Source organism: Virgibacillus siamensis (genome assembly GCF_039522605.1).
Taxonomy (GTDB): Bacteria; Bacillota; Bacilli; order Bacillales; family Amphibacillaceae; genus Lentibacillus; species Lentibacillus siamensis.
Window position 1 is genome coordinate 1 of sequence record NZ_BAAADS010000007.1, and the last position, 55944, is coordinate 55944.

Sequence of the window (55944 nt, forward strand, 5' to 3'; positions counted from 1 at the left end):
ACAGCAGTTAAGCTCTCCAGCGCCGATGGTAGTTGGGGCTTTGCCCCTGCAAGAGTAGGACGCCGCCAGGCAAATGGGAAAATCCGGGATACAATATCGTATTCCGGATTTTTTTATATTGAATGGCATATATTTTACAAAGGACCATAATTAAAATAGGATATAAATAATATCCAATGTTATGTTGCAAGGGGAGATAAAATGAATGGATGATATGATTGAACAACTACTCGGTGGGCATTTTTTTACGATAATGATACGGGTGTTAATAGCCCTGCTGTTATCCGGCCTGATTGGTTTTGAAAGGGAATTAAAACGACATTCAGCCGGCTTTCGCACGCACATTCTGGTAGGTGTGGGTTCATGCTTAATGATGCTCTTGTCATTGTATGGGTTTGAAGCATTTATTGATGAGTATGATAATATCCGTTTTGATCCGGCGCGTATCCCCTCGTATGTTATAAGTGGAATTGGTTTTCTTGGAGCAGGTACGATTATTGTTAATGGTATGACTATTCGCGGATTAACAACTGCTGCTTCCATATGGGCGGTTGCCGGTTTGGGTCTTGTAGTCGGTGCCGGGATGTATGCGGCTGCAGTATTTACGACTTTTGTTATATTACTGAGCCTTGTTTTTTTGAACAACATTGAAAAAATGTTCTCGAAGGGCCGTTCTTCTGATCTGATTGAAATTGTTGCCTTTTCTAATTTGAAAATAGAAAAAGTTATTTCCATATTTGAATCTTTTCAGTTAAGTATCAACCAAGTGGAAATTGAAAAAGAAGATATTAACCTGCAAAATATTTTTATAAAGATCAATCATGATCCTAAATTGGATCGTATGCTTTTGTTTTCAGAGATATCGAAGCTGGAACATGTGAAAAATATTACGGAACGAAAATGAGAAAGACCTTGCGTAACATCACGCAGGGTCTTTGTTTCAAGCTGTTGTATTACCTGGGAAGCTTCATATTCCAATTGCTGCATGGGTATTCTTTTAAAAAAGCCGGTTGTTCTTTCCCGGCATCCAAAAGAGCACACGTTATTCACATAATTTATAATACAAGCTGAACCTGATAATTCATTCTATGTTTCTGACCCGTATGTTTCATTCCGTTCGATTTTGTCTAAAATAAGTATAGAACTTAGTGCTTTTCATCGTCGAATTTTTACCGTATAATAATTACATAGTCAAAGATAGTCAAAGTCAAAAACGGTATAGTGCAAATTACTGATGAGTGCTCAAGAGGAGGAGGGCAAATGAGTAACATCTCAGACATCATTGAAGAACATTTAAAAAAAATTTTAGAGGCTGCCAGGCAGGAATCAATCGAAATAAAGCGAAGTGAAATAGCAGACCAGTTTCAATGTGTGCCATCACAAATTAATTACGTGATTAATACCCGCTTCACAGTGGAAAAAGGGTATATAGTGGAAAGTAAACGAGGTGGAGGCGGGTATATCCGCATTATTCGCATCAAGCATCAGGATAAAGCTGAATTAATTGACGATATCATTGAAATGATCAATCCCGCGCTTACACAGCACGCCGCTTTGGACGTATTGGAACGATTGATGGAAGAGCAATTGATTACAGAACGTGAGGCGAAGATCATGTTAAGCGTGATTGACCGAAAAACATTGGCGTTTCAATTACCGTTGCGTGATGAAGTGCGTGCCCGAGTGATGACTGCTATGCTGTCAACACTGAAATATTTAAATAGGGAAGAGTAAAGGGGGAGGATGTATGGAATGCCAAGAGTGCCACAATCGTACAGCCACACTTCATTTTACACAAGTGATAAATGGTAATAAAACGGAAGTGCATGTATGTGAAAAGTGTGCACACGAGAAAGGATATATGACGTATCCGGATGATGGATATTCGCTTCACAATTTACTGACAGGGTTATTTAATTTTGATGTACCATCAATGGAAAGTCCGCAAAACACTCCCTATAAACAGAAAGAGGATTTGCAGTGCCCGCAATGCGGAATGACCTTTACGGAGTTCAAACGGGTCGGTAAATTCGGATGTGCGGAATGTTACCATGCGTTTTCTGATCGGCTTGATTCTATTTTCCGAAGAGTTCACAGTGGAAACACTCGCCACAACGGAAAAATTCCGCAGCGAAAAGGCGGCGATTTGCAAACCAAAAAACAAATCGAATCCCACAAGGAAGAATTGCAGCGCCTGATAAAGAATGAAGCATTTGAGGAAGCAGCAAAAGTCAGGGATAAGATTAAAGAATTGGAAAATCAAAAGCGGGGTGAAAACTCATGACCCTACAGCACTTTATGAACGAGGCAATAAGTCCGTGGATGCGAGAAGAAGGTCCGGACAGTGATATTGTCCTAAGCAGCCGGATCCGGCTTGCCCGAAATTTTGCATCGTACGCATACCCTGTTTTGTCGAAAGAGGATAATCTTAATCAAATCAGTACTTTTATGGAAGAACAATATGCGCATCAGACGTTTCAGGATTATGAGGACTTTGAATTTATTCCGTTAAAAAATCTGACCGCCGTCCAAAAACGGGTATTGGTTGAAAAGCATCTGATCAGTCCCCACCTGGCAGAGCATGACTCCACATCAGCTGTTCTGATATCAAAAAATGAGCAGGTGTCAATTATGGTCAATGAAGAAGATCATATGCGGGTTCAGCTTTATTTTCCTGGTCTTCAATTGAATAAGGCGCTCAAAAAAGCATTTGAGTTTGATGACTGGCTGGAGGAAAAAATAGATTTTGCATTTGATGAAACATGGGGATATTTGACCAGCTGTCCGACAAATGTTGGTACCGGAATGCGTGCATCGGTCATGATGCATCTGCCGGCGCTTGCGTTAACCCAGCAAATTAACCGGATGATTCCAGCAATCAATCAGCTTGGCCTTGTTGTTCGGGGAATTTACGGGGAAGGCAGTGATGCAGTCGGTAATATTTTTCAGATTTCCAATCAGATTACGCTTGGCAAATCAGAGGAAGATATCGTAGAAGATTTACAGAGTGTTGTTCACCAATTAATCGAACATGAGCGGAAAGCGCGCCAGCAGATTATGAAACGATCCGGGATCAACCTGGAGGACAGAATTTTCCGTTCGTTTGGTGTTCTGGAATACAGCCGCATTATTGAATCGAAGGAAGCTGCCAGATGTTTATCAAATGTACGTTTGGGAATTGACCTGGGAATCATCAACCAGGTTTCACATAATATACTTAATGAACTAATGGTATTAACACAACCAGGATTTTTACAGCAATATGCAGGAAAAACGTTATCATCGAATGAACGGGATGTATTACGTGCATCGCTTATTCGTGAAAGATTGCAGTTAGAGAAATAGATTGGAGGAAATTGGATATGATGTTTGGACGATTTACGGAACGAGCACAAAAAGTATTGGCGTTATCCCAGGAGGAAGCAGTTCGACTGGGTCACAATAATATCGGCACAGAGCATGTATTACTGGGCTTGGTGCGAGAAGGAGATGGAATCGCCGCGAAAGCCTTGCAATCATTAGGGCTTGAGGTTTCCAAAATTCAGGAAGAAGTGGAGAAACTGATAGGCGTGGGCAAACAGCCGATGCAGACGATTCATTATACACCGCGTGCCAAAAAAGTAGTGGAACTGTCGCAGGATGAGGCTCGCAAGCTCGGTCACTCATATGTCGGAACAGAACATATTTTGCTTGGGTTAATCCGTGAGGGAGAAGGTGTAGCAGCAAGGGTGTTGAATAACCTTGGTGTCAGCCTGAATAAAGCGCGTCAGCAGGTGCTGCAGCTCCTGGGAAGTAATGAGTCACAGGCTGGTCGCCAGGGTCGTGCAGCGCAGACATCGAATGCGAACACTCCCACATTGGACTCTCTTGCCAGAGATTTAACGGTAAGTGCAAAAGAAGGAAATATCGATCCGGTTATTGGCCGCAGCAAGGAAATCGAACGTGTTATTCAAGTGCTGAGCCGTCGTACAAAAAATAACCCGGTGCTTATTGGGGAGCCTGGTGTTGGTAAAACGGCAGTGGCTGAAGGGTTAGCTCAGCAGATTGTCAATAATGAAATCCCGGAAATTTTACGTGATAAACGTGTAATGACCCTTGATATGGGGACTGTTGTAGCCGGTACAAAATACCGCGGCGAGTTCGAGGATCGTCTGAAAAAAGTGATGGAGGAAATCCGTCAGGCCGGTAATATTATTCTGTTTATTGATGAACTGCATACGCTGATTGGAGCAGGTGGTGCAGAAGGAGCAATTGATGCATCCAACATACTGAAACCGGCATTATCCCGTGGTGAATTGCAGTGTATCGGGGCGACTACACTCGATGAATATCGTAAGTACATTGAAAAAGACGCAGCATTAGAGCGCCGTTTTCAACCGATTCAGGTGGATGAACCATCATTGGACGAAACCGTTCAGATTCTGAAAGGACTGCGTGACCGTTATGAAGCACATCACAGAGTAACGATTACGGATGATGCAGTTGAAGCAGCTGCGAACTTATCTGATCGGTACATCACCGATCGTTTCTTACCGGATAAGGCAATCGATTTAATCGATGAGGCGGGGTCCAAGGTTCGTTTGCGTTCCTACACCATTCCGCCGAATCTGAAGGAACTGGAGGAGAAGCTGGAAGAAGTCAGAAAGGAAAAAGATTCGGCCGTTCAGAGCCAGGAGTTTGAAAAAGCGGCATCATTAAGAGATTCCGAACAGCGACTGCGTGAGGAAGTTGAGGAAACGAAAAATGAATGGAAGGAAAAACAGGGACAGGAAACGTCTGAAGTGACTGTAGAAGATATCGCCACAGTTGTATCTGTTTGGACTGGTGTCCCAGTTTCCCAGTTAACGAAAGAAGAGAGTGAGCGTCTCCTGAATTTGGAAGATACGTTGCATAACCGTGTGATTGGCCAGGAAGAAGCAGTTGATGCTGTTGCCAAAGCGATTCGTCGTGCTCGTGCAGGTTTGAAGGATCCAAAACGTCCGATTGGTTCATTTATTTTTCTCGGGCCTACCGGTGTCGGGAAAACCGAGCTTGCCAGAGCATTAGCGGAAGCGATGTTTTCCGATGAGGAGGCAATGATTCGAATTGATATGTCCGAATACATGGAAAAACACTCGACTTCACGTTTAGTTGGTTCGCCTCCAGGTTATGTTGGCTATGATGAAGGCGGGCAGCTTACCGAAAAAGTGCGGAGAAAACCTTATTCCGTCGTATTACTGGATGAGGTTGAAAAGGCACACCCTGAAGTGTTTAATATTTTATTACAAGTTCTGGAAGACGGCCGTCTGACCGATTCCAAGGGGCGTGTGGTTGATTTCCGCAATACCGTCCTGATTATGACGTCCAATGTCGGTGCCAATGAGCTGAAGCGGAATAAATATGTCGGCTTTAATCTGGGTGATGAAAATATGGATTACAAAAATATGAAAACCAAAGTTACGGATGAATTGAAAAAAGCATTCCGTCCGGAGTTCCTGAACCGTATTGATGAAACAATTGTATTCCACTCATTGGAACGGAAACATATGAAAGATATTGTTTCCTTGATGATTAAGCAATTGCAAAGCCGCTTGAAGGAGCAGGAGATTGAATTCACCCTGACAGACAAAGCGGTTGATAAGATTGCCAATGAAGGGTTTGATCCGGAATACGGTGCCCGGCCGTTGCGCAGGTCGATTCAGAAAAATATTGAGGATTTGCTGTCGGAGGAGTTACTCAAAGAAACCATTTCCAAAGGTGAAAAAGTGAAAATAGGATTAACGAACAAGGGAGATTTTATGATTTTATCATAGGAATTGCTGCTGCAAATCCCGCGGCCTGATTACACTTCGCTTGCACTAACATTCATGCTCAAAGCAAAGTGTACGGCCGCTGCGGGTGTGCAGCAACAATACCTTTATAGTTGTAAACCCCTTATGAAAGCTGGAAGAAACAATTCAACCAGCTTTTATTTTTTTAATGTAGGCTCTTTTCATAAATATTGCTGCTGTTGGAAGGAATTTATAAATGGTAAAAGCCATTTAACAGGATTTAAAGGATTCATTGTCGAACATATTATAAGACCAATGTATTAAAATTCGATGGAGGTAGTTTGTTATGCTGAAATTATTTGAATATAATTGGCAAGTTCGTGATGACTGGTTTACATGGTGTGAAGCACTACCGGAAGAAGAATTATTAAAAAAACGGATAGGTGGAATTGGGAGTATTATGTACACGCTTTTTCACATTGTGGATGTTGAATATAGAAATAGAGCCTTTTGTACGATCCTGGACAAGCGAAATGGAATATCGGAAACTTATCGAAACTGATTTCAATGGTGAGACGTTCAGCTTTCGATACGGCGAAATCATGCGTCATGTCATTGCCCATGAAATCCATCATATCGGTCAATTGTCTGTGTGGTCACGTGAAATTGGGCGAAAGCCAGTAACTGCAAATTTAATTGATAGAGGTTTATTTAATTAAAAATACTAATTTTAAACTGTTGGTGGATTGGAGTGTCTTAATTCTTACTTTTCAGCGGGGTTAAATTTGGTTTGCTGTTACAAAATTTTATTTTATCTCTTATTTTACATTACCACAAAATGGATAAAAATTCAAGCCTTGTTATGCACCTGTAAAGGGTGTATTAAGTAATAGAGGTGATGAAAATATGGAACAAAAAAGTATGACTGCACTTGTAAGTGCCTTTGCTCGAGCGCATCATTCTAAGCAAAAAGAAATAAAAATATTTGATGATTATTTAGCTAAGGAAGTTTTAACAAGGCAAGAATACAATCAAATTGCTGGCTATATGTCCAAAGGCATTGATTTCTTTAATCCGTCTTTTGATGGAACAGAAGATAAAGCTTTACAGTGGGTCGTAGATAATCAATTATCTCCTTCTCCACTTGGGAGGGCTGCATTTTCTGAAGAGATGCTTGAAAATGCCGTGAAAATTGGTGCAGAGCAATATTTAATTTTTGCTGCGGGATACGATACGTTTGCCTATCGTCAACCTGACTGGGCAGAAAATATCGAAGTTTTTGAGTTAGACCATCCGGATATGATTGCGGACAAGCAAAAACGCGTTCATGATATAGCTGAGCAAAGGCCTGCAAACTTACACTATGTAGCTGTGGATTTTGAAAAAGACTATTGGCAGAGTCGTTTGTTTGATTGTAAGGCATTTGATCAAAACAAAAACAGTTTTTGCAGTTTGTTGGGGATCAGTTACTATTTGTCCAAAGAAAATTTTAGTGGAGTCGTTCAAGTGTTATCGAAGTATATACCAAAAGGCAGCAGTGTTATTTTCGACTATCCTGATGAGAATACCTATACAGAAAACGCTGGTGAACGAACCAAAAAACAAGTGGCGATTGCGGAGGCAGCGAACGAAAAAATGTACGCTAGTTATTCGTATCTGGAGATGGAAAAGCTTTTAGCCGATAACTCATTCTTGATTTATGAACATTTGACGCCGGATGAAATTACGGAGCGTTTTTTCAAAAAATATAACGAGGCTTATCCGCAACATCAAATGACGGCGTTTGATAATGTGAATTATTGTTTGGCGGTGAAAAGATAATTTAATTTCACATTTGCACCGTCCAGATTTTCGGGCGGTGTAATAGTGAAAAACCTTAAAAGATGCACCATATCGGCGATGTGGCATAAATATGTAATTTATACTATGAAAATGATAGAAATCCGTAACCTTCATATCAGGTAAATCGTATATAATGATAGATACAGGGAAAGGTTGGATGAACTTGGCCAAACGTAAAACGAAATATGTGTGTCAGGATTGTGGATATGAATCCGCAAAATGGATGGGGAAATGTCCCGGATGTGGTAACTGGAACACACTAGTTGAAGAAATAGAAGCATCGACAATGCGAAGCGGACAAACACTTGGCGGAAACAATAATGCTACCCGTAAGCCGGAAAGCATCACGGCGATTGAAACGGAGGAGGAGCCCCGAATCACGACGTCGATGAAGGAATTCAATCGTGTTCTCGGTGGCGGGATTGTTCCGGGTTCACTCGCGTTAATCGGGGGCGATCCCGGCATCGGCAAATCAACCCTGCTTTTACAGATTTCATCCCAGCTTGCTGATAAACAATTGCCGGTGTTGTATATATCAGGTGAAGAATCAACGCGCCAGACAAAGCTTCGTGCAGATAGACTTGGGGTTAAATCGGATTTGTTATATGTACTTGCGGAAACGAACATGTTGGATATAGCGAACCAGATTAATCAGATAAAGCCATCATTTGTTGTTATTGATTCGATTCAGACGATTTTTCGTGAAGAAGTAGCCAGCGCTCCAGGCAGTGTCTCACAGGTTCGTGAATGTACGGGCGAATTGATGAAAATAGCCAAAGGGCACGGTATTCCTATTTTTATTGTGGGGCATGTTACGAAAGAGGGGGCAATTGCCGGGCCAAGGCTGTTGGAACATATGGTGGATGCGGTACTGTACTTTGAAGGCGAACGCCACCATGTTTATCGTATTTTGCGCGGCGTCAAGAACCGATTTGGCAGTACACATGAAATGGGTATTTTTGAGATGAAGGAAGAAGGCTTGCGGGAAGTTATGAATCCATCCGAAATTTTCCTGGAAGAACGGTCGCAGGGTGCTGCCGGTTCAACAGTTGTGGCATCCATGGAAGGGACAAGACCGGTTCTGGTGGAAATTCAGGCATTAATTTCACCGACCAGTTTCGGCAACCCAAGAAGAATGGCGACGGGAATTGATACAAACCGTATTCCACTGCTGATGGCAGTGCTGGAAAAACGAGTTGGACTGATGCTGCAGAATCAGGATGCTTATATTAAAGTTGCTGGTGGTGTAAAACTGGATGAACCGGCGATCGATCTGGCTGTTGCAGTTAGTATTGCGTCAAGTTTCCGTGATCAGCCGACAAAGCCGGAAGATATTTTTGTCGGGGAAGTAGGGTTGACCGGTGAAGTAAGGCGTGTTGCACGAATTGAACAACGGGTTCAGGAAGCTGCCAAACTTGGGTTCAAACGGGTCATTTGCCCGAACAGAAACCTTGGCGGATGGTCAGTGCCGGATTCGGTTCAGGTAATCGGAGTCAACACGGTACAGGAGGCCTTGGATGTTGGTCTTGAACGCTAAATTGGCAAAATAATAATTTGACATTTTTTGTCGACTGTGTTAAAATTTTTTGTTTATTAGATTGACTGTTAATTATCATTTATGCTATTCTTTAATTGATATTGTAATTTTTTTACACTTTCATATAGTTATTTTAGGAATTATTTTTATTGATAAGGGCAATAATAATAGACAGGAGGTGATGGTGGTGCTGAAAAAAATAGTATATTTATTTTTTATCATTACCGGAGGAACCATTGGATATTTATATTTGCCGGAAATTGTTAAGTTGCTTGACTTTACGAATGCCGGCTGGGTAGCGTCGCCTTATTTAGGTACAGTTATAGGCGCAATTATCTTATTTCTTCTTTCATACTGGCTTGCGGATTATATCGTAGGGTTTTTAAGATGGATTGAGGACGCACTTATTAAAGTGCCGGCGGCGGATTTGTTTTTTGGAAGTATCGGGCTGATTGTCGGTCTTGTGATTGCCTATTTGATCAATATTACGCTTCAGGATATCAACATTAAAATTGTTTCACAGCTTTTACCGCTATTTTTAACTATTTTACTAGGTTATTTTGGTTTTCAGGTCGGTTTCAGACGCAGAGAAGAGTTTGTTAACCTGCTTAACATCAATCGGAAAGAACGGGATAAGCGAAGAGGATCGGATCCTGAGCCTGAACCTGCACAGCAGGAACATCAGCCAAAAGCTAAGATTCTCGATACAAGTGTTATTATTGACGGAAGAATCGCGGACATCTGTCAGACTAACTTTTTAGAAGGTACAATTGTTATTCCGCAGTTTGTCCTTGGTGAACTGCAGCATATTGCTGATTCGTCTGATGTGCTGAAACGGAATCGCGGGCGCCGAGGCTTGGATATTCTGAATCGAATTCAAAAAGAATTGCCGGTGAAGGTTGAAATTTACGAAGGTGATTTTGAAGAAATTCATGAAGTGGACAGTAAATTGATTAAATTGGCAAAGGTCATTGACGGAATCGTTGTAACGAACGACTTTAACCTGAATAAGGTATGTGATCTTCAAGGTGTTAGTGTACTGAACATTAATGATCTTGCCAATGCGGTCAAGCCGGTTGTACTGCCTGGTGAAGAGCTGGTCGTGCAAGTAATTAAAGATGGTAAAGAACAGAATCAGGGTGTTGCATACCTGGATGATGGCACGATGATTGTCGTGGAAGAAGGGCGCGAATATATCGGAAAAACAATTGAAGTTCTTATTACCAGTGTACTGCAGACCTCAGCTGGCCGTATGATTTTTGCAAAACCAAAATTACTTGAAAAAGCACTCTAAAAAAGGTATAACTTATAGAGGGTGGAAAAGTGATAACCTATTGTGTTATCACTTTTCCTGTATATGAAAAAATAGTAATCCATGATTAACCAGGTTTCAATAGAAAGGAGAACCTTTATGACTGATCAGGTTCGTGTTCGGTATGCGCCAAGCCCGACAGGTAATTTGCATATAGGGAATGCGCGTACAGCACTGTTTAATTATTTATATGCGAAACATTTTGATGGCAAATTTATTATTCGTATTGAGGATACGGATGCGAAACGCAATATAGCCGGCGGAGAGGAAAGTCAGCTTAAATATTTAAAATGGCTTGGAATTGAATGGGATGAAGGTGCTGATCTTGGCGGGTCGTACGGACCATACCGCCAGATGGAACGGCTCGATATCTATCAGCAATATGTTGATGAGTTGCTGGAGAGAGGCCATGCCTATAAGTGTTACATGACGGAGGATGAGCTGGAGAAAGAACGTGAGGAACAGCGTGCAAGAGGGGAAGTTCCAAAGTATTCCGGTGCACACAGAAACTTGACTGAGGAGCAGATTGCGCAATTTGAAGCGGAAGGCCGTAAACCAAGTATCCGGATTCGCGTGCCTGAAAATAAGTCATACACGTTTAACGATATTGTCCGCGGGGATATTACGTTTGAATCAAGTGATTTCGGAGACTGGGTAATTGTGAAGAAGAATGGTACACCGACATACAATTTTGCGGTTTCCATTGATGATCATCTGATGGAAATTACGCATGTGCTGCGCGGTGAGGAGCATATTTCCAACACACCGAAACAAATGATGATTTATGATGCTTTCGGATGGGAAGCACCATCTTTCGGCCACATGACCCTGATTCTGAACGAAGAACGCAAAAAGCTGAGTAAGCGGGATGAGCATATTCTGCAATTTATTGAACAGTACAGAGACTTGGGGTATTTACCTGAGGCACTATTCAATTTCATTACACTGCTGGGCTGGTCACCAGTTGGCGAAGAAGAGATTTTCAGCCAGGACAAGCTGATTGAGATATTTGATCCGGAACGTCTATCCACGTCAGCAGCAATTTTTGATAAAAATAAACTGAAGTGGATGAACAACGAATATATTAAAGCTGCTGATACTGAACGCATGGTTGGTTTGGCGATGCCGCATCTGATCAAAGCAGGCAAATTGCCGGAAAATATGGATGAACAGACAAAAGAATGGGCGGAAAATGTGATTGCCCTGTATAAAGAACAGTTGCGTTACGGTGCGGAAATTGTCGAATTGACTGAACTGTTCTTCCAGGATTCCATCCATTATGATGAAGATGCCATGAATGTACTGAATGAAGAACAGGTTCCGGAAGTGCTGCAGGTGTTTGCCGATAAACTGATTCATCTGGATGACTTTAACAAAGATGCGATTAAAGCAGAAATAAAGGCAACACAAAAGGAAACCGGTCATCGCGGCAAAAAGCTGTTTATGCCGATTCGTGTGGCAACAACCGGCCAAACGCATGGTCCGGAGCTTCCATTGGCAATCGAACTGCTTGGAAAAGACGTTATTTTAAAACGGCTGGATGCCCTGTTGAAAAAGCTTGGAGCTTAAATAATTCACAACAGCAGTAAAGTGTAATATAGTAATAATACAATATGGAGCGTTGAAAAGGAGAAGTAGAAAATAATTCGCTTATCCAGAGAGAATCACCTAGGCTGTGAGTGATTTTAAGCAATATTTTCGAAATGCACCTTTGAGCCCGTAACTGGCGGCTCCCTGCCGTTATCAGGGAACAAGTTGGGAGAAGTTTAATTTCTTCAAACAGAGTGGAACCGCGCCAAAGCGTCTCTGTGTAGTGCATACACAGGGGCGCTTTTTCTAACGTCTAATCAAGAGGAGGATACCGTCATGGGGTTTTTCAAAAGATTAAAAGAGGATATGGATGTAGTGTTTGAACAGGATCCGGCCGCACGGACTTATTTTGAAGTATGCCTTACTTATTCTGGGTTACATGCTATCTGGACTCATCGAATCGCTCATTTTTTCTTTAATCGACGGCTGTTTTTTATTGCCCGTGCCATTTCACAAATAAGCAGATTTTTCACTGGAATTGAGATTCATCCGGGTGCGGTGATCGGACGAAGGTTTTTTATCGATCATGGCATGGGTGTTGTTATTGGGGAAACGTGTGAGATTGGTGATAATGTAACTGTATTTCAGGGAGTCACGCTGGGAGGCACCGGCAAAGAAAAGGGAAAGCGTCATCCTACCATAAAGAACAATGCGATGATATCAACCGGCGCAAAAATATTGGGCTCTATTACAATTGGAGAAAGCTCCAAAGTAGGCGGCGGATCCGTTGTATTGAAGGATGTGCCGGATCATTCAACTGTTGTTGGTGTACCGGGGCGTATTGTCGTCCAGAATGGTGAGAAGGTACGGAAAAACCTGGATCATCACAAATTGCCAGATCCTGTTTCAGACCGGTGTGATCACCTGCAAAAAGAAATCGATGAATTGAAAAAAGAAATTGCTGAACTGAAGGAAGGGAAAATACATGCCGATAACCATTTATAATACGTTAACACGTGAGAAAGAAACGTTTCAGCCGCTTGAAGAAGGAAAAGTAAGCATGTATGTATGCGGTCCAACCGTATACAATTATATTCATATTGGGAACGCCCGGCCGGCGATCGTGTTTGACACGGTCAGAAGGTATCTGGAGTATAAGGGCTATGATGTGGACTATGTATTAAACTTTACGGATGTTGATGACAAAATCATTAAAGCAGCCAATGAACTTGGTGATGAGGTGCCGGATGTGGCTAATCGTTTTATTGATGCATATTTGGAGGATATTGGCGCCTTGGGTGTCAAAGAAGCTACGTATAATCCGCGTGTAACGGAAACAATGGATGATATTTTGACATTCATCACATCGTTGATTGAAAAAGGTCATGCGTATGAAGTTAATGGGGATGTTTATTTTAAGCCCCGCTCCTTTGACGGATACGGAAAATTATCACACCAGTCGATTAATGAATTGCGTTCAGGTGCACGGATTCAGGTTGGAGAACAAAAGGAAGATCCACTTGACTTTGCACTGTGGAAAAAGGCCAAGGAAAATGAAATCGCCTGGGACTCACCGTGGGGGCAAGGCCGCCCTGGCTGGCACATTGAATGCTCCGCCATGGCCAAAAAATATCTCGGAGAAACCATTGATATTCATGCTGGAGGACAGGATTTGACATTTCCGCACCACGAAAATGAAATAGCGCAATCGGAAGCGATGACAGGAAGGCCGTTTGCCAATTACTGGATGCATAATGGGTATATAAATATTGATAATGAAAAAATGTCCAAATCACTCGGCAATTTCGTGCTGACACGTGATATCATCCGGCAGCACGATCCGAAAGCGGTCCGGTTCTTCATGCTGAGCGTACATTATCACAACCCTATAAATTTCACCGAAGAATTGCTGGAAGGTGCAAAAAATAGTCTTGGCCGGATTGAGACGGCTTATTTTAACCTGGGCCATCGCAAAGAATCAAGCATGAATATGGATAAGGATGCAGATAAATGGCTGGAGAAAATCAGCGGGCTGAAAGCGCAATTTGAAAAAGCGATGGACGATGATTTCAATACGGCAAATGCGATTTCAGTTTTGTTTGATGTAACAAAAGAGGCCAATGTTTATTTGCAGGGAGAGCATACTTCAGAACAGGTTATTGATGCATTTCGCAACAGGATTGACGAACAGCTTGATGTATTGGGGATTACGATTTCCGAGACGGAAGAGCTGCTTGATGACGATGTTGAAGGGCTGCTTCAGGAACGTGAAGAAGCGAGAAGAAATCGTGACTTCGGCCGGGCAGATGAAATAAGAGATCAGCTAAAAGACCAGGGTATTATTCTGGAAGATACGCCACAGGGAACAAGGTGGAAAAGAGGCGGCAATGAGTCTTGATGTGAAACAAATGAAGAGTCTGGCCTTGGCTTATATGGGTGATGCAATCTATGAGGTGCACGTTCGGGAGCATTTATTACGGTCTGGTAAAGTAAAACCTAATCAGCTGCACCGTTCGGCAATCACTTTCGTCTCAGCCAAGGCACAGGCAGCTGTCATTCTGCACTGGCTGGAACACAATTCTCTGTCAGAAGAAGAAGAAAAAGTGGTATCCAGAGGACGAAATGCCAAGTCAGGAACCATTCCAAAGAACACTGATGTACAGACGTATCGCTACAGCACGGCATTTGAGGCATTAATCGGATACCACTATCTACTGGATAATGAAACCCGTTTGAAAGAACTTACAGAATGGGCGATACAGTTTGCAGAAGGGAGGAACGACTAAAATGGATCAGGAATTAATTATCGGTAAAAATCCGGTCATCGAAGCATTGCAATCTGGCAGATCGGTGAACAAAGTCATGGTATCAAAACAAATAAATAATCAGGCTTTCAGCAGACTGCAGCAGCTCAGTAAAGAAGCGGGTACCATCGTACAGAAGGTTCCCAAAAATAAATTGGACCAGCTTGCGGACGGGAATCATCAGGGTGTGGCCGCATATGTTGCCTCCTATCAATATGCCTCGTTGGAAGACTTATACCAAAGGGCAGACGAAAAGGGAGAGGCAGCTTTCTTCATCATTTTGGACGAACTGGAAGACCCGCACAATTTGGGATCCATTTTACGCACTGCTGATGCCACCGGGGCACACGGGGTTATTATTCCGAAACGACGGTCGGTTGGTCTGACTGCAACCGTTGCAAAAACTGCTGCAGGAGCGCTGGAACATATTCCTGTCACCCGTGTTACCAATATTGCCGCCACGATTAAGGAGTTGAAAAAGAATAATATTTGGGTAGTTGGCACCGAGGCGGAAGGAACGCAGGATTACCGTATGCTGGATGGTCACTTGCCGGTTGCATTGGTTGTCGGAAATGAAGGAAAAGGAATAAGCCGGCTTGTTAAGGAATCGTGCGACTGGACGGTAAGCCTTCCAATGCGTGGACATGTATCCTCCCTGAATGCGTCCGTGGCATGCAGTCTTTTATTATATGAAGTGTATCGTAGAAGGTTTCCGGCAGGTAATGGATCATGAAAAATATTGTAGTTGTGGACGGCTATAATATTATTGGCGACTGGGAGGAACTGAAAAGACTGAAGGAAAAGGATATCGGCCAGGCACGCGACCGTTTAATTGAATTGCTCGCGGATTACCAGGCATACTCTGGTGCCAGAGTGATTGTTGTTTTTGATGCCTATTATGTAAAAGGGATTGAGAGCAAATGGGAATCGTACAAAATTGAAATCATTTTCACCCGTGAGAACGAAACCGCTGATGAATGCATTGAGAAGCTTGTTAAAGAGCTGAAAAATGTTCAGAACCAGGTGTATGTTGCTACCTCGGACTTTGCGGAACAACGGACCATATTCGGTCGTGGAGCACTGCGAAAGTCAGCACGGGAATTATTTATTGAATTGAAGGATATCGAAAGAGAAATAGAGATAAGGATAGATGAACATAGCAAGGATCGCCCGCATATTAAAATACCACTGAAAAAGGAGGTACGGGAAAAGTTTGAAAAATGGAGGCGTGGAAACTAGTGATTCACTATCTTGTCAGTAGAGGGAGGCCGACTAAAACTGATTTTTTCAGCCAATTCACTTCCCCCTTTTGCAGGGGCATATTGACGATAATGAAGCGCTTACTGTATAATACGTTTATGTTGACAGCATTAGTCGGGAGGTCATTCTTGGTGAGTGTCAAGCTAATAGAGTCAAATAGTCAGAGTTTGCAAATGCTTGGTGATGATGAGGTTATTCGGTTGATTCATCATGGAAATAGTCAGGCGCTTGATTTTCTGATAACCAAATACTTAAGTTTTGTACGTGCAAAATCCAGAACCTACTTCATCATTGGTGCTGATCAGGAGGACATTGTTCAGGAGGGGATGATAGGGCTGTATAAAGCAATTCGTGACTTTGACGGGGACAAGCTCTCATCTTTCAGGGCCTTTGCTGAACTATGTGTCACCCGACAGATTATTACCGCCATCAAAACTGCTACAAGACAAAAACACATTCCACTTAATTCATATGTTTCACTGGACAAGCCAATATTTGATGAAGAATCCGACCGGACGCTGCTGGATGTAATCGCCGGATCAAAATCCATTGACCCGCAGGATTTGCTCGTAAATCGGGAGAACATGGGACATATGGAAGGAAAATTATCTGAATTATTAAGCGAGTTGGAAAAGAAAGTACTGCATTTATATTTGGATGGACAAACCTACCAGGAGATTTCTGTTGAATTAAATCGTCATGAAAAATCCATTGATAACGCACTTCAACGCGTTAAACGTAAACTGGAACAACTGATTGAGACAAATGAAGTCACGATTTGACATTCCATTGACACAATATACTAACCATGCTACATTTATATAAGTGAAAACCCTTTAATGGGGTGATTTAATGAATAAGAAAGTTGTTTTGGCTTGTTCCATTTGTTCAGGCAGAAATTATACAACACATAAAAATGCAGCTTCACAGCCGGAACGATTGGAAGTTCGCAAATTTTGCAGGACGTGCGGGAAGCATACCTTGCATCGCGAAACAAAATAGCTTTGTTTCGGGGAGAATTTGGGGGTACAGGAATGAATCTGATTAAGTTTTTTAAAAACGTATCAAGGGAAATGAAAAAAGTCAGCTGGCCCAAAGGCCGTGAACTGACAAGCTATACAATAACTGTTATTTCCACCGTTGCATTTGTAGCTATATTTTTTGCACTTATCGATCTTGGTATAACACAGATTTTGAATTTATTTTGAATAATAGCCCTGTAAATATGCTATAATGGAAAATAAATAATCGTTCGTTAAAAACCCGGGTTAACGGGTTTTTTAATATTGCCCAGAAAATCCGTCTCAAAAAAGCAAAAACATCTGATTTGTGCTGGATGCACGTTCGGTTTTGCGTATTGTGGCACTCAATAAATTAATCAAAAGGGAGGGAAGGACAACCTGTTTGTCCTGTCTAAATGGAAAAGAACTGGTATGCAATTCATACGTATTCCGGGTATGAGAACAAAGTAAAAACGAATTTGGAGAAACGTGTGGATACGATGGGGATGGAAGATAAAATCTTTCGCGTTATTGTCCCTGAAGAAGAAGAGACTGAAATTAAAAATGGAAAGAAAAAGACTGTAAAAAAGAAATTCTTTCCCGGCTACGTACTGGCGGAAATGGTGATGACCGATGACTCATGGTATGTAGTGCGCAACACACCAGGTGTTACCGGGTTTGTTGGTTCAAGCGGACATGGGTCCAAACCGACTCCGCTGCTGCCAGATGAAGCAGACGCAGTACTGAAGCGCATGGGCGTTGCCGAGCCGGCCACACAAATCGATTTTGAACTGAAAGAAAACGTCACGGTTACCGATGGACCGTTTGCTAATTTCACCGGGACAATCGAACATATTGATGTTGACAAGCAGAAAATTAAGGTTCATGTTAATATGTTTGGCCGTGAAACCCCGGTTGAACTTGATTTTTCGCAGATTGAAAAATTGTAGGAAACGTTGCTGTGTATGCAAACCTCAAACATGGCCTGAGAGTCCTAAGAGAATATATGTTATACTTTAAAACACTGAATTCACAGCAAAACCTTGCATATTTTATCAATACATGCTAAAATTCTTTTGTTATTTATGTCTCCGAACTTTCGGGGGAAATGGCTAATAATGAGTGGGAGGGGTCATCCCTATTACCACATCACGGACTTTAAGGAGGTGTGTCTCGTGGCTAAAAAAGTAATCAAGTTGGTTAAATTGCAGATCCCGGCTGGTAAAGCAAATCCAGCACCGCCAGTAGGACCGGCATTGGGTCAAGCAGGTGTGAACATCATGGGATTCTGTAAGGAATTTAACGCACGTACGCAAGATCAAGCTGGTATGATTATTCCGGTTGAAATTACGGTGTTTGAAGACCGTTCATTTACATTTATTACAAAAACTCCGCCTGCTGCAGTGTTGCTTAAAAAGGCAGCCGGAATTGATACTGCTTCAGGTGAACCAAACCGTAATAAAGTAGCTTCCGTCAAGCGTGACAAAGTTCAGGAAATTGCGGAAACAAAAATGCCTGACTTAAACGCGGCTGATTTGGATGCTGCAATGCGTATGGTTGAAGGAACTGCACGCAGCATGGGTATTACGATTGAAGACTAATACTGAAGGACTGAAGAAATGGCTGTGAATGTGAGCACTGTCTGCTGCAGCCTTTTCACTAGTTATAAAAGCGTCAACGTAAGCGGGTGCTTTTATACGTGGGAGGTCTTACCGCTAAAACCACAACCTGAGGAGGAAACAAAATGGCTAAAAAGAGTAAAAGGTATCAGGAAGTTTCAAAACTTGTTGATCGTTCAAAATCATATGAATTGCAAGAAGCAGTTGCTTTATTGAAAGAAACTGCAAAAGCAAATTTTGACGAAACGGTTGAAGCTGCTTTTCGTTTGGGAGTTGACCCAAAGAAAGCAGATCAGCAAATTCGCGGAGCAATGGTTTTACCGCATGGAACAGGTAAAACACAGCGCGTGCTTGTATTTGCAAAAGGCGACAAAGCAAACGAAGCGGAAGCTGCCGGTGCAGACTATGTTGGCGAGCAGGATCTTATCAACAAAATCAACCAGGGATGGTTCGACTTTGATGTGATTGTTGCGACGCCGGATATGATGGCTGAAGTTGGTAAGCTTGGCCGTGTACTTGGACCAAAAGGTTTAATGCCTAACCCGAAAACAGGCACAGTAACATTCGAAGTGGAAAAAGCCGTTCAAGATATCAAAGCAGGTAAAGTGGAATACCGTGTAGATAAATCTGCCAATATCCACGTGCCAATCGGTAAAATTTCATTTGATAATGAGAAACTGGCCGAAAACTTTGATGCGATGGCCGAAACACTCATGAAAGTAAAACCACAAGCTTCAAAGGGTTTATATATGAAGAATGCTTCCATTACGTCAACAATGGGGCCCGGAATCAAAGTAGATGCTTCCGGTTACCGCCGCTAATTAATGGTTGACAACCAATGGATATTCAGGTATACTGATTCTCGTTATAAATTGAATACGTTGTACCGCAGACAGCAGGTGCGAGAGATCGCTTAATATCCCGCCGAGGTGTTTTATAAATGCACGAGTAAACATATGGTTTTCGCGTGTACCTAAAAGCCCCCATGTCTGCATGGGGGCTTTGCTTTCGACGTTGGAGCCTGGCTTCTGCGCCAGTTACTCTGATGTGTCCGGTATGATGAATGTGAATACAGGAGGTGGAAGAATGTCCAACAGTAAAATCATTGAACAAAAACAACAACTCGTACAGGAAATTGCCGGCAAATTCCGTGACAGTCAGTCAACATTGCTGGTCGATTACCGCGGTCTTGATGTGGCTGAGGTCACTGAGTTGCGTCAACAATTGCGTGAAGCAGGCGTTGAATTTAAGGTTTACAAAAACTCAATGACACGCCGTGCGGTGGATTCTGTTGAATTGGGAGACCTTTCCGAAAACCTGGTTGGTCCGACTGCTATTGCTTTCAGTAATGATGATGTGATTGCACCGGCTAAGATTTTGAAAGGTTTTTCAAAGGAACATGATGCACTTGAAATTAAAGGCGGCGTAATTGAGGGTGAAATTGCGACGCTGGATCAGATTAATGAGCTTGGCGACCTGCCAAACTACGACGGCATGGTTTCAATGCTGCTTAGTGTATTGCAGGCTCCAGTTCGAAACTTTGCTTATGCAGCAAAATCTGTTGCAGATCAAAAAGAAGAACAAGGCGCGTAAAGCCGTTTTGTATATCGGATATAAAAACTTAAATGAAAATGGAGGAACAAAATCATGACTAAAGAACAAATCATTGATACGATTAAAGAAATGTCTGTATTGGAATTAAACGATCTTGTAAAAGCAATTGAAGAGGAATTTGGAGTAACTGCTGCAGCACCGGTTGCTGTTGCTGGCGGTGGCGGCGGCGGTGAAGCTGCTGAAGAACAAACAGAATTTGACGTTGTGCTTGAAAGCGCAGGGGATTCTAAAATCAAAGTTGTTAAAGCAGTTCGCGAAATCACAGGTCTTGGCCTGAAAGACGCTAAAGACGTTGTAGATAACGCTCCTAAAGCAGTTAAAGAAGGTATTTCTAAAGATGAAGCTGAAGAAATCAAAGGTCAGCTTGAAGAAGTTGGCGCATCTGTAGAACTTAAGTAATTGCAGTTTAATATAAAGAGCTCGTCGGTTAACGGCGGGCTCTATATGTGTTTTTTCTCCAACTATACACAGTAAAGTAGGTGCTGGAATGTCAGAGCATTACTTTTCAAAAAAACCTCAATCCAAAAGTTCACCAAAGAAATGGCGCTATTCTCTGCGGGGCAGGGAATATACTTTTTTAAGCGACTACGGCGTTTTCTCGAAAAACGAAGTCGACTTTGGCTCGCGGCTCCTTGCAGAGAATTTTAAAGCTCCGCCGATAATGGGAGATTTTCTCGATCTTGGCTGCGGATACGGTCCGATAGGTATTTCGATGGCTGACAATTTCAGGGACAGACGGGTTGTTCTTGCTGATGTCAACGAACGAGCCGTATTATTGGCAGAAGAAAATGCCGCAGTGAATCACGTTTCCAATATTGAAATTGTTCAAAGTGATCGGCTGGCGAATTTGGAAGGCTGGAGGTTTGCTGCAATTGTAACAAATCCTCCGATAAGAGCCGGCAAAACAATCGTTCATTCCATGTTTGAGGATAGCCATGCTTCATTGCTGAAAGGCGGGCGCCTTTGGGTTGTTATTCAGAAAAAGCAGGGCGCTCCGTCAGCTAAGGCGAAATTGGAGTCCTTATTTGGCAATGTGGAGGTTATCGCAAAGAGCAAAGGTTATTTTCTGTTCGTTTCGGTAAAACAGTAGTGTTGTCTTTATATTTACAAAGCATTCGTGTTTGACCTGAGATTACAGGTATGATAATATAATAAAATGCTAACATGGGAGTTCCTTTGTCAAGAGGAAATTTCATATCAGTTGGAACGTATAAATCATTGGTAATAGGAGACAATGGTAGAATCCACAAAAGTACACAAATAAAGGTTTTTTCTGATAACCTTTTTTCGTAGTTAAGAAGTATAAAATCTTTTCTTCTGCCTACGTGCAACTATGGCTGTTACCCAAAGGCTTGGTGACAACCGGGTTTTCTAATGTTTTTATACTTTGACGTATATTTAGTTCTTTTATCATGGTAAGAATTTATTGCTGTGGGAGTTGACAGTAATGATCGATGAAAAACGGCGCGGAATTATACTTGCGTGGATGCAAGTTTGTTCAGCGTGTTTATCAGGCAATAGTACAAGTGCTATTGTTGTTTCTTATCATTAATTTAATACGATTCAAACAGCTGTTATACAGCAGCATGTTTTTTTAATAAATATTATTAGTCATTTTTTTCGGGCGCTTGAGCGTCTGTCAAAAAATGCATGATTTGAGGGGTGAAGCAGTTGGCAGGTCAACTAGTTCAGTATGGACGTCATCGCCAGCGCAGAAGTTATGCGCGTATCAGCGAGGTGTTGGAATTACCAAATCTAATCGAAATTCAAACCGCTTCTTATCAATGGTTTCTGGAAGAGGGTTTAAGGGAAATGTTTAAGGATATTTCCCCTATTGAAGATTTTACAGGTAACCTTTCACTCGAGTTTGTCGATTATAGTCTGGGAGAACCAAAGTATCCTGTAGATGAATCAAAGGACCGGGACGTGACATATAATGCTCCGCTTCGTGTCAAGGTGCGTTTAATTAATAATGAGACCGGTGAAGTGAAAGAACAGGAAGTATTCATGGGTGATTTCCCGTTAATGACAGACACAGGTACTTTTATCATAAATGGAGCTGAACGTGTCATCGTTTCACAACTTGTCCGTTCACCAAGTGTCTATTATAACGAAAAGATAGACAAAAACGGTAAAAGAGGTGTAACTGCAACCGTTATTCCTAACCGCGGAGCCTGGCTCGAAATGGAGACAGACGCCAAAGATGTTGCATATGTAAGAATTGACCGTACTCGTAAATTACCTGTAACGGTACTTTTGCGTGCGCTTGGATTCAATACCGATCAGGAGATTATTGATCTCTTAGGTGAAAATGAATACCTTAAAAATACACTTGAAAAAGATAATACCGAGACAACGGAAAAAGCGCTGCTTGAAATCTACGAGCGTCTTCGTCCGGGTGAGCCGCCAACGGTTGAGAATGCAAAAAGTCTACTAATTTCACGTTTCTTTGATCCGAAACGATATGACCTAGCGCATGTCGGCCGGTATAAAATGAATAAAAAGCTTCATATCAAAAATCGGCTGTTCAACCAGGTGCTTGCCGAACCAGTAATTGATCCGGAAACCGGAGAAGTCCTGGCTCAAAAAGGTGATAAGCTGGAGCGGAAGTTGCTTAATAAGATTATTCCGTACCTTGAAAAAGAAGAAGATAAAATCGGAGAGAAAGTATTGGAGCCTGCTGAAGGTGTCCTGGAGGATCCTATCGAGCTTCAATCCATAAAAATTGTCGATCCAACTGACCCAAGCGGCGAACGTTCATTAAATGTAATCGGAAATGCGGGAATTGACTGGGATGTTAAAAACATTATGCCTGCAGACATACTTTCTGCTATCAGTTACTTCTTTAACCTGCTGCATATGGTTGGAGGCACCGATGATATTGACCATTTGGGTAACCGCAGACTCCGTTCTGTCGGGGAATTGCTGCAAAACCAATTCCGTATTGGCTTATCCAGAATGGAGCGCGTTGTACGTGAAAGAATGTCGATTCAGGATACTTCAAGTATCACACCGCAGCAATTAATCAATATTCGGCCGGTTATTGCGTCGATAAAAGAGTTTTTCGGGAGTTCACAGCTGTCCCAGTTTATGGATCAGACGAATCCACTGGCGGAATTGACACACAAACGCCGTCTTTCTGCTCTGGGACCTGGTGGATTGACGCGTGAGCGCGCTGGTTTTGAAGTGCGAGATGTTCACTATTCCCACTATGGGCGCATGTGTCCAATCGAAACGCCTGAAGGACCGAACATCGGATTGATTAACTCACTGTCAAGTTATGCGAAAGTTAATAAATTTGGTTTTATCGAAACACCATATCGCAAAGTTGATCCGGATACTGGCAAAGTTACTGCAGACATTGATTATCTGACAGCTGATGAGGAAGATAATTATGTGGTTGCACAAGCCAACGCTAAACTGGATGAGGATGGTACCTTCTCAGATGAAGAAGTTATTGCCCGTTTCCGCGGGGAAAACACCGTTGTACCGCGCGAAAAACTGGATTACATGGATGTGTCGCCAAAGCAGGTTGTTTCCGCTGCAACAGCATGTATTCCATTTTTGGAAAACGATGACTCCAACCGTGCGTTGATGGGTGCAAACATGCAACGTCAGGCAGTCCCATTGATGCAGCCGGAAGCACCAATCGTTGGAACCGGTATGGAATATGTGTCCGGTAAAGACTCCGGTGCCTCGATTATTTGCCGTAATGAAGGTGTCGTCGAAAAAGTGGAGGCGAAATCAGTCCATGTCCGTCGGATATCCAACGTTGACGGAAAAGAAGTGAAAGGTGATTTGGACAGTTACCGATTGCAAAAATATATCCGTTCCAACCAGGGAACATGCTATAACCAACGGCCGATTGTCAGCCAGGGTGACCGTGTAACACAAGGTGAAATACTTGCGGATGGTCCTTCAATGGAAGATGGTGAGTTAGCCTTAGGACGAAATGTTCTCACAGGATTCATGACCTGGGAAGGGTATAACTACGAGGATGCAATCATCATGAGTGAGCGTCTGGTTAAAGACGATGTGTACACTTCGATTCATATAGAAGAATATGAATCTGAAGCACGCGATACTAAACTTGGACCTGAGGAAATTACCAGAGATATTCCAAATGTCGGTGAGGATGCGCTGAAAAACCTTGATGAACAAGGAATAATCCGTGTCGGTGCTGAAGTATCAGACGGTGATATTTTGGTAGGGAAGGTAACTCCTAAAGGTGTGACCGAACTTTCAGCAGAAGAGAGGCTGCTTCACGCCATCTTTGGCGAAAAAGCCCGCGAAGTCCGTGATACATCTCTGAAAGTGCCACACGGAGCTGGCGGAATTGTACTTGACGTTAAAATTTTCAATCGGGAAGACGGTGATGAGCTTCCACCGGGGGTAAATCAACTTGTCCGCGCTTATATCGTCCAGAAGCGTAAGATTTCAGAAGGCGACAAAATGGCCGGCCGTCACGGTAACAAAGGTGTAATTTCCAAGATACTTCCGGAAGAGGATATGCCTTTCCTTCCTGATGGAACACCAATTGATATTATGCTCAACCCATTGGGTGTGCCGTCACGAATGAATATCGGACAGGTGTTTGAATTGCACCTGGGCATGGCTGCCAGGCAGCTTGGACTTCATGTGGCAACACCGGTATTTGACGGTGCAAACGAACAGGATGTCTGGGACACCCTTGAAGAGGCGGGGATGCCTAAAGATGCCAAATCTATATTATATGATGGAAGAACAGGTGAACCATTTGATAACCGTATTTCGGTAGGCGTCTCGTATATGATTAAACTTGCCCATATGGTTGATGATAAATTGCACGCACGTTCCACCGGTCCATATTCACTGGTTACGCAGCAGCCACTTGGCGGTAAAGCACAGTTCGGCGGTCAGCGTTTTGGTGAGATGGAAGTTTGGGCATTGGAAGCATATGGTGCCGCCTATACACTTCAGGAAATTTTAACAGTTAAGTCTGATGATGTTGTTGGCCGTGTAAAAACTTACGAATCCATTGTAAAAGGAGACAATGTTCCTGAGCCTGGTGTTCCGGAATCATTCAAGGTACTGATTAAGGAACTGCAAAGTCTTGGATTGGATGTTAAGATGCTTTCCAGTGATGAATCAGAGATTGAAATGCGTGAGCTGGAGGAAGAAGAAACACAGGCCGCAAGTAAATTGAATCTGGAAGTTGAAGAAGGCTAGAAATGAAGCGTGACTGGCTCTTTACCCAAGAGCCAGCACATCATGATAAATTTCATTATTGGCATTTGGGAAAATCGGACACTAAAAGGGAGGTAGGCCCCTTGCTAGATGTAAATAACTTTGAGTATATGAAAATCGGTTTGGCTTCACCTGAGAAAATCCGCTCCTGGTCATACGGCGAGGTCAAAAAGCCGGAAACAATCAACTATCGTACACTAAAGCCGGAAAAGGACGGTCTGTTCTGTGAGCGGATTTTCGGGCCGCAAAAGGACTGGGAATGTCATTGCGGAAAGTATAAGCGTGTACGTTATAAAGGCGTTGTCTGTGATCGTTGTGGAGTGGAAGTAACAAAGGCGAAGGTTCGCCGGGAACGCATGGGTCATATAGAACTTGCTGCTCCGGTATCACATATCTGGTATTTTAAAGGTATTCCGAGCCGTATGGGCCTTGTGCTGGATATGTCACCACGTGCGTTGGAAGAAGTTATTTATTTTGCAGCGTACATCGTGACAGAATCGGGAGATACACCACTGGAGAAAAAGCAACTATTATCTGAAAAAGAGTACCGGGCTTATTATGATAAGTACGGAAAGTCGTTTAAGGCACAAATGGGTGCCGAGGCCATCCGTAAGCTTCTGCAGGACATCGATTTGGAAAAAGAAGTGGATATGCTGCAGGAAGAACTGAAGACTGCACAGGGTCAACGAAGAACACGGGCCATTAAACGGCTGGAAGTATTGGAAGCATTCCGTCATTCCGAAAATGAATCGTCTTGGATGATTCTTGATGTTTTACCGGTTATCCCGCCGGAAATCCGTCCGATGGTACAGCTGGACGGTGGGCGTTTTGCCACTTCAGACTTGAATGACCTTTATCGCAGGGTTATCAACCGTAACAATCGTCTGAAGCGTTTGTTGGATCTTGGTGCACCAAGCATCATCGTTCAAAATGAAAAACGTATGCTGCAGGAAGCCGTCGATGCACTGATTGATAACGGACGTCGTGGCCGACCGGTTACTGGACCCGGCAACCGTCCGCTTAAATCTCTTTCGCATATGCTGAAGGGTAAACAGGGCCGTTTCCGCCAGAATCTGCTTGGTAAACGTGTTGACTACTCAGGTCGTTCCGTAATCGTTGTCGGACCAAGCCTGAAAATGTATCAGTGCGGGCTGCCGAAAGAAATGGCGCTTGAGCTATTTAAGCCGTTTATTATGAAAGAGTTGGTTGAAAAGGGCTTTGCGCATAACATCAAATCAGCTAAACGGAAAATCGAACGAGTACATCCGGAAGTATGGGATGTGCTGGAAGAAGTAATCAAGGAACATCCGGTGATGCTTAACCGTGCGCCAACTCTGCACCGGCTTGGCATTCAGTCGTTTGAACCGGTGCTGGTGGAAGGTCGCGCGATTCGGCTGCATCCACTGGTTTGTACAGCGTATAATGCCGACTTTGACGGTGACCAGATGGCAGTACACGTGCCATTATCAGCTGAAGCACAAGCGGAAGCGCGAATCCTCATGTTGGCAGCACAAAACATCCTGAACCCGAAAGATGGTAAACCGGTTGTTACACCATCACAGGATATGGTGCTTGGTAACTATTATCTGACACTTGAGCGGGAAAGTGCAGCAGGGGAAGGCAGTATTTTCAAAGATATTAACGAGGCACTGATGTCGTATCAGAATGGTTATGTGCATCTGCATACAAGGGTTGCCATTCAGGCATCAAGTCTCAACAAAAACTCATTTACTGAAAAGCAAAATAGCCAGCTGCTTCTGACTACTGTCGGGAAACTGGTTTTCAATGAAATATTGCCTGAGTCATTCCCTTATATTAACGAACCGACAAAAGATAATCTGGAGATCAAGACGCCGGAGAAATATTTTGTTGAACAGGGAATAGACGTTAGGGAAGAAATTAAAAAGCGTGAAATTATCGGGCCATTCAAAAAAGGAATTCTGGGAGATATCATCGCTGAAGTATTTAAACGATTTAAAATCAGTGAAACCTCCAAAATGCTTGACCGGATGAAGGATTTAGGTTTCAGCTATTCAACCAAGGCAGGTTTGACCGTTGGTGTTTCTGACATTGTTGTATTAGCGGAAAAACAAACGGTTCTTGATGATGCCCAGGAAAAAGTGGATAAAGTACTGAAACAATTCCGTCGTGGTTTGATTACCGATGAGGAACGCTATGACCGGGTTATTGCGATTTGGTCACAGGCGAAAGATACAATACAGGAAAAACTGATGGGATCTCTTGATACGCGAAACCCGATCTTCATGATGAGTGATTCGGGAGCCCGAGGTAACGCATCCAACTTCACACAGCTTGCCGGCATGCGTGGTCTAATGGCCAACCCGGCTGGTGAAATCATGGAACTGCCGATTAAATCAAGCTTCCGTGAAGGACTGACTGTTTTGGAATACTTTATTTCCACACACGGTGCCCGTAAAGGTCTTGCTGATACAGCACTGAAAACAGCAGATTCCGGTTATCTGACGCGTCGACTGGTAGATGTGGCACAGGATGTTATTATCCGCGAAGATGACTGTGGAACTGATCGAGGGCTGACCGTTTCAGCGTTGACAGAGGGAACAGAGCTTATCGAGCCATTAATTGACCGGTTGCTTGGCCGGACTGCATTTCATGATGTTAAACATCCTGAAACAGGCGAGGTCATTGTCAAATATGATACTGTTATTTCAGAAGAACAGGCAAAACAGGTTGTTGAAGCTGGCGTTGAACAGGTAACAATCCGTTCGGCATTCACATGTAATACCAAACATGGTGTCTGTAAGAAATGCTACGGGCGTAACCTTGCAACAGGTGATGAAGTGGAAGTCGGTGAAGCGGTAGGAATTATTGCAGCACAATCCATCGGCGAACCGGGTACACAGCTGACAATGCGTACATTCCATACCGGTGGAGTTGCGGGAGACGATATTACACAAGGTCTGCCGCGTATTCAGGAACTGTTTGAAGCACGTAACCCTAAAGGGCAGGCTGTTATCAGTGAAATTCATGGAACCATTCATGAAATTAAAGAAGTGAAAGATAAGCAGGAGATCGTTGTCCAGGGTGATGTAGAGCAACGTTCCTATGCCGTTCCATACAATGCTCGAATGAAGGTTACACCTGGCGATGAAGTGGTTGCAGGTGAAGCGCTGACCGAGGGTTCTATCGATCCGAAAGAACTTCTTCGCATACAGGGTGTAGAAGGTGTGCAGGATTATCTGCTTAAAGAAGTTCAACGTGTCTACCGTATGCAGGGTGTTGAAATTGGCGACAAGCACGTCGAAGTAATGGTACGGCAAATGCTTCGTAAAATCCGTGTTATCGAATCGGGTGACACGAAGGTACTGCCTGGGTCGCTGCTTGAAATTCACCAATTCAAGGATGCCAATACACCTGTCTTGCAGGAAGGAAAAGAACCTGCAGTCGGAAAGCCGGTATTGCTTGGTATCACGAAAGCATCACTTGAGACCGACTCATTCCTGTCGGCCGCATCATTCCAGGAAACAACGCGTGTCCTGACAGATGCAGCAATCAAAGGAAAGCGGGATGAACTGCTTGGTCTGAAAGAGAATGTTATTATCGGTAAACTGGTTCCAGCCGGCACTGGGATTAATCGTTACCGTAAAATCAGACCATCTACAGACGAGATAGAGGAAAATGTTGAAGCAGCCGAGGAAACTGAAACGGTGAAATAACCATTTTCAATAACAAGTAAAGCTAAATCGGAAGCACCAAAAAAATAATAAATTATAAGTTGACATGAAAAAACGAGAATGGTAATATAAGCAAGGTGCTTCCGATTGTACTTGTTGCTTTGGAGGATATGAGGATGTCTTATGAAAAAGTAGCTCAAGTTAAATCCAAGTTAATAATCGGAACGAAACAAACGCTTAAAGCTATACGAAATGGTCAAGTAAGCGAAGTGTTTATTGCTGACGATGCTGATCACCATATCACAGAAAAGATAAAACTCTTAGCTGACGAAATGAATGTTTCCTGCAAGCGTGTTGATTCTATGGAAAAACTGGGGGAAGCATGCGGCATCGATGTCGGAGCATCTGCAGCAGCAGTAAGACAATAAAGGTTTTGGCGTTTTTTTGACGCGAAAGCTTTGTTTTTTGCTAAAAGATGAACCACCTGGATATGTGGGACAACAAATCGCCAACAGGTGGACGCTGTATTATGCAGTAACCTATAACTTGAAGGGAGGAAAATAAAATGCCTACTATTAATCAGCTGGTACGCAAAGGCCGGGTGAGCAAGCCGAAGAAGTATGACTCTCCTGCACTAAACAGAGGGTATAACAGCTTCAAGAAGAAATTCACAAACCAGGACTCACCACAAAAGCGTGGTGTTTGTACCCGTGTCGGCACACTTACACCGAAGAAACCGAACTCTGCATTGCGTAAATATGCACGTGTTCGTTTGTCCAACAACATGGAAGTAACAGCATACATTCCTGGAATTGGCCATAACCTGCAGGAGCACAGCGTAGTATTGCTTCGTGGAGGCCGTGTTAAGGACCTTCCAGGGGTACGTTATCATATTGTGCGCGGAGCACTTGATACTGCCGGAGTAGAAGGACGTATGCAAGGCCGTTCCAAATACGGAACTAAAAAGCCTAAAAAGAAATAAATGGACGATAAAATCTAGGGAAAGGAGGGGGACATATGCCACGTAAAGGACCAGTACCTAAACGCGATGTCTTGCCGGATCCGCTTTATAAATCAAAGTTAGTAACTCGACTAATCAATCAGATTATGATTAATGGTAAAAGAGGTAAAGCACAAAAAATTCTATATAATGCATTCGAACTGGTAGCTGAAAGAAGCGGCCAAAATGCAATGGAAGTTTTTGAGCAGGCAATGAAAAACGTTATGCCGGTACTTGAAGTGCGAGCTCGCCGTGTCGGTGGTTCAAACTATCAGGTGCCAATGGAAGTTCGCCCGGAACGTCGACAGGCATTAGGCTTGCGCTATATTGTTAACTATTCCCGTCTGCGCGGTGAGAAGACAATGGAAGAGCGTCTTGCAAATGAAATTCTGGATGCTTCCAATAACACCGGCGCTTCCGTTAAGAAACGTGAAGAACTACACAAGATGGCCGAAGCAAACAAAGCATTTGCTCACTATCGCTGGTAAAAAACCAAATACAGCAAATAACAGGAAGGAGAAGAATACATGCCTAGAGATTTCTCCTTGGAAAAGACGCGTAATATTGGTATTATGGCGCATATTGATGCAGGTAAAACCACTACTACTGAGCGTATTCTTTTCTACACAGGACGTATTCATAAAATTGGTGAAACTCATGAAGGTGCATCTCAGATGGACTGGATGGAGCAGGAGCAGGAACGCGGAATCACCATCACATCCGCAGCAACAACTGCTCAATGGAAAAACCATCGTATAAACATCATCGATACACCGGGGCACGTGGACTTCACTGTTGAAGTTGAACGTTCTTTGCGTGTACTTGATGGTGCGGTAACAGTGCTTGATGCTCAATCGGGTGTGGAACCGCAAACCGAAACTGTATGGCGTCAGGCTACAACATACGGTGTACCAAGAATTGTTTTTATAAACAAGATGGATAAAGTCGGTGCAAACTTCCTTTATTCAACAAATACACTGAAAGAACGTTTGGGTGCCAACGCACATGCTGTTCAGCTGCCAATTGGTGCTGAAGATCATTTTGAAGGTATCATTGATCTTATTACGATGAAGGCCTTCTATTACGAAGATGATTTGGGTACTCGTGCTGAAGCGCGTGAAATCCCGGATGATTACAAAGATAAGGCGGAAGAGTTGCGTGCGAGCCTTGTTGAGGCAGTAGCTGAACTTGATGAGGACCTGATGATGAAGTATCTTGAGGGAGAAGAAATCTCTGAAGATGAATTGAAACAAGCGATTCGTACAGCGACCCTGAATGTTGAATTCTATCCGGTGTTCGGTGGGTCTGCATTCAAAAACAAAGGTGTACAATTAGTCCTTGATGGTGTTATTGATTACCTCCCAGCACCGACTGACGTACCTCCAATCGAAGGTATCGTTCCGGGTACAGAGGAAGAAACAACCCGTCCATCAGACGATAAAGCACCTTTTTCAGCGCTTGCGTTTAAAGTTATGACTGACCCATACGTTGGGAAGCTGACATTCTTCCGCGTATATTCCGGAACATTGGATTCTGGTTCATATGTCAAGAACTCAGTTAAAGATAAGCGGGAACGTGTCGGTCGTATTCTGCAGATGCACGCCAACTCGCGTGAAGAAATCAAAACGGTTTATTCCGGTGAAATTGCAGCCGCAGTCGGATTAAAGGATACATCGACAGGGGATACACTTTGTGATGAGAAAGATCTTGTAGTTCTGGAGTCCATGGACTTCCCTGATCCGGTTATTTCTGTTGCAATTGAACCTAAAACAAAAGCCGATCAGGATAAAATGGCGATTGCCTTAGGTAAACTCGCCGAAGAAGATCCTACCTTCAAAACAGAAACAAATGTGGAAACTGGTCAAACGATCATTTCCGGTATGGGTGAACTGCACCTTGATGTTATTGTTAATCGTTTGAAAGCCGAATTTAAAGTCGAAGCAAATGTCGGTGCTCCACAGGTTGCATACCGTGAGACATTCCGTGCCTCCGCTGAAGTGGAAGGTAAATTTATCAAGCAGTCAGGTGGACGTGGACAGTACGGTCATGCGTGGGTTAAATTTGAGCCGAACGAAGAAGGTGCCGGCTTTGAATTTGTGAATAAAATTACTGGTGGCGTTATTCCGCGTGAATATATACCATCCGTCGAAGCTGGAATTAAAGAATCAGCTGAAAATGGTGTATTAGCCGGTTATCCATTAATTGATTTCAAAGCCACTGTTTATGACGGAAGCTATCATGATGTAGACTCAAACGAAATGGCATTTAAAATTGCCGGTTCAATGGCCTTGAAAGCTGCTAAAAATGAATGTCAGGCAGTATTGCTCGAGCCAATGGAACGAGTGGAAATTGTTATTCCGGAAGAGTATATGGGTGACATCATGGGCGATGTGACTTCACGAAGAGGCCGTGTGGAAGGTATGGAAGCACGTGGCCCTGCACAGGTCATTAAGGCATTCGTCCCGCTTTCGGAAATGTTTGGCTATGCGACTGTATTGCGTTCAAACACGCAGGGACGCGGTCAATACACAATGCACTTTGACCACTATGAAGAAGTGCCGAAGAGCATCTCAGAAGAAATAATTAAGAAAAATGCCGGAGAATAATTGATTTTTTCTTCATTCTGAAGTATAACTTTTATTGAAGGCAAACAATTATCCTAAAAACTATAAATTACTTGTATTTATTTAAAGGAGGAAACTATAAATGGCTAAAGAAAAGTTCGATCGCTCAAAAAGTCACGTAAACATTGGAACAATTGGACACGTTGACCATGGTAAAACTACTTTGACTGCTGCAATCACTTCTACATTGCACAAGAAATCCGGTAAAGGTACTGCAATGGCTTATGACCAAATCGATGGTGCTCCGGAAGAAAAAGAACGTGGAATCACAATTGCAACTTCCCACGTTGAGTATGAAACGGACACTCGTCACTATGCTCACGTTGACTGTCCTGGACACGCTGACTATGTTAAAAACATGATCACCGGTGCAGCACAAATGGATGGGGCTATCCTGGTAGTATCTGCTGCTGACGGCCCTATGCCACAAACTCGTGAACACATCCTTCTGTCACGTAACGTTGGGGTTCCTGCAATCGTAGTATTCCTTAACAAATGTGACATGGTGGACGACGAAGAACTTCTTGAACTGGTTGAAATGGAAGTTCGCGATCTGTTGACTGAGTATGACTTCCCTGGTGATGATGTGCCAGTTGTTAAAGGTTCTGCACTGAAAGCTCTTGAAGGCGATGCAGACTATGAAGAAAAGATCTATGAACTGATGGCTGCAGTTGATGAGTACATTCCAACTCCGGAACGTGACCATGACAAGCCATTCATGATGCCGGTTGAGGACGTATTCTCCATCACTGGCCGTGGTACAGTTGCTACTGGCCGTGTTGAACGCGGATCCGTTAAAGTTGGTGACGATGTAGAATTAATCGGTCTTGCTGAGAAATCTGCAAAAACAACAGTAACCGGTGTGGAAATGTTCCGTAAGCTTCTTGACTATGCTGAAGCTGGTGACAACATTGGTGCACTACTTCGCGGGGTTTCACGTGATGATATCAATCGTGGTCAGGTACTGGCTAAGCCCGGTTCCATTACACCACATACTAACTTCAAAGCTGAAGTTTATGTATTGTCAAAAGAAGAAGGTGGACGTCATACACCTTTCTTTGCAAACTATCGTCCACAGTTCTATTTCCGTACTACAGACGTTACTGGAGTTATTACACTTCCAGAAGGCGTTGAAATGGTAATGCCTGGCGATAACATCGAAATGGCAGTAGAACTGATTTCGCCAATCGCTATCGAAGACGGTACCCGTTTCTCTATCCGTGAAGGCGGACGTACAGTTGGATCAGGCGTTGTAACAACAATCGAAAAGTAATCGAGCAATAAGCTAGCTAGCTAAAGAAAACAGGCAGCGTGACGACGCTGCCTGTTTTTGCGTATAATTGTACTTTCGCTCAAATGCGTATGTAGTTTTTTTACAATATTTATAAACTGCGACATAACTGCTGGAATGTTTACTATAATTACAGCTACCTCTTGCCCTGCCGTCCGGGATCGCTCCGGGCGGATGCTTTCCGCGGGCACGGCCTCAGCCCCCTTGAGAAAACCGCTCTGCGGGGTCTTCGGACACGTGCTGTTCCCGCAGGAGTCACCGCCCTCCACTCACCCGGACTAGTGTAGTGGTACGTGCGTTTTTCTACAACGGTTTCGATTCAAGCAAAGAGTCATAAACGTAAAAATAGCGGAGGAAATACGTGCCCCTACAAAGGGGTATGCCGACGTTGGCCGCAAAGGCCGGTTTTAGTCGGCCTTCCTTCACTCGGGGACAGAGGCCTAGATGAGACTCCGCAGCGCGGTAGCGCAAGGAGGTTCATCAGCCGCCCACGGAAAGCGACGTGTATTTCCGCAGCGGTGGTAGAGAACCATACTATGTCGCAGTTTAATTCAACCACGATTTACCCATAGTTATTAAATATAGACAGATACGCTAAATTTCTGCAAAAAAATCGCCGTAATCCCTTGCATTCCGCGTAATTAGTTTGTATAATACATAGATGTGCAATCTAAAAGTATTTTATTAGAAATGGTTGCATTGACCGCATTTTATCTATATAATGTGAATGTTGGTCACAAAGGCGATGAAGTGAAAGGTTGTTGACACACCCGGCCCCTTTGCCATGGCGGGTGGTTAAGAAATTTTCACGGAGAATGTCTATTATAAAATGGGCGAAAAGGAGGGAAAATAATGGCAAAAGAAAAGATTAGAATTCGATTAAAAGCGTATGATCACCGTATTTTAGATCAATCAGCTGAAAAAATTGTAGAAACGGCTAAGCGTTCAGGTGCAGGTGTATCAGGGCCGATTCCGTTGCCTACAGAGCGTTCAGTATATACTGTTCTGCGTGCTGTGCACAAATACAAAGATGCGCGCGAACAATTTGAAATGCGTACGCATAAACGCTTAATCGACATTGTTAATCCAACACCGCAAACAGTTGACTCGCTAATGAGACTCGACTTGCCATCAGGTGTGGATATTGAGATCAAATTATAAATCATTGTATTAATATAGGAGGTGTAACGGATGGCGAAAGGAATCTTAGGTCGTAAAATCGGCATGACTCAGCTTTTCTCTGATGAAGGAGAACTTGTACCGGTAACCGTTGTTCAAGCTGAGCCAAACGTTGTATTACAGAAAAAGACATTGGAAAATGATGGCTATAAAGCAATACAAATCGGTTTTGCTGATGAAAAGGAATCACGTACAAATAAAGCGGAAAAAGGTCATGCTGATAAAGCAAACACAGCCCCTAAGCGCTACGTTCGTGAAATCCGTAACGCGAATCTTGATGAATATGAAGTAGGTCAAGAATTAAGCGTTGATGTTTTTCAGGTTGGCGAAATGGTGGATGCAACCGGAACTTCAAAAGGGAAAGGATTCCAGGGTGCGATCAAGCGGCACAATCAGCAACGTGGTCCAAAAACCCATGGTTCCCATTTTCACAGAAGTGCTGGTGCAATGGCTATGGCAGCTGACCCAGCGCGTGTATTTAAGGGTAAGAAATTACCAGGTCAAATGGGCGGAAAGCAAATTACCAATCAGAACCTTGAAGTAGTAAAAGTGGATACAGAACGTAACCTGCTTTTGATTAAAGGTAATATTCCTGGTGCAAAGAAATCATTTGTGAAAATCACGAGTGCATTAAAGGCTAACTAATCATTTATACGAAGGGAGGATATGTCATGCCTAAAGTAGCACTATTTAAACAAGATGGATCTCAAGCTGGCGATGTGGAACTGAACGATTCCGTTTTTGGTATTGAACCACATACGCACGCTATGAACGAAGCAGTGCTGATGCAGCGCGCATCACTGCGTCAGGGCACACATGCCGTGAAGAACCGTGCAGAAGTACGGGGCGGAGGACGCAAGCCTTGGCGTCAAAAAGGAACAGGCCGCGCAAGACAGGGTTCAACCCGCTCGCCGCAATGGGTTGGTGGTGGAACCGTGTTTGGTCCGACACCGCGCAGCTACAGTTATAAGCTGCCAAAAAAAGTTCGCCGGCTGGCACTGAAATCTGCACTTTCTTCCAAACTCAGTGAAGAGAATGCAGTGGTTTTGGAGAGTATTTCAATTGACGCTCCAAAAACGAAAGAAGTCGTAAAAATGCTGGAAGCACTTAACGTGGATTCCAAAGCATTGGTTGTAACAGCTGAAACGGATGAAACAGTTAATCGTTCAGCAAACAATCTTCCAAACGTAAAAGTTCTTACAGTAGCAGAACTGAACGTGCTTGATTTGCTAACGCATGACAAGCTGGTCATCACAAAAGAAGCAGCTGAAAAAGCAGGGGAGGTGCTTGCATAATGAAAGAACCACGTGATATTATAAAGCGCCCTGTCATTACAGAGAATACTGCTGATTTAATGGCGGAAAAGAAATATACGTTTGAAGTGGAACCGAAAGCCAATAAAACAGAAATCAAGGATGCTGTTGAACTGGTTTTTGGTGTCAATGTGGTAAAAGTGAACACGATGAATATTAAAGGTAAATTCAAGCGGATGGGCCGTTACGGCGGTTACCGCTCAGATCGTAAGAAAGCTATTGTTCAATTATCAGAAGACAGTAAAGAACTGGACTTCTTTGAAGCGTAAATTATAAAAGAGTGAAGGAGGGAAAAAGATGGCGATTAAAAAATTCAAACCGACCTCAAACGGAAGACGTAATATGTCAACGTCTGATTTTGCAGAGATCACGACTGACACTCCGGAAAGATCCCTGTTAAGTCCGTTGTATAAACGCGGTGGTCGTAACAACCAAGGTAAATTAACGACTCGTCATCAGGGCGGCGGTCACAAGCGTCAATATCGTATCATCGACTTCAAGCGCGATAAAGATGGTATACCAGGCAGCGTTGCTACAATCGAATACGATCCGAACCGCTCAGCGAATATTGCATTAATCCACTATGCAGATGGAGAAAAACGCTATATTTTAGCACCAAAAGGGATTAAAGTAGGACAAAAAATAGAAGCTGGCGAGAATGCCGACATTAAACTCGGAAATGCTCTTCCGCTTAAAGACATCCCAGTAGGTACCATCATTCATAACATTGAAATGAAGCCAGGACGCGGCGGTCAGATTGCTCGCTCTGCAGGTGCAGATGCACAGGTTCTTGGCCGTGAAGGGAAATACTCATTGGTTCGTTTAGCGTCAGGTGAAGTTCGTTTGATTTTGTCAACATGCCGTGCGACTGTTGGTCAGGTTGGTAATATCGAGCATGAACTGATCCGCGTTGGTAAAGCAGGCCGTTCAAGATGGTTAGGGAAGCGCCCGACTGTTCGCGGTTCTGTTATGAACCCTAATGATCACCCACACGGTGGTGGTGAAGGACGTGCGCCTATCGGCCGTAAATCACCAATGTCACCTTGGGGTAAACCAACCCTTGGTTATAAGACTCGTCAGCGGAACAAACCTACAGATAAATTTATCGTTCGTAAGCGCAAAAAATAAACGGATAGGACGGCGAGCAATAGAATTCGCCGTTCGATTACGAAAGGAGGTTTATCCATGGGTCGCAGCTTAAAAAAAGGACCTTTTGCAGATGACCATCTATTGAAAAAGATTGATAACCTGAATGATACTGATAAAAAACAAGTTGTGAAAACTTGGTCCCGTCGTTCAACAATTTTCCCATCTTTTGTCGGTCATACGATCGCTGTTTACGACGGACGCAAACATGTGCCTGTCTATGTAACAGAAGATATGGTCGGACACAAATTGGGTGAATTCGCGCCAAGCCGTACGTTTAAAGGACACTCTGGCGATGACAAAAAAACAAGACGCTAATTGAGAGGAGGTACTCCATATGCAAGCTAAAGCCGTTGCGAAATCAGTTCGTATCGCTCCTCGTAAAGTTCGTTTGGTCATAGATTTAATTCGAGGAAAAGAAGTTGGTGAAGCAGTAGCAATCCTGCGTCATACACAACGTGGTGCTTCTCCGGCTGTTGAAAAAGTTTTGAACTCTGCAATTGCAAATGCAGAACACAACTATGAAATGGAGCCGGATAATCTGGTGATTTCCGAAGCATTCGTTAACGAAGGTGCTACATTGAAACGTTTCCGTCCACGTGCACAAGGTCGTGCAAGTAAAATCAATAAACGCACAAGCCATATTACAGTGGCTGTAACTGAAAAGAAGGAGGGATAGTCAGTGGGTCAAAAAGTAAATCCTAACGGTCTTCGCGTCGGTATCATTAAAGGCTGGGAGTCAAAATGGTATGCAGGCAAAGACTATGCAGACTTACTACATGAAGATATTAAGATTAGAGAATATCTTGAAAATCGCTTACGCATTGCTGCTGTTTCTTCAATTGAAATTGAACGTGCAGCAAATCGTGTAAATATTACTATTCACACTGGTAAACCCGGAATGGTTATCGGTAAGGGCGGTTCTGAAGTAGAAGCTCTACGTAAATCATTAAACAGCCTGACAGGCAAGCGGGTCCATATAAACATCATTGAAATTAAGAAAGTTGACTTGAACGCAACACTGGTTGCTGAAAATATTGCTCGTCAGCTGGAAAATCGTATTTCATTCCGTCGTGCTCAAAAGCAAACCATTCAGCGTGCAATGCGTGCTGGAGCAAAAGGAATTAAAACACAAGTTTCCGGACGTCTCGGCGGTGCCGATATTGCCCGTGCGGAACATTACAGTGAAGGAACAGTACCACTTCATACATTGCGTGCTGATATCGATTATGGCACTGCTGAAGCTGACACCACTTACGGAAAGCTCGGCGTCAAAGTATGGATCTATCGTGGAGAAGTCCTTCCAACTAAATCCAATAATTAAGGAAGGGGGAAATGCATTATGTTAATGCCTAAACGCGTAAAATTTCGCAAACAGCATCGTGGTAAAATGAAAGGACGTGCAAAAGGCGGTACTTCAGTTTCTTTTGGTGAATATGGGCTGCAAGCAACTGAAGCATCCTGGATTACCAGCCGTCAAATAGAGGCTGCCCGTATTGCAATGACTCGTTACATGAAACGTGGCGGTAAGGTTTGGATCAAAATATTCCCTGATAAACCATACACTGCAAAGCCCCTTGAAGTTCGGATGGGTTCCGGTAAAGGTGCTCCTGAAGGATGGGTAGCAGTTGTAAAACCCGGGAAGATCATGTTTGAAATCGCAGGTGTATCAGAAGAAGTAGCTCGTGAAGCATTGCGTCTTGCTTCTCACAAACTGCCGATTAAAACTAAATTTGTAAAACGTGAAGAAATTGGTGGTGAAATCAATGAAGGCTAATGAAATCAGAGAACTAACCACTGCCGAAATTGAACAAAAAGTGAAATCATTAAAAGAAGAACTTTTTAATTTACGCTTTCAACTTGCAACTGGCCAATTGGAAAACACTGCACGTATTCGTGAAGTAAAGAAGTCTATTGCCCGAATGAAAACCGTTGTACGCCAGCGTGAACTAGCGTAAATAACTGAACAAGAGAGGAGGTTAGCCTCAAATGACTGAGCGTAATGATCGCAAAGTATACACAGGCCGTGTCGTATCAGATAAAATGGATAAAACAATCACTGTTTTGGTTGAGACTTATAAGTTCCATAAACTGTATGGCAAGCGTGTTAAATATTCCAAGAAGTTCAAAACACATGATGAAAATAATCAGGCAAAAACCGGTGATATTGTTTCTATCATGGAAACACGTCCGTTATCTGCCACAAAACGTTTCCGCTTGATTGAAATCGTTGAAGAAGCGGTAATTATATAATTAAAGTTCGATCAGTTGGTATCCGAAGGGAGGTCACAGCGATATGATTCAACAAGAAACTCGATTAAAAGTTGCAGATAACTCTGGTGCAAGAGAAGTTTTAACGGTTAAAGTATTGGGCGGATCCGGACGCAAAACAGCCAATATCGGTGATGTAATTGTTTGTACGGTAAAACACGCAACACCAGGTGGCGTTGTTAAAAAAGGTGAAGTTGTGAAAGCTGTCATCGTTCGTTCCAAGTCAGGAATGCGCCGCAAAGATGGATCATATATTCGTTTTGATGAAAATGCTGCCGTAATTATTCGTGACGACAAAAGTCCAAGAGGAACTCGTATCTTCGGACCGGTTGCACGTGAATTGCGTGATGCAAAATTCATGAAAATCGTATCTCTAGCTCCAGAAGTTTTATAAAGCGAAAAGTAAAGCCTTGTTAAGGAGGTGCGTAAAGCATGCATGTAAAAAAAGGTGATAAAGTAAAAGTTATTTCCGGAAAAGATCGCGGTAAACAAGGCACTATTTTAGAAGCTTATCCGAAGAAGGAACGTGTTTTGGTGGAAGGCATTAACATGACCAAAAAACACGCAAAACCTTCACAGGATAACCCGCAAGGTGGAATCCTCAATCAGGAGGCACCTATTCATGTTTCTAATGTAATGCTGATTGATCCGAAATCAGGCGAGCCAACTCGTGTTGGTTATCAAGCTAAAGATGGAAAAAAAGTCCGTATCGCTAAAAAATCCGGTGAAGCAGTAGATAAATAGTTCGCAGGTGAAAGGAGGGCGACATGATGAACGAACTTAAATCAAAGTATCGCGAAGATATAATATCATCAATGATGAGCAAATTTAATTATGAATCAGTTATGCAAGTACCTGGTATTGAAAAAATAGTAATTAACATGGGTGTTGGTGATGCCGTTCAGAACTCAAAAGCATTGGATAATGCTGTTGAAGAGCTGTCACTAATTTCCGGACAAAAGCCTATGGTTACCCGTGCTAAAAAATCAATTGCCGGATTCCGTTTGCGTGAAGGAATGCCAATCGGTGCGAAAGTAACGTTGCGCGGTGATCGGATGTACGAATTTCTGCAAAAGTTAATTGCAGTTTCACTTCCGCGTGTACGTGATTTCCGTGGTATTTCCAAAAAAGCTTTTGATGGCCGGGGTAATTATACGCTTGGCGTTAAAGAACAGCTGATTTTCCCGGAAATTAACTATGATAAAGTAAGCAAAGTGCGTGGTATGGATATTGTGATTGTAACAACTTCCAATACTGATGAAGAAGCACGTGAATTGTTGGCTCAGTTAGGCATGCCTTTTCAGAAATAAGCTGAGAGCAATATAAGGAGGGAAAATTGTGGCTAAAAAATCAATGGTTGCGAAACAACAACGCCCGCAGAAATTTAAAGTACGTGAATATACACGCTGCGAACGATGTGGCCGACCGCATTCAGTAATCCGTAAATTTAAACTTTGCCGTATTTGTTTCCGTGAACTTGCCTATAAAGGTCAAATTCCTGGTGTCAAAAAAGCAAGCTGGTAAACCCCGATTAGGGAAGGAGGTAATATGTAATGGTTATGACAGATCCAATCGCAGATATGCTGACCCGCATTCGAAATGCTAACATGGCAGGTCATGATAAGCTGGAACTTCCGGCTTCCAAAATAAAGAAAGAAATCGCTGATATTCTTAAGCGTGAAGGCTTTGTACGCGATTATGAATTCATTGAAGATAACAAGCAAGGTGTTCTGCGTATTTTCCTTAAGTACGGCGTTAAAAAGGCACGCGTAATCACTGGCATTAAGCGTATCAGTAAACCGGGCTTGCGCGTATACGCAAAAGCTGATGAGGTACCGCGTGTGCTGAACGGTTTGGGAATTGCCATTGTATCCACATCAAACGGTGTGCTGTCCGACAAAGAAGCACGTACACAAGCTGTTGGTGGCGAAGTACTGGCATATGTTTGGTAATAAACATCTAAAGACAAGGAGGTGTATGGAATGTCTCGTATAGGACTTAAACCAATTGAAATTCCAGAGGGCGTTGAAATCAACATGAACGGGAATACAATTACAGTAAAAGGCCCTAAAGGTGAGCTGACAAGAGATTATCATGAAGATATGAAAGTGGTAATTGAAGATAATGTTCTTACTGTTGAACGTCCAAGTGATCATAAAGAACATCGTGCATTGCATGGTACTACCCGCAGCCTGATTGGCAACATGGTTGAAGGCGTGCACAAAGGTTTCGAAAAAAATCTTGAAATCAATGGTGTAGGTTACCGTGCGCTGAAGCAGGGTGACAAGGTAGTGATTAACGCCGGTTACTCACACCCAGTGGAAATTGATCCAATTGAGGGCATTGAAATAGATGTTCCTAAAAACACACAATTAATTGTTAAGGGTATTAATAAAGAATTGGTTGGTGCAGTTGCTGCAAACATTCGGGCAATCAGACCACCTGAGCCTTATAAAGGCAAGGGTATTCGCTATGAAGGCGAATATGTACGACAAAAAGAAGGTAAAACTGCTAAATAAGGTTAGTTAGGGAGCAGAAAGGAGTGACCTAGATGATCACAAAACCTGACAAAAACGCCGTACGCAAAAGAAGACATGCGCGTGTTCGCAAAAGTGTTTTTGGAACACAGGAACGCCCGCGTCTGAATGTGTACCGTTCAAATAAACACATTAATGCACAGTTGATTGATGATGTTGAAGGTGTAACGTTGGCAAGCGCCTCAACAAAAGATAATGAAATCACCACGCAATCCGGCAGTAACGTGGATGCAGCTGTTGAAGTCGGAAAGTTAGTTGCTAAACGTGCCCAGGATAAAGGTTACAAATTAGTGGTATTTGACCGTGGAGGCTATCTTTATCATGGACGCGTAAAAGCATTGGCAGATGCCGCCCGTGAGGCAGGTCTTGAATTTTAATCGATAGATAAAGGAGGGACATAGATGCATACTAGCATTGATCCGAACAAATTAGATCTTGAAGAACGTGTTGTTACGATCAACCGTGTTGCAAAAGTTGTAAAAGGTGGACGTAATTTCCGCTTTGCTGCACTGGTTGTTGTAGGAGATAAGAATGGTCATGTCGGTTTTGGAACCGGAAAGTCCAAAGAAGTACCGGAAGCAATCAAAAAAGCAGTTGACGATGCAAAGAAAAACCTGATTACAGTACCGATTGTTGGAACAACCATTCCGCATGAAATTCATGGACGATTCGGTTCCGGTAATGTATTGATGAAACCAGCTACAGAAGGTACAGGAGTTATTTCCGGCGGACCTGTTCGTGCGATCCTCGAACTTGCCGGAGTTGGTGATATTCTGACTAAATCACTTGGCTCTAACACACCAATCAACATGATTCGTGCAACGTTAACTGGATTAACAAACTTAAAGCGCGCGGAAGAAGTTGCGAAATTGCGCGGAAAATCTGTAGAAGAACTTTAGGATAAGGAGGGAAATACTATGTCTAAACAATTAGAAATCACCCTCACGCGCAGTGTTATTGGCAGAACAGAAGCACAACGTCAAACTGTTCAAACACTAGGACTAAAAAAAATCCATCAATCCGTTGTTCGTGAAGATACTCCAGCCGTTCGCGGTTTGGTTAATAAAGTATCCCATCTCATAGCGGTTAAAGAAGTATAAACACATTAGCGTAAAGAGGAGGTGCTCGCATGAAACTTCATGAATTGAACGCATCAGAAGGAAGCCGTAAAAAGCGCAATCGCGTAGGCCGCGGAATGTCGTCTGGAAATGGTAAAACGTCAGGCAAAGGACACAAAGGACAGAAAGCACGTTCAGGCGGTAATACACGGGTTGGATTCGAAGGTGGCCAAATGCCATTATTTCAACGTTTGCCTAAACGCGGATTTACAAATATTCACCGTAAAGAATTTGCAATTGTAAACCTTGATGCTTTAAATCGTTTTGAAGAAGGCACAGAAGTTACACCTGAGCTATTACTTGAAGAGGGTGCCGTAAGTAAACTTAAAGCAGGCGTTAAAGTACTCGGCAAGGGTACTGTTGAAAAGAACCTTACAGTAAAAGCTCATAAGTTCTCTGCTTCAGCGAAAGAAGCTATCGAAGCAGCGGGCGGTAAAGCAGAGGTGATTTAATGTTCAGTACGATCTCCAATTTAATGCGTGTAGGTGACATCAGACGGAAGATTATATTTACATTATTAATGTTAATCGTATTTCGTCTGGGTACATTTATTCCAGTTCCATTTACAAATAATGAAGCAATTGATTTTATGAACCAGCAAAATGTATTTGGGTTTCTGAATACATTTGGTGGTGGGGCATTGCAGAACTTCTCCATTTTCGCAATGGGGATCATGCCTTATATTACAGCGTCAATCATTATGCAATTGCTGCAAATGGATGTTGTACCAAAGCTCACAGAATGGAAAAAGCAAGGTGAAATGGGACGTAAGAAGATAGCACAGATTACTCGTTACGGAACAGTTATTCTTGCGTTTATCCAGGCAATCGCAATGTCAATTGGGTTTAATGCAATGGCCAATGGAATGTTAATTTCTGATCCAGGTATATTAAAGTTCATTATCATTGCACTCGTACTGACAAGCGGAACCACATTCCTGATGTGGCTTGGTGAACAAATTACGGCCAATGGTGTTGGTAATGGAATTTCCATTTTGATTTTTGCCGGTATCGTTGCAGCAGTACCAAACGGGGTCAAACAGTTGTACAGTCAGTACTTCGTGAATCCCGGCGATCAATTGTTTATCAACATATTAATCGTTGCAATGATTCTACTGGTCGTTATTGCAGTAACGGTTGGCGTCATTTTCATCCAGCAGGCACTGCGTAAAATACCGATTCAATATGCGAAAAAGCTTGTCAATCGTTCCCCGGTTGGTGGACATTCGACACACTTGCCGCTAAAGGTAAATGCTGCCGGCGTTATTCCGGTAATCTTTGCGATTGCATTCATTATCGCGCCACGGACGGTTGCAGGACTTTTTGAAGGGAACGAAATTGCGGATACAATCGAAATGATCTTTGATTACACGCAACCGATCGGGATGGTTATTTACGTTGCGTTAATTATAGCATTCACGTATTTCTACACATTTGTGCAAGTGAATCCGGAGCAGATGGCCGAGAATCTTCAGAAACAAGGCGGGTACATCCCGGGAATACGACCTGGTAAAAACACAGAAACGTATCTGACACGGGTAATGTACAGACTGACGTTCGTAGGGTCCATTTTCCTTGCAGCTGTTTCGGTGTTGCCGATTGTTCTAGGTGGACTTGCAAATCTGCCTCAAGCAGTACAAATAGGCGGTACCAGCTTACTGATTGTTGTTGGTGTGGCGCTGCAGACAATGAAGCAGCTGGAAAGTCAATTGGTGAAGCGTCACTACAAAGGATTTATAAAGTAGTTGGTTAGCTGCCAACGAGAGCGAGGGGAAAGTTGTTGAATTTGATATTAATGGGTCTGCCTGGCGCTGGCAAAGGCACACAGGCGGTAAAAATAAATGAAAAATATAACATCCCTCATATTTCAACAGGAGATATGTTTCGACTGGCTATAAAAGAAGGAACTGAACTTGGCAATAAAGCTAAATCCTATATGGATCAAGGTGAACTTGTTCCGGATGAGGTAACCATTGGAATTGTTAAAGAACGATTAGGCAAAGATGATTGTAAGAATGGTTTTCTGCTCGATGGATTTCCAAGAACAATTGCACAGGCAGAAGCCCTTCAATCGATTTTAAGTGAAATGAATGAAACGATTGACTATGTGCTGCATGTAGATGTACCAAAGGAAAAATTATTGGAGCGTCTAACAGGTCGTAGAATTTGTCCGACATGCGGAGCAACCTATCATGTTATCTACAATCCTCCAAAAGAGGAAGGGAAATGTGATAAGGATGGTTCCGAATTAGTCCAGCGTGAAGACGATCAGGAAGAAACGGTCAAAAACCGGCTTGATGTGAATCTCAAACAGGCTCAGCCGCTGCTGGATTATTATAAGGAAAAAGGATATCTTGTTAAAGTTGATGGTGATCAGGAGATTGATCGGGTATTTCAGGATATTCAGGCAAAAATAGAAAAATAAGCTATTTACTGTATGACCGGCACTGAATGGATGCATTTCCATCTGTTAAACGATATAATGTATGACGTAGTTGTTGCTGATTCATGTATTACTTGATATAAAAGTGACACAGGATCATAATTTAAAATTACCTTTTGAAAGGTATAAAATTAAAGCCTAAGTGAAGGTGATCGTTGTTGAGCGAAACTGATTCGATACCGCAGGCAGGTCAAGTTGTTCGCATTATGCAGGGACGTGAGGCGGGACAATATGCAGTAGTATTGAAATTGATTGATGATCGTTTTGTCCTGCTGGCAGACGGAGAGAAACGTAAATATGATCGACCGAAGAAAAAGAATCTTCATCATATTGAAGTCATGGACTACATTTCTCCGGAAGTCCAAAACAGCCTTCTGGAAACTGGTCGTGTCACAAATGGCAAGCTGCGATTTGCCATAGCAAAATTTGTCAATGAAGTTGTGACTGATTTGAAGAAGGGAGATCAACACGATGGCGAAAGATGATGTAATTGAAGTGGAAGGAACCGTTACAGAGACATTGCCAAATGCAATGTTTAACGTAGAGCTTGAAAATGGTCATACGGTTTTGGCGCACGTATCAGGAAAAATCCGTATGCATTTCATCCGTATTTTACCGGGCGACAAAGTAACGGTAGAACTTTCCCCGTACGATTTAACCAGAGGACGAATTACGTACCGTTATAAATAGACGAGTGAGCTCCGATATAAAAGGAGGTAAAGGTGATGAAAGTAAGAGCATCTGTAAAACCAATTTGTGAAAAATGCAAGGTAATTAAACGCAAAGGCAAAGTAATGGTGATTTGCGATAACCCGAAACACAAACAGAAACAAGGCTAATAAACAAGGAGGTGCGATTCTATGGCACGTATTGCAGGTATTGACATTCCACGTGATAAGCGAGTAGTTATTTCTCTCACGTATATTTATGGTGTGGGTAAAACTACTGCACAGGAAATCCTGAAAGAAGCAGGAGTAGCAGAAAGTACGCGTGTTCGTGATTTGACTGAGGATGAACTGGCTAAAATCCGTAAAGCAATTGGCGACTTTACTGTTGAAGGTGATCTTCGCCGTGAAACGTCATTAAACATTAAACGTTTAATCGAAATCGGATCTTACCGGGGAATCAGACATCGTCGGGGACTGCCGGCTCGTGGTCAAAAAACAAAAAACAATTCACGTACCCGTAAAGGTCCACGCCGTACACAGGCAAACAAGAAAAAATAACGTGAAGGAGGGTTTAAACTATGGTACGTAAAACCAATACACGGAAGCGTCGTGTAAAAAAGAATATTGATACCGGAGTTGCACACATCCGTTCTACGTTTAACAACACAATTGTTACGATTACAGATGTACAGGGTAATGCAATCGGCTGGAGTTCAGCTGGTGCACTCGGCTTTAAAGGCTCCCGTAAATCAACGCCATTTGCTGCTCAGATGGCTGCTGAAACTGCAGCTAAATCAGCCGTTGATAATGGCATGAAAACATTGGAAGTAACCGTAAAAGGCCCCGGTGCCGGCCGTGAAGCAGCTATTCGTTCACTGCAGGCAGCTGGTTTGGAAGTTACAGCTATTCGTGACGTAACACCAGTTCCGCATAACGGTTGCCGCCCACCAAAACGTCGTCGCGTATAATTGTACCGTATAGAATTTGTCACCCTGTCAATAATGGGTTATGATGGCTAAAAGTATGAGGCAGAAGGGATCGTCCCTTTAGAGGCTTTATGATACAACATGACAGCGACAAAAGCATACGTTAATATTTTTAATAGCGCAGAAATGCCTACTGCCTATTTGGGGAATCTCGGTTAGACACCTTGTCGTCTAACCGGTATTTCGACGTTTTAAAGGAGGGTTTTATGGAATGATCGAAATTGAAAAGCCAAGAATCGAAACGGTTGAGATCAGCGATGATGCTAAATTTGGAAAGTTCGTCGTCGAACCGCTTGAACGTGGGTATGGGACTACTCTAGGAAACTCCTTGCGTCGTATCCTACTATCCTCACTCCCGGGTGCTGCTGTTACATCAGTCCAAATTGATGGCGCACAACATGAATTTTCGACAATCGATGGTGTTGTTGAAGATGTTACAACTGTCATTTTGAATCTGAAAAAACTCGCTCTGAAAATCTATTCTGATGATGAAAAGACACTGGAGATTGATGTGCAGGGGGAAGGAAAAGTTACGGCTGCAGATCTGACATATGATAGTGATGTAGAGGTATTGAATCCTGATCTGCATCTTGCAACCATTAATGGTGAGGGAAGTTTGCATATGAAGATCACTGCAGAATCCGGCCGTGGATATCGTCCGTCTGATGCAAATAATCATGATGAACGACCAATCGGTGTGATTCCAATCGATTCCATCTTTACACCAGTATCACGTGTAACATATCAGGTAGAAAACACCCGAGTAGGGCAAATCACGAACTACGATAAACTGACATTGGATGTGTGGACTGATGGAAGCATTCGTCCTGAAGAAGCAGTTTCTTTAGGCGCAAAAGTTTTCACAGAACATCTGAACATTTTTGTCGGATTAACAGATGAAGCACAAAATGCAGAAATTATGGTCGAAAAAGAAGAAGACCAAAAAGAAAAAGTAATGGAAATGACAATTGAGGAACTCGATTTATCTGTCAGATCCTATAATTGCTTAAAACGCGCTGGTATTAATACAGTACAAGAGCTTTCAAATAAATCGGAAGAAGACATGATGAAAGTTCGTAACCTGGGCCGTAAATCGCTGGAAGAAGTAAAAGTAAAACTGGAGGATTTAGGTTTAGGTTTGCGTGATGATGACTAATCGACACCTACAGACTTTCAAGAAAAGGGAGGGATAGTCCATGGCTCGAAAATTAGGCCGTAAGACAGATACTCGTATGGCGATGCTGCGAAACCTTGCATCTGACCTAATCATCCAAGAACGGATTGAAACAACAGAGGCAAAGGCAAAAGAATTAAAAACGGTTGTTGAAAAAATGATCACGCTTGGGAAACGCGGTGACTTGCATGCTCGTCGTCAGGCAGCATCATTTCTGTACAATCAGGAAGCAAATGATAATGAAAACGTCATTCAGAAACTCTTCGATGACGTTGCTGCACGCTATGAAGACAGACAGGGCGGATATACACGTGTTCTTAAGCTGGGTGCCCGTCAAGGTGACGGAGCTGACATGGCAATCATTGAACTAGTTTAACAATACACCGTACGCATAAGGGCAGGACAGAATCTCTTCCACGAGGTGAATCCAAGCCCTTTTTTTGTAGCATGGAAAAGTGGCGGTCGATAGATGATGCGACTGCTTACCAAGCAGGAGCGAGTCTATCGGCGGAAAAGCCAGTTCTATCGGCGGAAAAGCCAGTTCTATCGGCGGAAAAGCCAGTTCTATCGGCGGAAAAGCCAGTTCTATCGGCGGAAAAGCCAGTTCTATCGGCGGAAAAGCCAGTTCTATCGGCGGAAAAGCAAAAATCCATGCAATGTCACCCCGGGGAGGACCTAAAAATATGCGAAACAAATTAATAGAGTTCAAAAATGTATCGTTCAGATATGGCGAAGAGCAGTCATGGGTGTTGAAAAATTGTTCATTTGAAATCTATGAAAATGAATCGATGGCAATTATCGGCCACAATGGATCGGGAAAATCAACTATTGCCAAGTTGATGAATGGTCTGCTATTTCCACAAGAGGGAGAAATCTTCATTGGGAATCAGAAGCTGACTGAGGAAACTATTTGGGAAATTCGTAAAGACGTGGGAATGGTTTTTCAGAATCCTGATAACCAGTTTGTGGGAACAACCGTGCAGGACGATGTTGCATTTGGAATGGAAAATCGCGGTATTCCCCGGAAAGAAATGATGAAGCGGATTGATGAAACATTAGATGCTGTCGGAATGTTGGATTACCGGATGACAGAGCCGCATAAGCTTTCCGGCGGACAAAAGCAGCGGGTTGCCATTGCCGGTGTCCTGGCAATCTTCCCGAAAGTGCTTATTTTGGATGAAGCAACTGCAATGCTTGATCCGAAAGGGCGCACTGAAATTATGGATACAATATCCAGTGTACAAAATGAACGTGAACTTTCCTTGATCACGATTACACATGATCTGGAGGAAGTGATACAGGCTGAACGTGTAATTGTGATGAATGAAGGTGAAATATGGGGAGAGGCCGTGCCGAGGGATATTTTTGCAAAGAAGGATGAGCTCCGCGAAATTGGTCTGGATGTCCCGTTTATCGCATATTTATCGGACGAACTTCAAAAAGCTGGTATTGCGGTAACGAATGAACCATTAAACCACGATGAACTGCTGGAGGATCTATGGATATCATATTCAAAGAAGTAAGCTACATTTATCAACCCAATACACCATTTGCCCATAAGGCATTGGAAGAACTGTCTTTTTCTGTACCATCAGGCTCATTTGTAGCGATAATCGGCCACACCGGTTCCGGGAAATCGACCTTGATTCAGCATTTGAATGGTCTTGTACGTCCCACATCAGGCGAGGTAACGATCGGCGAATTCCGTTTAACCACTGATGAAAAGCCAAAAAACATGAAGGAATTGCGCAGCCGTGTCGGAGTTGTTTTTCAATATCCGGAACATCAGTTATTTGAAGAAACGGTTAAGAAAGACATTGCATTCGGTCCGGAAAATTTCGACGTGCCGGAGAGGGAAATTACAGAGCGGATAAATGCAATCATTCCGGAAGTTGGACTTACGGAAGAGCTGATGCAGCGTTCGCCGTTTGATCTGAGCGGCGGACAGATGCGGCGGGTTGCGATAGCCGGTGTACTGGCAACCCGGCCGGAGATTCTTGTGTTGGACGAGCCGACTGCAGGCCTTGATCCGCGTGGTCAAAAGGAAATGATGGAAATGTTTTATGATATGCATACAAAACAGAAACAAACGACGGTTCTGGTCACCCACAGTATGGAAGATGCGGTGAAATATGCTGACCATGTCATTATTTTAAACAAGGGCACTAAATATATGGAGGGAAACCCTGAGGAGGTTTTTTCGCAAAAAGAAGCCCTGCAGAAAGTACAGCTGGATGTTCCGGAGATGGTCCGGTTTTTAAATGCTTTTGAAAAGAAATTTAAACAAGAAATCCCATTTAGGCGGCAGTCAATTGCTGAAGCTGCAAATGATATCCAGCAAGTGCTTAAAGGGAGGACGCCTCATGAATAATGCATTAATCATCGGTCAGTATGTCCCTGGTCAGTCCCTTGTCCATAAACTTGACCCGCGAACCAAAATAACGATTATTTTCTTCTTCGTGTTTATCGTTTTTTTCGCAAACTCGTTTTGGAGTTATGGGCTCCTGACCCTTTTTGCACTGGCGAGTACGTTTACAACCCGCATTCCGTTGCGCTTTATTGTAAAGGGACTGACACCAATATGGTTCTTGATTGTTTTTACCTTTATCCTGCATCTGATCGTCACGAAGCAAGGTGAAGTGCTGTTTGAAGTATTTTCATTTGAAATATACACTGGTGCACTCATCCAGGGTTTTGCCATATCGATGCGTTTTTTTCTGCTGATTCTGGTAACATCCCTGCTGACGCTGACAACAACACCGATCGAGATTACCGATGCAATTGAGGAAATGCTGCATCCGTTAAAAAAAATCAGATTTCCCGTCCATGAATTGGCGTTAATGATGTCCATCTCATTGCGTTTTATCCCGACACTGCTGCAGGAAACAGACAAAATATCAAAAGCACAGGCATCGCGCGGGGTGGATTTTCGTACAGGGACAATCAAAGAGCGGGTAAAGGCGGTTGTGCCATTGCTTGTGCCGTTATTTGTCAGTGCCTTTAAACGTGCTGAGGAGCTCGCGATGGCGATGGAAGCACGTGGCTATCAAGGCGGAGAAGGACGGTCCAAGCTGCGTGAGTTAAAAATTGAAAAACGTGATATTGCCATTTATATTGTATTTATATGTGTAGTGGCGGCTTTGTTATGGACGAGGAATTATTAAATAAAGGGGGCTGAAGCGGCATGACAAAAATCAAATGTACGATAAGCTATGACGGAACTAATTTTTCAGGTTTTCAGATTCAGCCCCGCCAGCGCACAGTCCAAGGCGAACTGGAAAAGGCACTGCGTCGGATCCATAAAGGGGAACACATCCGCATCCATCCATCCGGGCGAACTGATACCGGCGTTCATGCCAAAGGCCAAACGATTCATTTCGAAACAACGTACCAATTACCGTTGAATAATTGGAAAATGGCGATTAATACCCTTTTGCCCGGTGATTTATATGTGCATGAAGTGGAGGAAGCTGACGATGCATTTCATGCCCGGTATGATGTGGTGGAGAAAGAATACCATTATTATGTATGGAATGAGCGGGAAAAGGACGTTTTTAAACAACATTATTACTATCAGTTTCCCTATCAACTCAATATGGACGCGATGCAGCGCGCGTGTGCTCTCCTGGAAGGTGAACATGATTTTACCACTTTTTCATCGGCCAAAGCCTCCATCAAAGGAAGTAAAATCCGGAATATGTATGAGGTGTCGTGCAGCAGAGAAGGCAGCACAATTGAATTCGTCTTCCGGGGGAGCGGCTTTTTATACAATATGGTTCGGATCATTGTTGGGGCATTATTGGATATCGGACAGGGGAAACGGAATCCGGATGACATCGAAGAACTCCTTATGAGAAAAGATCGCCGGCTGCTGGGGGATACTGTCCCAGCACAAGGGTTATATCTTTGGAACGTAACATATAAATGAATTTTTCAAAAAACTTGGGCTATCGAACCAAGTTTTTTTAATTTAGTATGCTATTGCGATTTTTGGACTTTTTCGGTCAGTTGACAACCGTAAAATTGCGGAATATGATGGTACGTGCCCTTATTTTTTCAACAGGTTGGTTACTGTAAATTATCAGAAAAAAGTAAAATTTAATACAACCAATTTGTACAGCCAAAAAGAGAAGGAGTTTTTAACATCATGGGAAAGATTGATAAGGATAAGATCGTCCAAAGTGTGCCGCAGCGGGGCTTTTTTGGACAACCTAAAGGGTTATTCACTCTGTTTTTCACAGAGTTTTGGGAGCGCTTTTCCTACTATGGAATGCGGGCACTCCTGCTTTACTATATGTATGATCAATTGTTTAACGGTGGACTTGGAATTGATAAGGATATAGCTACGTCCATCATGGCCATCTATGGTGCACTCGTTTATATGACAGGTGTCATCGGCGGATGGATTGCTGACCGTTTGCTTGGTACGCAACAAACGATTTTTTACGGTGGAATACTGATTATGACCGGGCACATTGTGCTGGCATTGCCAATAGGTGTAACAGGTCTGTTCCTTTCCATGTTCTTCATTATTCTTGGTACAGGGTTGTTGAAGCCAAATGTTTCAAGTGTTGTTGGAGATATGTACAGTGAGAAGGATATACGCCGCGACTCCGGATTCAGTATCTTTTACATGGGGATTAATATGGGGGCATTAATCGCACCATTTGTAGTTGGTACGGTTGGGCAGGAATACAATTATCATCTGGGCTTCAGCCTGGCTGCAATTGGAATGTTTCTAGGTCTGATTGTTTTCGTCGTTACACGCAAAAAATATTTGGGTCTTGCCGGAACCTATGTGGCTAACCCGTTGAATGATGACGAGAAAAAAGTAGTATTCAAACGATTTGGAATTGGTGCTGTTATCATTGCTGTTTTACTCGCGATTACCATTCCAACCAACATTCTGACAATCACAACGTTTACGTATTTAGTCAGTTTCTTAGGGGTAGTGATCCCGACCGCATACTTCATTGTAATGTATAAAAGCCCAAGAACCAATGAAGTGGAACGTTCAAGAATTTTAGCATATATCCCGTTGTTCATTGCATCCATGGTTTTTTGGGCAATTCAGGAGCAAGGTTCCATTATATTGGCTTTATATGCTAAGGAACGTACAGAATTAAGCTTCATGGGACTCGATATTTATGCATCATGGTTTCAGTCATTGAATCCGTTATTTATTATTTTGCTGGCTCCAGTGTTCGCAGCAATGTGGGTGAAACTTGGCAACCGCCAGCCATCAACGCCGAAGAAGTTTTCCCTCGGGGTAATTCTTGGCGGGATATCGTTTATGGTGCTGATCTTCCCGGCTATGATCAATGGAACGGAAACGTTGGTAAGCCCGTTATGGCTGGTGCTTAGTTTCTTCCTTGTCGTACTTGGGGAACTATGCCTGTCGCCAGTCGGACTATCTGCAACAACGAAACTTGCACCCGCAGCTTTTTCTGCTCAAACCATGAGTCTGTGGTTCATGTCCAATGCAGCAGGACAAGCTGTAAATGCTCAGATCGTTAAGTTGTATGATCCGTCAACCGAAATTATCTACTTTGGTGTTATTGGCAGCGTTGCTGTCTTGGCCGGTATTATTCTGTTCGCATTTTCGAAAAAAATTCAAGTGTATATGCGCGGCGTTTTATAGGCGCTATGACAGTTCCTCTCATTCGGGAGGGACTGTTTGTGCTTAGGCCTTGACAAACTTGTTATCTATGGTATATGATGGTTTTTGGCATTTTATTTCTAAACCATGATTAGCCCCGGAAACTAATTATGTTAAAATATAGGAATAACATTGAAACGAACTATTGAAATATGGAGGGAAACCCATCATGCGCACAACTTTCATGGCGAATGAAGCTAATATTGAACGTAAATGGCTTGTTGTGGATGCTGAAGGCCAGCGCTTAGGCCGTTTGGCAAGTGAGGTTTCTGCAATCCTGCGCGGAAAGCATAAACCAACTTATACACCACATGCTGATACAGGTGATCACGTAATCATCATTAACGCTGACAAAATAGAACTTACAGGTAAAAAAATGAACGACAAAATGTATTATCGTCATTCAAATCATCCAGGTGGTTTGAAAGCACGCAACGCTGAAGAAATGCGAACAAAATACCCGGAACAAATGTTGGAGCTTACTGTGAAAGGTATGCTTCCAAAAGGCCCGCTTGGTCGTAAAATGGGTAAAAAACTGCATGTATTCAGAGGATCCGAACACAATCATCAAGCTCAAAAACCGGAAGTTTACGAGCTTCGTGGATAATAAAAGGAGGTAAATCAATTGGCACAAGTACAATACTATGGCACCGGCCGTCGTAAAAGATCAACTGCTCGTGTGCGTCTGGTTCCAGGCACCGGCCGCGTAATGATCAATGACCGTGATGCTCAAGACTATTTCCCATATGAAACGCAACTGTTAATCTTGAATCAACCACTGGCAAGCACTGAAACACAAGGAACTTATGATGTTTTGGTCAATGTTAATGGTGGTGGATTCACTGGTCAGGCAGGTGCAATCCGTCACGGAATTGCACGTGCACTGCTTAAAGCAGATCCGGAATACCGCGCAACATTAAAGCGCGAAGGATATCTGACTCGTGACGCCCGCGAAACAGAACGTAAGAAATACGGTCTCAAAGGCGCTCGCCGTGCACCACAATTTTCAAAACGTTAATACTGCTTTTTTCGAAAGCTCTCTTTCCCTATGCAGGGAAGAGGGCTTTTTTGATGGGCAGAAAACTGTTTGTGTGGAAATGCCGATAGAAATGCTGTTTTTGTCGTTAGAATGGAAAAATCCCCCGTTAGCGATGTAGGTTTCGCCGTTAGAACGTATTGTCCTGTCAAACCGATAATCATCGGAAGTTGCCGAATTCCCTGATTCGACAATCGGCCATACTGGTGCATCATGACGAAATTATTGTATGATTGTAATATAATATCGAAACAGGGGGGGATCGGTAATGTCATATATAAAAACACTGACCGAACGTGATTACGCAGCTATTTTCGAACTGTCACAGTTTGCCTTCCAATATGCGTTGTCG

The 55944-nt window shown here is 43.0% G+C and carries 69 protein-coding genes, 1 pseudogene and 2 other annotated features (1 of these 72 only partly in view); of the genes and pseudogenes, 69 read left to right on the forward strand and 1 reads right to left on the reverse strand.

What is annotated here, in order from left to right; genetic code table 11:
• The first annotated feature begins 205 nt into the window (after positions 1-205).
• From ABD010_RS05655 to rplQ, 61 genes and pseudogenes are all read left to right on the forward strand, one after another.
• Complete coding sequence (locus ABD010_RS05655) at positions 206-904, forward strand: MgtC/SapB family protein (protein ID WP_343811068.1); 699 nt, start codon at positions 206-208, stop codon at positions 902-904.
• 356 nt (positions 905-1260) lie between these two features.
• Positions 1261-1734 carry a CtsR family transcriptional regulator gene (locus ABD010_RS05660; RefSeq protein WP_343811070.1) on the forward strand — a complete coding sequence of 158 codons (474 nt, stop codon included), beginning with the start codon at positions 1261-1263 and terminating at the stop codon, positions 1732-1734.
• Between the two features lie 13 nt (positions 1735-1747).
• Positions 1748-2284, forward strand: a complete 537-nt coding sequence (gene mcsA, locus ABD010_RS05665; protein ID WP_343811072.1) for a protein-arginine kinase activator protein McsA — start codon at positions 1748-1750, stop codon at positions 2282-2284.
• Entirely contained in the window at positions 2281-3345 is a 1065-nt protein-coding gene (gene mcsB, locus ABD010_RS05670) for a protein-arginine kinase McsB (protein WP_343811074.1), read from the forward strand. Before mcsA ends, mcsB begins: the two co-directional genes overlap by 4 nt.
• A gap of 17 nt (positions 3346-3362) precedes the next feature.
• Complete coding sequence (gene clpC, locus ABD010_RS05675; protein WP_343811076.1) at positions 3363-5792, forward strand: ATP-dependent protease ATP-binding subunit ClpC; 2430 nt, start codon at positions 3363-3365, stop codon at positions 5790-5792.
• A 304-nt stretch (positions 5793-6096) separates the two neighbouring features.
• Positions 6097-6469: pseudogene (locus ABD010_RS05680) on the forward strand (DinB family protein).
• 187 nt (positions 6470-6656) lie between these two features.
• Entirely contained in the window at positions 6657-7571 is a 915-nt protein-coding gene (locus ABD010_RS05685) for a class I SAM-dependent methyltransferase (protein WP_343811078.1), read from the forward strand.
• Between the two features lie 184 nt (positions 7572-7755).
• Positions 7756-9129 carry a DNA repair protein RadA gene (gene radA, locus ABD010_RS05690; protein ID WP_343811080.1) on the forward strand — a complete coding sequence of 458 codons (1374 nt, stop codon included), beginning with the start codon at positions 7756-7758 and terminating at the stop codon, positions 9127-9129.
• A 187-nt stretch (positions 9130-9316) separates the two neighbouring features.
• Positions 9317-10423 carry a PIN/TRAM domain-containing protein gene (locus tag ABD010_RS05695; protein WP_343811082.1) on the forward strand — a complete coding sequence of 369 codons (1107 nt, stop codon included), beginning with the start codon at positions 9317-9319 and terminating at the stop codon, positions 10421-10423.
• A 117-nt stretch (positions 10424-10540) separates the two neighbouring features.
• A complete protein-coding gene (gene gltX, locus ABD010_RS05700) occupies positions 10541-12010 on the forward strand; it encodes a glutamate--tRNA ligase (RefSeq protein WP_343811084.1) in 1470 nt (489 codons plus the stop codon).
• A 43-nt stretch (positions 12011-12053) separates the two neighbouring features.
• Positions 12054-12252, forward strand: a binding site (T-box leader).
• Between the two features lie 55 nt (positions 12253-12307).
• Positions 12308-12976 carry a serine O-acetyltransferase gene (gene cysE / locus ABD010_RS05705; RefSeq protein WP_343811086.1) on the forward strand — a complete coding sequence of 223 codons (669 nt, stop codon included), beginning with the start codon at positions 12308-12310 and terminating at the stop codon, positions 12974-12976.
• Positions 12957-14369, forward strand: coding sequence for a cysteine--tRNA ligase (gene cysS / locus ABD010_RS05710; RefSeq protein WP_343811088.1), 1413 nt, complete (start codon positions 12957-12959; stop codon positions 14367-14369). Before cysE ends, cysS begins: the two co-directional genes overlap by 20 nt.
• Complete coding sequence (locus ABD010_RS05715; RefSeq protein WP_343811090.1) at positions 14359-14757, forward strand: Mini-ribonuclease 3; 399 nt, start codon at positions 14359-14361, stop codon at positions 14755-14757. Before cysS ends, ABD010_RS05715 begins: the two co-directional genes overlap by 11 nt.
• Position 14758: 1 nt before the next feature.
• Positions 14759-15508 (forward strand): 23S rRNA (guanosine(2251)-2'-O)-methyltransferase RlmB, encoded by a 750-nt coding sequence (rlmB, locus tag ABD010_RS05720; protein WP_343811092.1) that lies wholly within the window; start codon positions 14759-14761, stop codon positions 15506-15508.
• Complete coding sequence (locus tag ABD010_RS05725) at positions 15505-16014, forward strand: NYN domain-containing protein (RefSeq protein ID WP_343811094.1); 510 nt, start codon at positions 15505-15507, stop codon at positions 16012-16014. Before rlmB ends, ABD010_RS05725 begins: the two co-directional genes overlap by 4 nt.
• 152 nt (positions 16015-16166) lie before the next feature.
• Positions 16167-16817, forward strand: a complete 651-nt coding sequence (gene sigH, locus ABD010_RS05730) for an RNA polymerase sporulation sigma factor SigH (protein ID WP_343811096.1) — start codon at positions 16167-16169, stop codon at positions 16815-16817.
• Positions 16818-16887: 70 nt separating this feature from the next.
• The gene (gene rpmG / locus ABD010_RS05735) at positions 16888-17037 is read left to right on the forward strand and encodes a 50S ribosomal protein L33 (protein WP_343811097.1); all 150 of its coding nucleotides are present in this window, start codon (positions 16888-16890) and stop codon (positions 17035-17037) included.
• A 32-nt stretch (positions 17038-17069) separates the two neighbouring features.
• Positions 17070-17243 carry a preprotein translocase subunit SecE gene (gene secE / locus ABD010_RS05740; RefSeq protein WP_343811099.1) on the forward strand — a complete coding sequence of 58 codons (174 nt, stop codon included), beginning with the start codon at positions 17070-17072 and terminating at the stop codon, positions 17241-17243.
• Positions 17244-17452: 209 nt separating this feature from the next.
• A complete protein-coding gene (nusG, locus tag ABD010_RS05745; RefSeq protein WP_343811101.1) occupies positions 17453-17986 on the forward strand; it encodes a transcription termination/antitermination protein NusG in 534 nt (177 codons plus the stop codon).
• A gap of 225 nt (positions 17987-18211) precedes the next feature.
• Entirely contained in the window at positions 18212-18637 is a 426-nt protein-coding gene (rplK, locus tag ABD010_RS05750; protein WP_343811103.1) for a 50S ribosomal protein L11, read from the forward strand.
• Between the two features lie 143 nt (positions 18638-18780).
• Positions 18781-19476 (forward strand): 50S ribosomal protein L1, encoded by a 696-nt coding sequence (gene rplA, locus ABD010_RS05755; protein ID WP_343811104.1) that lies wholly within the window; start codon positions 18781-18783, stop codon positions 19474-19476.
• 47 nt (positions 19477-19523) lie between these two features.
• Positions 19524-19671: a sequence feature (ribosomal protein L10 leader region), on the forward strand.
• A 70-nt stretch (positions 19672-19741) separates the two neighbouring features.
• Positions 19742-20248 (forward strand): 50S ribosomal protein L10, encoded by a 507-nt coding sequence (gene rplJ / locus ABD010_RS05760; RefSeq protein WP_343811105.1) that lies wholly within the window; start codon positions 19742-19744, stop codon positions 20246-20248.
• Positions 20249-20302: 54 nt separating this feature from the next.
• Positions 20303-20668 (forward strand): 50S ribosomal protein L7/L12, encoded by a 366-nt coding sequence (gene rplL, locus ABD010_RS05765; RefSeq protein WP_343811107.1) that lies wholly within the window; start codon positions 20303-20305, stop codon positions 20666-20668.
• 88 nt (positions 20669-20756) lie between these two features.
• Positions 20757-21359 carry a class I SAM-dependent methyltransferase gene (locus ABD010_RS05770; RefSeq protein WP_343811109.1) on the forward strand — a complete coding sequence of 201 codons (603 nt, stop codon included), beginning with the start codon at positions 20757-20759 and terminating at the stop codon, positions 21357-21359.
• 581 nt (positions 21360-21940) lie between these two features.
• A complete protein-coding gene (gene rpoB, locus ABD010_RS05775) occupies positions 21941-25477 on the forward strand; it encodes a DNA-directed RNA polymerase subunit beta (RefSeq protein WP_343811111.1) in 3537 nt (1178 codons plus the stop codon).
• A 101-nt stretch (positions 25478-25578) separates the two neighbouring features.
• Positions 25579-29190, forward strand: coding sequence for a DNA-directed RNA polymerase subunit beta' (rpoC, locus tag ABD010_RS05780; RefSeq protein ID WP_343811113.1), 3612 nt, complete (start codon positions 25579-25581; stop codon positions 29188-29190).
• Positions 29191-29324: 134 nt separating this feature from the next.
• Positions 29325-29576: a 50S ribosomal protein L7ae-like protein gene (locus tag ABD010_RS05785; protein ID WP_343811115.1), complete on the forward strand. Its 252-nt coding sequence runs from the start codon at positions 29325-29327 to the stop codon at positions 29574-29576.
• Positions 29577-29713: 137 nt separating this feature from the next.
• Positions 29714-30130 (forward strand): 30S ribosomal protein S12, encoded by a 417-nt coding sequence (gene rpsL / locus ABD010_RS05790; protein WP_343811117.1) that lies wholly within the window; start codon positions 29714-29716, stop codon positions 30128-30130.
• A gap of 35 nt (positions 30131-30165) precedes the next feature.
• A complete protein-coding gene (rpsG, locus tag ABD010_RS05795) occupies positions 30166-30636 on the forward strand; it encodes a 30S ribosomal protein S7 (RefSeq protein WP_343811119.1) in 471 nt (156 codons plus the stop codon).
• A gap of 39 nt (positions 30637-30675) precedes the next feature.
• A complete protein-coding gene (fusA, locus tag ABD010_RS05800) occupies positions 30676-32754 on the forward strand; it encodes an elongation factor G (RefSeq protein ID WP_343811121.1) in 2079 nt (692 codons plus the stop codon).
• A gap of 100 nt (positions 32755-32854) precedes the next feature.
• On the forward strand, positions 32855-34045 hold the full coding sequence (gene tuf / locus ABD010_RS05805; RefSeq protein ID WP_343811123.1) for an elongation factor Tu: 1191 nt from the start codon (positions 32855-32857) through the stop codon (positions 34043-34045).
• 870 nt (positions 34046-34915) lie between these two features.
• The gene (gene rpsJ, locus ABD010_RS05810; protein ID WP_343811125.1) at positions 34916-35224 is read left to right on the forward strand and encodes a 30S ribosomal protein S10; all 309 of its coding nucleotides are present in this window, start codon (positions 34916-34918) and stop codon (positions 35222-35224) included.
• A 30-nt stretch (positions 35225-35254) separates the two neighbouring features.
• Entirely contained in the window at positions 35255-35887 is a 633-nt protein-coding gene (gene rplC / locus ABD010_RS05815; protein WP_343811127.1) for a 50S ribosomal protein L3, read from the forward strand.
• Between the two features lie 26 nt (positions 35888-35913).
• Entirely contained in the window at positions 35914-36537 is a 624-nt protein-coding gene (gene rplD / locus ABD010_RS05820) for a 50S ribosomal protein L4 (RefSeq protein WP_343811129.1), read from the forward strand.
• Positions 36537-36824, forward strand: a complete 288-nt coding sequence (gene rplW / locus ABD010_RS05825) for a 50S ribosomal protein L23 (protein ID WP_343811131.1) — start codon at positions 36537-36539, stop codon at positions 36822-36824. Before rplD ends, rplW begins: the two co-directional genes overlap by 1 nt.
• Positions 36825-36852: 28 nt before the next feature.
• A complete protein-coding gene (gene rplB / locus ABD010_RS05830) occupies positions 36853-37683 on the forward strand; it encodes a 50S ribosomal protein L2 (protein ID WP_343811133.1) in 831 nt (276 codons plus the stop codon).
• A gap of 57 nt (positions 37684-37740) precedes the next feature.
• Positions 37741-38019, forward strand: coding sequence for a 30S ribosomal protein S19 (gene rpsS / locus ABD010_RS05835; RefSeq protein WP_343811135.1), 279 nt, complete (start codon positions 37741-37743; stop codon positions 38017-38019).
• 19 nt (positions 38020-38038) lie between these two features.
• On the forward strand, positions 38039-38380 hold the full coding sequence (gene rplV / locus ABD010_RS05840; RefSeq protein WP_343811137.1) for a 50S ribosomal protein L22: 342 nt from the start codon (positions 38039-38041) through the stop codon (positions 38378-38380).
• A 3-nt stretch (positions 38381-38383) separates the two neighbouring features.
• Positions 38384-39025 (forward strand): 30S ribosomal protein S3, encoded by a 642-nt coding sequence (gene rpsC, locus ABD010_RS05845; RefSeq protein ID WP_343811139.1) that lies wholly within the window; start codon positions 38384-38386, stop codon positions 39023-39025.
• 18 nt (positions 39026-39043) lie between these two features.
• Entirely contained in the window at positions 39044-39478 is a 435-nt protein-coding gene (gene rplP, locus ABD010_RS05850; RefSeq protein WP_343811141.1) for a 50S ribosomal protein L16, read from the forward strand.
• Entirely contained in the window at positions 39468-39659 is a 192-nt protein-coding gene (gene rpmC / locus ABD010_RS05855) for a 50S ribosomal protein L29 (RefSeq protein WP_174615405.1), read from the forward strand. The genes rplP and rpmC overlap by 11 nt, the downstream gene beginning before the upstream one ends.
• 31 nt (positions 39660-39690) lie before the next feature.
• Complete coding sequence (gene rpsQ, locus ABD010_RS05860; protein ID WP_174615406.1) at positions 39691-39954, forward strand: 30S ribosomal protein S17; 264 nt, start codon at positions 39691-39693, stop codon at positions 39952-39954.
• Between the two features lie 43 nt (positions 39955-39997).
• Positions 39998-40366 (forward strand): 50S ribosomal protein L14, encoded by a 369-nt coding sequence (gene rplN / locus ABD010_RS05865; RefSeq protein ID WP_174615407.1) that lies wholly within the window; start codon positions 39998-40000, stop codon positions 40364-40366.
• Between the two features lie 38 nt (positions 40367-40404).
• A complete protein-coding gene (gene rplX / locus ABD010_RS05870; protein WP_343811144.1) occupies positions 40405-40716 on the forward strand; it encodes a 50S ribosomal protein L24 in 312 nt (103 codons plus the stop codon).
• 26 nt (positions 40717-40742) lie between these two features.
• Positions 40743-41282 (forward strand): 50S ribosomal protein L5, encoded by a 540-nt coding sequence (gene rplE / locus ABD010_RS05875; RefSeq protein WP_343811202.1) that lies wholly within the window; start codon positions 40743-40745, stop codon positions 41280-41282.
• 28 nt (positions 41283-41310) lie between these two features.
• Positions 41311-41496, forward strand: a complete 186-nt coding sequence (locus ABD010_RS05880) for a type Z 30S ribosomal protein S14 (protein ID WP_018924659.1) — start codon at positions 41311-41313, stop codon at positions 41494-41496.
• A 29-nt stretch (positions 41497-41525) separates the two neighbouring features.
• Positions 41526-41924, forward strand: coding sequence for a 30S ribosomal protein S8 (gene rpsH, locus ABD010_RS05885; RefSeq protein ID WP_174615410.1), 399 nt, complete (start codon positions 41526-41528; stop codon positions 41922-41924).
• Between the two features lie 30 nt (positions 41925-41954).
• Positions 41955-42491, forward strand: a complete 537-nt coding sequence (rplF, locus tag ABD010_RS05890) for a 50S ribosomal protein L6 (RefSeq protein ID WP_343811149.1) — start codon at positions 41955-41957, stop codon at positions 42489-42491.
• A gap of 32 nt (positions 42492-42523) precedes the next feature.
• Entirely contained in the window at positions 42524-42886 is a 363-nt protein-coding gene (gene rplR / locus ABD010_RS05895; RefSeq protein WP_343811151.1) for a 50S ribosomal protein L18, read from the forward strand.
• A 24-nt stretch (positions 42887-42910) separates the two neighbouring features.
• The gene (gene rpsE / locus ABD010_RS05900) at positions 42911-43408 is read left to right on the forward strand and encodes a 30S ribosomal protein S5 (protein ID WP_343811153.1); all 498 of its coding nucleotides are present in this window, start codon (positions 42911-42913) and stop codon (positions 43406-43408) included.
• 18 nt (positions 43409-43426) lie between these two features.
• Positions 43427-43609, forward strand: coding sequence for a 50S ribosomal protein L30 (gene rpmD, locus ABD010_RS05905; RefSeq protein WP_343811155.1), 183 nt, complete (start codon positions 43427-43429; stop codon positions 43607-43609).
• 29 nt (positions 43610-43638) lie between these two features.
• A complete protein-coding gene (rplO, locus tag ABD010_RS05910; RefSeq protein ID WP_343811156.1) occupies positions 43639-44079 on the forward strand; it encodes a 50S ribosomal protein L15 in 441 nt (146 codons plus the stop codon).
• Complete coding sequence (gene secY, locus ABD010_RS05915) at positions 44079-45371, forward strand: preprotein translocase subunit SecY (RefSeq protein WP_343811158.1); 1293 nt, start codon at positions 44079-44081, stop codon at positions 45369-45371. The genes rplO and secY overlap by 1 nt, the downstream gene beginning before the upstream one ends.
• Positions 45372-45406: 35 nt before the next feature.
• Positions 45407-46051, forward strand: coding sequence for an adenylate kinase (locus ABD010_RS05920; RefSeq protein ID WP_343811160.1), 645 nt, complete (start codon positions 45407-45409; stop codon positions 46049-46051).
• 176 nt (positions 46052-46227) lie between these two features.
• Positions 46228-46554, forward strand: a complete 327-nt coding sequence (locus tag ABD010_RS05925; protein WP_343811161.1) for a KOW motif-containing protein — start codon at positions 46228-46230, stop codon at positions 46552-46554.
• The gene (infA, locus tag ABD010_RS05930) at positions 46541-46759 is read left to right on the forward strand and encodes a translation initiation factor IF-1 (RefSeq protein WP_010095735.1); all 219 of its coding nucleotides are present in this window, start codon (positions 46541-46543) and stop codon (positions 46757-46759) included. The genes ABD010_RS05925 and infA overlap by 14 nt, the downstream gene beginning before the upstream one ends.
• Positions 46760-46794: 35 nt before the next feature.
• Positions 46795-46908 carry a 50S ribosomal protein L36 gene (rpmJ, locus tag ABD010_RS05935; protein ID WP_080876116.1) on the forward strand — a complete coding sequence of 38 codons (114 nt, stop codon included), beginning with the start codon at positions 46795-46797 and terminating at the stop codon, positions 46906-46908.
• 21 nt (positions 46909-46929) lie between these two features.
• Positions 46930-47295 carry a 30S ribosomal protein S13 gene (gene rpsM / locus ABD010_RS05940; protein ID WP_343811166.1) on the forward strand — a complete coding sequence of 122 codons (366 nt, stop codon included), beginning with the start codon at positions 46930-46932 and terminating at the stop codon, positions 47293-47295.
• A 20-nt stretch (positions 47296-47315) separates the two neighbouring features.
• Positions 47316-47705: a 30S ribosomal protein S11 gene (gene rpsK, locus ABD010_RS05945; RefSeq protein ID WP_343811167.1), complete on the forward strand. Its 390-nt coding sequence runs from the start codon at positions 47316-47318 to the stop codon at positions 47703-47705.
• A gap of 229 nt (positions 47706-47934) precedes the next feature.
• Positions 47935-48879 carry a DNA-directed RNA polymerase subunit alpha gene (locus tag ABD010_RS05950; protein ID WP_343811169.1) on the forward strand — a complete coding sequence of 315 codons (945 nt, stop codon included), beginning with the start codon at positions 47935-47937 and terminating at the stop codon, positions 48877-48879.
• Positions 48880-48919: 40 nt separating this feature from the next.
• The gene (gene rplQ, locus ABD010_RS05955) at positions 48920-49273 is read left to right on the forward strand and encodes a 50S ribosomal protein L17 (RefSeq protein ID WP_343811170.1); all 354 of its coding nucleotides are present in this window, start codon (positions 48920-48922) and stop codon (positions 49271-49273) included.
• On the opposite strand, the gene ABD010_RS05960 is transcribed toward rplQ, so the two are convergent.
• Positions 49265-49606, reverse strand: a complete 342-nt coding sequence (locus ABD010_RS05960; RefSeq protein ID WP_343811171.1) for a hypothetical protein — start codon at positions 49604-49606, stop codon at positions 49265-49267. The two genes, rplQ and ABD010_RS05960, sit on opposite strands and share 9 nt — an antisense overlap.
• On the opposite strand from ABD010_RS05960, the gene ABD010_RS05965 reads away from it, so the two are divergent.
• The 8 genes from ABD010_RS05965 to ABD010_RS06000 form a co-directional block, all read left to right on the forward strand.
• Positions 49581-50420: an energy-coupling factor ABC transporter ATP-binding protein gene (locus tag ABD010_RS05965; protein ID WP_343811172.1), complete on the forward strand. Its 840-nt coding sequence runs from the start codon at positions 49581-49583 to the stop codon at positions 50418-50420. The genes ABD010_RS05960 and ABD010_RS05965 overlap by 26 nt on opposite strands.
• On the forward strand, positions 50396-51268 hold the full coding sequence (locus ABD010_RS05970) for an energy-coupling factor ABC transporter ATP-binding protein (protein ID WP_343811174.1): 873 nt from the start codon (positions 50396-50398) through the stop codon (positions 51266-51268). The genes ABD010_RS05965 and ABD010_RS05970 overlap by 25 nt, the downstream gene beginning before the upstream one ends.
• On the forward strand, positions 51261-52061 hold the full coding sequence (locus tag ABD010_RS05975) for an energy-coupling factor transporter transmembrane component T family protein (protein ID WP_343811176.1): 801 nt from the start codon (positions 51261-51263) through the stop codon (positions 52059-52061). Before ABD010_RS05970 ends, ABD010_RS05975 begins: the two co-directional genes overlap by 8 nt.
• Positions 52062-52081: 20 nt before the next feature.
• Positions 52082-52825: a tRNA pseudouridine(38-40) synthase TruA gene (truA, locus tag ABD010_RS05980; protein WP_343811178.1), complete on the forward strand. Its 744-nt coding sequence runs from the start codon at positions 52082-52084 to the stop codon at positions 52823-52825.
• A 219-nt stretch (positions 52826-53044) separates the two neighbouring features.
• Positions 53045-54538 (forward strand): peptide MFS transporter, encoded by a 1494-nt coding sequence (locus ABD010_RS05985; protein WP_343811180.1) that lies wholly within the window; start codon positions 53045-53047, stop codon positions 54536-54538.
• A 187-nt stretch (positions 54539-54725) separates the two neighbouring features.
• Positions 54726-55163, forward strand: a complete 438-nt coding sequence (gene rplM, locus ABD010_RS05990; RefSeq protein ID WP_343811182.1) for a 50S ribosomal protein L13 — start codon at positions 54726-54728, stop codon at positions 55161-55163.
• Between the two features lie 18 nt (positions 55164-55181).
• The gene (gene rpsI, locus ABD010_RS05995; RefSeq protein WP_343811184.1) at positions 55182-55574 is read left to right on the forward strand and encodes a 30S ribosomal protein S9; all 393 of its coding nucleotides are present in this window, start codon (positions 55182-55184) and stop codon (positions 55572-55574) included.
• Between the two features lie 286 nt (positions 55575-55860).
• Positions 55861-55944, forward strand: the 5' portion of a protein-coding gene (locus ABD010_RS06000; RefSeq protein ID WP_343811186.1) for a GNAT family N-acetyltransferase. The gene runs 1086 nt beyond the window's last position; only the first 84 of its 1170 coding nucleotides appear in the window; it begins with the start codon at positions 55861-55863; its stop codon lies off the right edge, out of view.

What these genes read in the sequence shown, in the direction of transcription:
- ABD010_RS05655 (WP_343811068.1), top strand. Translation starts at nt 206, where the DNA reads ATGGATGATATGATTGAACAACTACTCGGTGGGCATTTTTTTACGATA.
- ABD010_RS05660 (WP_343811070.1), top strand. Translation starts at nt 1,261, where the DNA reads ATGAGTAACATCTCAGACATCATTGAAGAACATTTAAAAAAAATTTTA.
- mcsA (WP_343811072.1), top strand. Translation starts at nt 1,748, where the DNA reads ATGGAATGCCAAGAGTGCCACAATCGTACAGCCACACTTCATTTTACA.
- mcsB (WP_343811074.1), top strand. Translation starts at nt 2,281, where the DNA reads ATGACCCTACAGCACTTTATGAACGAGGCAATAAGTCCGTGGATGCGA.
- clpC (WP_343811076.1), top strand. Translation starts at nt 3,363, where the DNA reads ATGATGTTTGGACGATTTACGGAACGAGCACAAAAAGTATTGGCGTTA.
- ABD010_RS05685 (WP_343811078.1), top strand. Translation starts at nt 6,657, where the DNA reads ATGGAACAAAAAAGTATGACTGCACTTGTAAGTGCCTTTGCTCGAGCG.
- gltX (WP_343811084.1), top strand. Translation starts at nt 10,541, where the DNA reads ATGACTGATCAGGTTCGTGTTCGGTATGCGCCAAGCCCGACAGGTAAT.
- cysE (WP_343811086.1), top strand. Translation starts at nt 12,308, where the DNA reads ATGGGGTTTTTCAAAAGATTAAAAGAGGATATGGATGTAGTGTTTGAA.
- cysS (WP_343811088.1), top strand. Translation starts at nt 12,957, where the DNA reads ATGCCGATAACCATTTATAATACGTTAACACGTGAGAAAGAAACGTTT.
- ABD010_RS05715 (WP_343811090.1), top strand. Translation starts at nt 14,359, where the DNA reads ATGAGTCTTGATGTGAAACAAATGAAGAGTCTGGCCTTGGCTTATATG.
- rlmB (WP_343811092.1), top strand. Translation starts at nt 14,759, where the DNA reads ATGGATCAGGAATTAATTATCGGTAAAAATCCGGTCATCGAAGCATTG.
- ABD010_RS05725 (WP_343811094.1), top strand. Translation starts at nt 15,505, where the DNA reads ATGAAAAATATTGTAGTTGTGGACGGCTATAATATTATTGGCGACTGG.
- rpmG (WP_343811097.1), top strand. Translation starts at nt 16,888, where the DNA reads ATGAATAAGAAAGTTGTTTTGGCTTGTTCCATTTGTTCAGGCAGAAAT.
- secE (WP_343811099.1), top strand. Translation starts at nt 17,070, where the DNA reads ATGAATCTGATTAAGTTTTTTAAAAACGTATCAAGGGAAATGAAAAAA.
- nusG (WP_343811101.1), top strand. Translation starts at nt 17,453, where the DNA reads ATGGAAAAGAACTGGTATGCAATTCATACGTATTCCGGGTATGAGAAC.
- rplA (WP_343811104.1), top strand. Translation starts at nt 18,781, where the DNA reads ATGGCTAAAAAGAGTAAAAGGTATCAGGAAGTTTCAAAACTTGTTGAT.
- rplJ (WP_343811105.1), top strand. Translation starts at nt 19,742, where the DNA reads ATGTCCAACAGTAAAATCATTGAACAAAAACAACAACTCGTACAGGAA.
- rplL (WP_343811107.1), top strand. Translation starts at nt 20,303, where the DNA reads ATGACTAAAGAACAAATCATTGATACGATTAAAGAAATGTCTGTATTG.
- ABD010_RS05770 (WP_343811109.1), top strand. Translation starts at nt 20,757, where the DNA reads ATGTCAGAGCATTACTTTTCAAAAAAACCTCAATCCAAAAGTTCACCA.
- ABD010_RS05785 (WP_343811115.1), top strand. Translation starts at nt 29,325, where the DNA reads ATGTCTTATGAAAAAGTAGCTCAAGTTAAATCCAAGTTAATAATCGGA.
- rpsL (WP_343811117.1), top strand. Translation starts at nt 29,714, where the DNA reads ATGCCTACTATTAATCAGCTGGTACGCAAAGGCCGGGTGAGCAAGCCG.
- rpsG (WP_343811119.1), top strand. Translation starts at nt 30,166, where the DNA reads ATGCCACGTAAAGGACCAGTACCTAAACGCGATGTCTTGCCGGATCCG.
- fusA (WP_343811121.1), top strand. Translation starts at nt 30,676, where the DNA reads ATGCCTAGAGATTTCTCCTTGGAAAAGACGCGTAATATTGGTATTATG.
- tuf (WP_343811123.1), top strand. Translation starts at nt 32,855, where the DNA reads ATGGCTAAAGAAAAGTTCGATCGCTCAAAAAGTCACGTAAACATTGGA.
- rpsJ (WP_343811125.1), top strand. Translation starts at nt 34,916, where the DNA reads ATGGCAAAAGAAAAGATTAGAATTCGATTAAAAGCGTATGATCACCGT.
- rplC (WP_343811127.1), top strand. Translation starts at nt 35,255, where the DNA reads ATGGCGAAAGGAATCTTAGGTCGTAAAATCGGCATGACTCAGCTTTTC.
- rplD (WP_343811129.1), top strand. Translation starts at nt 35,914, where the DNA reads ATGCCTAAAGTAGCACTATTTAAACAAGATGGATCTCAAGCTGGCGAT.
- rplW (WP_343811131.1), top strand. Translation starts at nt 36,537, where the DNA reads ATGAAAGAACCACGTGATATTATAAAGCGCCCTGTCATTACAGAGAAT.
- rplB (WP_343811133.1), top strand. Translation starts at nt 36,853, where the DNA reads ATGGCGATTAAAAAATTCAAACCGACCTCAAACGGAAGACGTAATATG.
- rpsS (WP_343811135.1), top strand. Translation starts at nt 37,741, where the DNA reads ATGGGTCGCAGCTTAAAAAAAGGACCTTTTGCAGATGACCATCTATTG.
- rplV (WP_343811137.1), top strand. Translation starts at nt 38,039, where the DNA reads ATGCAAGCTAAAGCCGTTGCGAAATCAGTTCGTATCGCTCCTCGTAAA.
- rplP (WP_343811141.1), top strand. Translation starts at nt 39,044, where the DNA reads ATGTTAATGCCTAAACGCGTAAAATTTCGCAAACAGCATCGTGGTAAA.
- rpmC (WP_174615405.1), top strand. Translation starts at nt 39,468, where the DNA reads ATGAAGGCTAATGAAATCAGAGAACTAACCACTGCCGAAATTGAACAA.
- rpsQ (WP_174615406.1), top strand. Translation starts at nt 39,691, where the DNA reads ATGACTGAGCGTAATGATCGCAAAGTATACACAGGCCGTGTCGTATCA.
- rplN (WP_174615407.1), top strand. Translation starts at nt 39,998, where the DNA reads ATGATTCAACAAGAAACTCGATTAAAAGTTGCAGATAACTCTGGTGCA.
- rplX (WP_343811144.1), top strand. Translation starts at nt 40,405, where the DNA reads ATGCATGTAAAAAAAGGTGATAAAGTAAAAGTTATTTCCGGAAAAGAT.
- rplE (WP_343811202.1), top strand. Translation starts at nt 40,743, where the DNA reads ATGAACGAACTTAAATCAAAGTATCGCGAAGATATAATATCATCAATG.
- rpsH (WP_174615410.1), top strand. Translation starts at nt 41,526, where the DNA reads ATGGTTATGACAGATCCAATCGCAGATATGCTGACCCGCATTCGAAAT.
- rplF (WP_343811149.1), top strand. Translation starts at nt 41,955, where the DNA reads ATGTCTCGTATAGGACTTAAACCAATTGAAATTCCAGAGGGCGTTGAA.
- rplR (WP_343811151.1), top strand. Translation starts at nt 42,524, where the DNA reads ATGATCACAAAACCTGACAAAAACGCCGTACGCAAAAGAAGACATGCG.
- rpsE (WP_343811153.1), top strand. Translation starts at nt 42,911, where the DNA reads ATGCATACTAGCATTGATCCGAACAAATTAGATCTTGAAGAACGTGTT.
- rpmD (WP_343811155.1), top strand. Translation starts at nt 43,427, where the DNA reads ATGTCTAAACAATTAGAAATCACCCTCACGCGCAGTGTTATTGGCAGA.
- rplO (WP_343811156.1), top strand. Translation starts at nt 43,639, where the DNA reads ATGAAACTTCATGAATTGAACGCATCAGAAGGAAGCCGTAAAAAGCGC.
- secY (WP_343811158.1), top strand. Translation starts at nt 44,079, where the DNA reads ATGTTCAGTACGATCTCCAATTTAATGCGTGTAGGTGACATCAGACGG.
- infA (WP_010095735.1), top strand. Translation starts at nt 46,541, where the DNA reads ATGGCGAAAGATGATGTAATTGAAGTGGAAGGAACCGTTACAGAGACA.
- rpmJ (WP_080876116.1), top strand. Translation starts at nt 46,795, where the DNA reads ATGAAAGTAAGAGCATCTGTAAAACCAATTTGTGAAAAATGCAAGGTA.
- rpsM (WP_343811166.1), top strand. Translation starts at nt 46,930, where the DNA reads ATGGCACGTATTGCAGGTATTGACATTCCACGTGATAAGCGAGTAGTT.
- rpsK (WP_343811167.1), top strand. Translation starts at nt 47,316, where the DNA reads ATGGTACGTAAAACCAATACACGGAAGCGTCGTGTAAAAAAGAATATT.
- ABD010_RS05950 (WP_343811169.1), top strand. Translation starts at nt 47,935, where the DNA reads ATGATCGAAATTGAAAAGCCAAGAATCGAAACGGTTGAGATCAGCGAT.
- rplQ (WP_343811170.1), top strand. Translation starts at nt 48,920, where the DNA reads ATGGCTCGAAAATTAGGCCGTAAGACAGATACTCGTATGGCGATGCTG.
- ABD010_RS05965 (WP_343811172.1), top strand. Translation starts at nt 49,581, where the DNA reads ATGCGAAACAAATTAATAGAGTTCAAAAATGTATCGTTCAGATATGGC.
- ABD010_RS05970 (WP_343811174.1), top strand. Translation starts at nt 50,396, where the DNA reads ATGGATATCATATTCAAAGAAGTAAGCTACATTTATCAACCCAATACA.
- ABD010_RS05975 (WP_343811176.1), top strand. Translation starts at nt 51,261, where the DNA reads ATGAATAATGCATTAATCATCGGTCAGTATGTCCCTGGTCAGTCCCTT.
- truA (WP_343811178.1), top strand. Translation starts at nt 52,082, where the DNA reads ATGACAAAAATCAAATGTACGATAAGCTATGACGGAACTAATTTTTCA.
- ABD010_RS05985 (WP_343811180.1), top strand. Translation starts at nt 53,045, where the DNA reads ATGGGAAAGATTGATAAGGATAAGATCGTCCAAAGTGTGCCGCAGCGG.
- rplM (WP_343811182.1), top strand. Translation starts at nt 54,726, where the DNA reads ATGCGCACAACTTTCATGGCGAATGAAGCTAATATTGAACGTAAATGG.